The sequence below is a fragment of the Glaciecola punicea ACAM 611 genome (assembly GCF_000252165.1).
GTDB classification, from domain to species: Bacteria; Pseudomonadota; Gammaproteobacteria; order Enterobacterales; family Alteromonadaceae; genus Glaciecola; species Glaciecola punicea.
This window is the reverse complement of sequence record NZ_BAET01000028.1, coordinates 57672-115342: the sequence shown is the minus strand read 5'-3', so window position 1 is coordinate 115342 and position 57671 is coordinate 57672. Positions and strand designations below refer to the sequence as shown.

Here is a 57671-nt window from a genome sequence, read left to right as displayed (position 1 = left end):
GCTCTTCTGCAAAGGCATAACCAGGACCCACACTGTAGCTAAAATTGCTTTTTTCATCATCCCATAACTTTTGGTTCCAACCGGCCGCAAGTGTTGCTTGATATTTAAAGTTGCTAAATCGGTCGTCTTCATATGACGCGAATCCAAACAAACGGTAACTGGGGTTTGCTAGTTTAAAGTTGCCTTGCGCCGATGCAAAAAACTTTTGCGCCGAGGTTTGCTCAATGTCTTCTCCCATTTCACTTTCGATGGTATCTCTTTTATAGAGACCTTTTATTAGGTACTCATTGCTCCAATTTTCTAACTCTTGTTTAACATTTAAACCAACACTGGCTGATGTCGTTTCAGTGTTTCCGGTGGTGAAAATAAAACCAAACTCACCGTCCATTTCTAATTCTTTGGCTTCTTTTTTTTCTTGTGCAAAAGCAGGCGCCGCGCAGCATAGTGATAACATCGCAAACGCGATTAATTGCTTATTCATTACATTTCCTTTTACTGAATGTTTTATCTGAATGTTTATTTACCTGAGTATTGGCGTGCCCATATAAACGCTGCACTATAATTAACCTCTTTAAAGCCTGTATTTTAAATACTTTTATGTCTAATACAAGGCTGTCGTAACGATCTGTGAGTGGGTAATACACTTACATAAACACTGTTTTGAGGGCATATAAACTTGCCCACACTAAAAAAATTGATACACCAGCGATATACTCGTTTGCGTTGATAGGATACTGTCTTGGCTTGCCACATTGTCGTTTACAAAAAGATCGACACTCACTTTTAACGCTAACTTTTTAAACAGCTTAGCGCTTAGCGATGATTGCGCTTGTGCTCTTGAAATTTCTTGACCTAGTTCAGCCGATAGCGTTTGCCTAAACCTAGCATTTTCACCGAAGTTTATATTGTAATAGAGCGTGCCTCTTACAATCATCTCTTCAATCGTTCTGTTGTTACGCGTTTGGCGCAAATGACTGTAGCCGGGACCAATACTATACCTAAACTCTGATTTTTCATGCCTAAATGCCACTTTACTATAGCCCATGACTAAGGTTGCTTGGTCTCGCAGGCGGTTGAATTCGTTGTCATCATATTCCATGTAGGCAAACAAGCGGCTGTTAGGCTGTACCAATTTATAATCAAACTGGGCAGAGATTTCAATTCGACCAGTTTGCACTCTATCGGCGTCGTTAACGCCGCGTATAACGTTAGTTCTTTGCAAAAACTGGCTTTCGTAGCGATTACTCCAGCTGGTCATTTCATGATTAGATTCAACCGCAAATTTAATAATACTGGTGTCGGTGTTACCCGTGGTGTTGAGCAGGCCTATTTCTCCAGCTAAGGTGAAAGGCTTTAGATCATTGTCTTGTTCTGCTTGTTCGCGGCTTTTACTATAGAGGGCTTCTAATAAGTTCTTTTCTTGACTCAGATTCCTGAAAAAATCAGATGCTTTATCTGCTGCCATTGCCGCGTAAGGTAAGAACACCATGATAATACACAATATGTAGGTAACAAGCTTCGGCATAGCGCAATCTTAAAATATAAAGCGCGCATGATTAAAGGTAGACTATCGATAACATAAAGCGTACTTAGCTAAGTTATTAGCTGGGCTATTTTGCTTGTTTCTGACTGCGCGAACCTATGAATAATATCATATTCATAATCATTTAAGCCAATGGATTTTATGACTTGTTGAGTCGCCCTAGGTTTTCGCAGGATTGATTGGCCTTGATTTAGGCTAGCTATGGTTATTGCCTACATAGAGTTTATCTTTCGTCTTTGTGAGCGTACAGGACGTATTTTTCTTCCGTTTGAGTTGCACATAACAGTCCGCTTAAATTTAGAAGGATACCCATTACAAAAAAAGCGCTGAACCACGTTCTTTCATTTGCTGAGTAATAGCTTAAGCAATAAGGACTGTTCGCACTGATTTCTCCCAAAACAACGAAAAATCTTAACAAGAAGAATTTACAGATTTGAAGGCCCCTTTAGCCGTTTCTACCATAGATATACCGCGCTAATGACATTTAGCGCATTGGGCACGCTGGTTATTTGAGCCGAGAAAGGTAATAGGACTTATACGGATTGTGTCGACTTTATACCTTTAATAGCGCATGTTTTATAATTAACCCTAATCAAAGAAAATAAGAATAAGCACTTATTAAAATAAATCGTCCTGCTGAAAATGGATGTCGCTGTCTTTTGATTTCGCCTTGCGCGCATTGAAAGCTTTTTTGCGCCTATTGCAGGCAGACACTATGATACGCTTGGTGTGATCATCTACGTCCTGCCAGTGGGTGCGCTCTTCTCTGCTTCGAAAACAGCCAATGCAGTAGCCTCTAGGGCCCGATTCACAAATGCCAATGCACGGGCTTGGAATAATAAAAAACTCCATTTGCTGCATGTACAAGTGCCTCTCATTAAATTTTCACAAAAAAACCGACACGCCGTGAAGGGTATCGGTTTTTATACATATTGCCTATCTAACTCTAGATTATCTTTTTTTAGCTTTAGGGTTAGGCATGTCCGTAATACTACCCTCAAAAATCTCTGCCGCTAAGCCAATAGATTCGTTTAAGGTAGGGTGAGCATGAACCGTTAAGGCGATGTCTTCAGCGTCTGCGCCCATTTCAATGGCTAAGCCAATCTCACCTAGCATTTCACCTGCGTTGGTGCCAATAATAGCCCCGCCAATTATACGCCCGGTGTCTTTGTCAAACAATAGCTTTGTTAAACCGTCGGTGGCGTCTGATGCAATAGCGCGACCCGAGGCTGCCCAAGGAAAAGTAGCGGCTTCGTAGTTTAGGCCTTGCTCTTTAGCTTCTTTCTCGGTAAATCCTACCCAGGCAATTTCTGGCTCAGTGTAGGCAACTGAGGGAATGCCGCGTGGGTCAAAGAAATGCTTTTTACCAGAGATGACTTCAGCCGCAACGTGACCTTCATGCGAGGCTTTGTGCGCCAGCATTGGTTGACCAATTAAATCGCCGATTGCAAATATATGCGCCACGTTAGTGCGCAGCTGTTTGTCTACATTAATAAAACCGCGCTCGTCTACTTTAACGCCGGCTTTTTCAGCATCAACTAGTGAGCCGTTTGGACGACGACCCACTGCAACAAGTACACGATCGTAACGCACTGGCTCGGCCGGTGCTTGCTTGCCTTCAAACGTCACATAGACACCGTCATCTTTAGATTCAACGTCCGTTACTTTGGTTTCAAGCATGGTGTTAAATTTATTTTTGATGGTTTTCATATACATTTTCATGATGTCTTTGTCAGCCGCGGGAATGAGCTGATCTAAAAATTCTACTACATCAATTTTTGAGCCTAAGGCTTGATATACAGTGCCCATTTCTAGGCCGATAATACCACCACCTAGAATAAGCATTTTGCCTGGAATATCTTTCATTTCCAATGCGCCAGTGCTGTCCATAATACGGTCATCGTCTTTTGGCACAAACGGCAATTCGATTGGGTCAGAGCCTGCTGCGATGATAGCATGCTCGAAGGTAATCGTAGTTTTGCCATCGGGACCTTCTACTTCTAAGGTGTTAGCACCGGTAAATTTGCCGTAGCCTTGTACATGCTTTACTTTGCGCATTTTAGACATTCCAGACAAACCTTTGGTTAACTGACTTACTACGTCGTCTTTCCAAGAGCGGATTTTGTCAAGATCAAAGCTTGGCTCGCCAAAGTTCACACCGTGCTTAGATAGTTGCTTAGCTTCTTGAATTACCTTAGCAACATGCAAAAGTGCTTTAGAAGGAATACAGCCTACATTTAAACATACCCCTCCTAAGGCTTCTCTTGCATCAACAATGACTGAGTCAACGCCTAAATCGGACGCTCTAAATGCTGCTGAGTACCCGCCAGGACCTGCGCCAAGTACCACTAATTGTGTTTTGATTTCGCTCATAACGTTAATATGACCTTAATAATTTAATTGTGTCTACACCGTATATTCTAATTGAATTAAGACGGTAATTCACCCCCCTTATTCGCTTTATTATTACACTAATAAGGGGGGGTATGTATTTTTCATATCTGCTTATCATATACACTGCATTCATTGTGTATATGAGCACTAGCAGAACCTACAACAATATGCGGCGCATATCGGCTAAGCAATCGGCTAAATGGACCGCAAAACGAGCGGCAAGTGCGCCATCTATTACGCGATGGTCGTACGACAACGACAGCGGTAACATTAATCGAGGTAAAAACTCTTTACCGTCCCACTTAGGTCGCATTTCACTTTTTGAAACCCCTAATATAGCCACGTCGGGGGCATTTACAATTGGCGTGAAGGCAGTGCCACCTATGCCGCCTAAACTTGAGATAGTGAAGCAGCTGCCCTGCATGTCGGCCGTTTTGAGCTTCCCTTCTCTGGCTTTAGCGCTTATTTCGGTAAGCTCTCTTGATATATCCATAATTCCTTTCTTGTCAACATCGCGCACCACCGGCACCACTAGGCCATTTGGCGTATCCACAGCAATACCTATATGCGTGTACTTCTTCAAAATTAAGCTCTCGCCCGACGCAGACAGCGATGAATTAAACGTAGGATAGTGCTTCATCGCGTCAGCAACCGCTTTCATCATAAAGACTAACGGCGTGATTTTAACGCCCAGCTTGCGTTTTTCATTTATTTGGTTCTGCTGCTTACGGAAGTCTTCAATATCGGTGATATCGGCTTCTTCAAACTGCGTAACATGGGGAATAGTCACCCAGTTACGATGCAGATTAGGACCCGACAGCTTTTGAATACGCGTAAGGGCTACTTCTTCAATTTCGCCGAACTTAGCAAAATCGACTTTAGGCGGTGGTAGTACCTGCATGCCTCCTGAGCCGGCATTTGTGCCCGAGGTCAATTTAGGTCTAGACAGCTCATACTTCACGTACGACTGCACGTCTTCTTTAGCAATACGTCCTTTGCGAGCTGAGCCGGTTACTTGCGCTAGGTCAACACCAAATTCGCGTGCCATGCGCCTTACTGAAGGAGTAGCATGTATTCTACCAGTTTTGGCAATTCCACCGGCTGAAGGATGATACGGCACTGGCGGTGTTTTTTGTACAGGGGCGCTGCGAACCGGTGCACTTTGCGCTGACGCTGAACTAGCAGCTGATTCTGCTTGCTTAGGTGCTTCTTCTTTCTCAGGTGCTTCTTCTTGCTTGTGTGATTCTGCCAGCTTAGGTGCTTCTTCTTTCTCAGGTGCTTGCGGCGCGCTTGCAGCTGGTGCTTGTGTATCTGCACCGTTTGACGCACCTACTTCAAGGGTTAGCACTAATGAACCTTCCGATACCTTGTCGCCCATTTTTACTTTCATAGACACAATTTTACCGGCGCGTGGCGCAGGTACGTCCATTGTAGCTTTGTCGGTTTCAAGGGTAATTAGGCCATCTTCTTCGGCCACGGTGTCGCCTTCTTTAACCAGTAGCTCAATAATTTCAACATCGCTAGCATCGCCAATATCTGGCACAGTGACTTCAATCACACTGGTAGCGGAACTAGCAGCTGGCGCTGTTTCTTGTTTAGGTGCTTCCTGCTTGGGCGTTTCCTGTTTAGATGCATCTTGTTTAGGCGCATCTTGTTTAGGCGGCTCTTGTTTAGGCGGCTCTTGTTTAGGCGCCTCTTGCTCAGGTGCTGCACTTTCGGTGCTGCTGGCTTTACCTAAAAGATCGCCTTGCTTGATTTTATCACCTACTTTGACCGAGATTTCTTTAATGACACCGTCAAAGGGCACTGGAATGTCCATGCTGGCTTTATCGCTTTCAACCGTTACAAATGCGGCTTCTGCTTCAACTGAGTCGCCAAGGGCAACACATATTTCAATGATTTCAACTTCTTCGCCGCCCACATCAGGAACAATAATATCTTGTAAATCCGCCATGATTTTCTCTCCTCTCTATGCGTACAGTGGGTTAATTTTATCGCCGTCAATCTCGAGCGCTTTATGGGCTTTAGCTAAGGTAGCAGGGTCTATGTCGCCTGCTTTATGTAGTTCATACAAAGCGGCGTAGGCAATGTTGCTTGCGTCTACTTCAAAATGGCGACGCAGGTTAGCGCGGCTATCAGAGCGACCAAAACCGTCAGTGCCTAACACTCTATAAGTACCCGGCACGAACGCGCGAACTTGATCAGCATACGATTTTATGTAGTCGGTGGCGGCAATTGTTGGGCCATCGTTACCTTCACTTAAGAGCTCGGTAATGTAAGCTAGTTTTTGCTTAGCTTTTGGATTGCGCATATTAAAGCGATCACAGTCGACACCGTCGCGGCCAAGCTCGTTAAACGAAGGCACGCTGTACACTTCACTTTGTACGCCGTAGTCTTCACTTAAAATAGCCGCGGCTTTACGCACTTCCGTTAAAATAGTGCCCGAACCCAACAATTTGACCTTCTTCTTGGCTTTAGCACCGCCTACTTTATCAAGTAAATAAATACCTTTCAAAATACCATCTTCGCAACCTTTCGGCATTTCTGGCTGAACGTAGTTTTCGTTCATTACGGTTAAGTAGAAAAACACGTTTTCTTGTTTTTCAAGCATTCTGCGAATACCGTCTTGTACAATAACTGCGACTTCGTAGCCATAGGTAGGATCGTAGCTTACGCAGTTAGGAATAAGGGCTGCTTGTACGTGGCTGTGGCCATCTTGATGCTGCAAGCCTTCACCGTTTAGGGTTGTTCTACCCGCGGTACCGCCCACTAAGAAACCACGACACTGCGAATCCCCAGCGGCCCATGCCATATCACCGACACGCTGGAAACCAAACATAGAGTAATAAATATAAACTGGTAACATTGGCAAGTTATTCAATGAGTAAGACGTACCCGCCGCTACGAATGAAGACATTGCGCCTAGCTCGTTAATACCTTCTTGTAATACTTGACCTTTTTTATCTTCACGATAGTAGGCAACCTGATCTTTGTCTTGTGGCACATATTTTTGCCCGGTATTGCTATAAATACCTACTTGACGGAACAAACCTTCCATACCAAAGGTACGCGCTTCATCAGGAATAATGGGGACGACTCTATTGCCCATTTGCTTGTCTTTAAGCATAACCGTCAGCACGCGCACAAAGGCCATTGTGGTCGAAATTTCGCGATCCCCCGAGCCTTTTGTAATTGCTTCAAACGCTTTTAATGGCGGTGCGGGCAGCTCTTCGGTGCTGTTTACACGACGAACCGGCATATAGCCTTTTAGAGCTTCACGCTTTTCGCGCAGATATTTCATTTCAACACTGTCTTCTTCAAACTTATAGTACTCTAAGTCTGCACAAGCTTCGTCCGACACTGGAATATTAAAACGATCACGATAATTTTTAACTGCGTTCACGTCTAGTTTTTTCACGTTGTGAGCAATATTTTTACCTTCGCCGGCTTCGCCTAAGCCATAACCTTTGACTGTTTTAGCTAAAATAACCTGTGGACGACCTACCGTTTCAGTAGCACGCTTGTACGCTGCATATACTTTTACTGGGTCATGTCCGCCGCGGTTTAAGCGCCATATGTCATCATCAGACATGTTAGCAACCATGTCTTTTAGTTCAGGGTATTTACCAAAGAAGTTTTCACGCGTGTACTGACCTCCTTTAGCTTTATAGTTTTGGTACTCGCCGTCTACCGTTTCCATCATGACGTCGAGCAATTTACCAGAGGTGTCGCGAGCTAATAGTGAGTCCCAATAGCGACCCCAAATAACTTTAATAACTTCCCAACCCGCACCTCTAAAGGTACTTTCTAATTCTTGGATAATCTTACCGTTACCACGCACAGGCCCGTCTAGACGCTGCAAGTTACAATTAATAACGAAGGTAAGGTTATCAAGGTTTTCTCTTGACGCAAGGCCAATGGCACCTAAGCTTTCGGGCTCATCAACTTCGCCGTCGCCCAAAAAGCACCATACACGCTGATTGGAGCAGTCGCGCAGTCCACGGTTGGTGAGGTATTTTAAGAAGCGCGCTAAATAAATAGCCTGCATAGGACCAAGGCCCATAGATACGGTCGGGAATTGCCAAAATTCAGGCATCAGTTTGGGGTGCGGGTAGGATGATACCCCCTCACCGCCTACTTCTTGACGGAAATTGTCAAGCTGGCCTGCGCTAAGTCTGCCTTCTATAAATGCACGTGAATAAATACCCGGCGATACATGACCTTGTACAAACAGAAAATCGCCGCCATCTTCATCAGTGGGAGCGCGGAAAAAGTGGTTAAAACCAACATCGTAGAGCATAGCAGCAGAAGCAAAACTGGCTATATGGCCGCCTAGATCTAGGTCTTTTTTAGAGCCGCGCAGAACCATCATAAGCGCATTCCAACGAATGGCATTGCGGATGGTGGCTTCGATGGCTTGGTCGCCCGGCATGGTGGGCTCTTTGCCGGCAGGAATGGTGTTGATATAAGCGGTCGTTGCGTCAAACGGCAAATGCGCGCCATTACGACGGGCCTTTTCAATTAACGATTCTAAAAGGTAATGTGCTCTGTCAACGCCTTCAGACTCTAGCACCGCTTCAAGCGACTCTATCCATTCTTGCGTTTCAATTGGGTCAACATCGGTTTTATTCATATCGGCCATTATTTTATCCTATTTTGTATTCAACTATACTTGTTTATTTTAGGCTATGCGCTTAGTGCTGACATTGCCTTAATTCTTGTTTTACGGGTGCTAATTATCGCTGACTATTCTGCGCAAACTGCGCTGAACATTAGCCTTATTCTTATTAATATCTAGCAATGTCTTTTCAATAAAAGACAAGTGCAGATGACTCGCGTCGCGCGCGGCTTCGGGATTACCCGATATAATTGCCAGTACTATATTAGTGCGCTGCTGAGATAGTTCGCTTTCTACGCTTGCGCCACTGCGCAGCATGGCTAAATTTTGTTTAACATTGTCTTCAAGCGGCAGGCGCATCGCCTGCATTACTTGGACAAGGACCATATTTTGTGAAGCTTGCGCCATTGCAAAATAAAACTCGCCTAAAGCGATGGCTTCTTCTTCTGGCTTAGCCTTAGTACTGGCTGACTGCAGTTTTTCTAATGCTTGGGTAAGTGCGTTATGGTCTTGCTTTTGCCCGCGCAGAGCTGCATAAAAGGCGGCCATACCTTCAAGAGCATGCCTAAATTCTAGTAGGTCAAATTGTGTTTCAGGGCGTTTTGAAATGAGCGCTAGCAGCGGATCAGACAGGCGCTTATTAAGATGCTGAGACACAAAGGTGCCGCCACCTTGTTTACGCTCAATTAGGCCTTTAGCGTGCAGGTTTTGAATGGCTTCACGTAGTGACGGGCGCGACACTTTAAACTTTGCGGCAAGCTCGCGCTCGGGCAATAATTTTTCGCCTGCGCTAAGCGTACCATCAACAATCATGGACTCTAATCGTTCTGTAATGACGTCTGAAAGTTTTGTTTGTTTAATCATGGTGCCCTGTATACTGGCTATGAATGTGCTTTTGTATCTTTTTGCCCCGTACAGTTAGTTATATCACAATTTCGTAAATTTTTTTTGCTTTAGGTGACAATGGTAATACCAATTTACCAAGTGCCATTTTAAAGAATATTTTAAAAAAGTAAAGTGTTTAACTTATTACACCCACTAAGGTCATAGCAGAAACAAGCATTAACAGAAAAATTATGTTTCGTTTTACCAACTTTACCATTTGCAAAGGTTCTTGCAGCTCAGCATTTTCGATGCTTGGCGAGTCTTCACTGGCCTTGGAAACTTTTTCTAACACCTCAAAAGCGCTAAGTTCACTATCGCTAAACGTACTAAGCCAAACGGGCAGCGCGCGGCTAAAATGCCCCACCAATAAAAATCCTACTGTACTGATACGTGAAGGTAACCAATCGAGTATAAACATCAGCTTTTGGGTGTATTGCTTACTCAGGCCCTCGCGCGTTTGTAGTAGATGCCATTGGCGACACAAGACGTAAAATACTAAGCCAGGCAAGCCTAAAATCACAAAAACAATGATAATACTGGCATAGTGGGTATAGTTAATAAACACGAGTTGGCGGCCCACGTGCGACAAATCGCCGTCTTCATTGCCAAATTGCTGGGAGTAAAGCGAGCACGCTTCATAATCTTGCCGGTTAGCCGCTTGTAAATAACCTTTGTAAGACTTTCTGGCCGATGAGCAACCTATGCAGATCCATAGTATTAACAAGTGCAGAAAAAAAACGAAAGGTGAGGGTAAATAAGCTGCCAGTATCCACACAGTTGCAGTGGGTAAACCGGCCACAATAAACGCGGTGGTCATTTCACTGCGAGCTGTCTTAGGTTCTTGAGCTTCTTTTTTATGTATCAATCGCTCAATGTAGGAAAAATAGCGCTGCGCAATAGTGGCTAACTGCAAAGACTTAGCTTTCACAACTACGCGTTCAAATGCCATTACTATTAACAATGTAAAGAGTGTCAAAGGCTTATGTCCTTATAGGGTGGGCGATCGAGTATAATGACTGGCCAATATTGTGCAACAAAATTTCACACCTAACTCACGCAATATTAAGATAAATTATGGCCACACCACCTAGTATTTAGCAATTGCTGGTTGTGGTGCTTAATATCGCCATGTAAAATAACAGGCATCAGAAATACGTGTATTTATCTCCCTATTTTATAAATTGCGTATTTACAATAGGCCTTAAAAAGGAAAGCCTGTGGTGTCGCAACGTAAAACCGCCAGCAATGAAAAAACAGTGCACGCACAATCTAATCAATCATCTACTATTAACCAAGCAACTGAAAAAAAACCGAATCAGGCAGGAGCGACTCAGCAAAACGATATGAGCAACGTTCTTATTGCACTTGATGTAATGCGCGCATTAATAGAAGACCTAAGCGCTGAATCATCGCACTACCTTAGCCTTAATTTTGACACCACAAGTGCCAGCTATCAGCAAACGCTTGACGCTATACACAACTTAGCTAAACAAGATATTACAGCAAACCTTATTGATGTCAGTGCCCAGGCCCAAGCCCATATTATTACACGAGAAGACATTACCGTGTGCGGCCGTCAGTGGGCCCAAATGGCGTTTGAGCTCATTGATCCTTCGCTTAAGCTCACATGGCACTGCAGCGACGGTGAGCAAATAAAGGCTAACTCTATTTTAGTTAATATTACTGGAAACGCTCGAGCCATACTCACGGCGGAGCGCACCGCGCTTAACTTTTTACAAATGCTCAGCGCTACCGCCACCACCACCGCTTGGTATGCCAAATGCCTTACCGGCACGTCTACCGCCTTGCTTGACACACGCAAAACTATCCCTGGCTTTCGTCAAGCTCAAAAATACGCAGTAAGGTGCGGCGGTGGTAAAAACCATAGAATGGGCTTATACGACGCCTTTCTAATAAAGGAAAATCATATTAAGGCCTGCGGTTCAATAACTAATGCCATTTTGCAAGCAAAAGACTTGCAAAGCGCCAAAATAGTGGAAATTGAGGTGGAAAGCCTTGATGAATTGCGCGAAGCAATCGCTGCAGGCGCCGACATTGTTATGCTTGACAACTTTTCAACACAACAGATCCAAGAGGCAGTATCGATTAATAGCCAACGCTGTAAGCTAGAGGTCTCGGGTAACATTACCCAAGAAAGGCTTGCAGAATTAGCGAAGACAGGGGTCGATTTCATATCATCTGGCGCAATTACTAAACACGTAAACGCGGTCGACCTTTCATTATTAATTCTTTAAAAACATAAACGTAGTAAGAGTAATTTCTAGCTTTAGCAATAATTTATGTCGAAACCAACACTAAAGTATATGTCCGCATACTTCACATAGAAAGATTGGGGCATATACTCATTTTCGAGGTTGAGGAGAGAGTATCTAATGAGCAAACTATCTGCAGCCACGCATAAACCATATTGTTAAATAAATCGCGTTTTACGACGCTTGGAGAATTACTATGAAAATTAAGACTATTCAAGATTTACAAAAGGGTTTCACCCTAATCGAACTGATGATAGTTGTTGCAATTATTGGCATTTTGGCGGCTATCGCGTTGCCGGCTTATCAGGGTTACACGAATAAGGCGAAATTTAGTGAAGTTATCATTGCCACTGCGGCTGCTAAGTCTGCGGTTGAAGTTTGTGTGCATACCAAAGGGGACAAGGTTGATTGTGACGCTGGCAAAAATGGTATTCCAGCCATAATTACAGCGCTAGATTCATTAACAGGATTGACGGTGGTTGATGGCAAAATTACGGCTACCGCGAGCCCGGATTCAAATTTGAAAAAAGCAGACGGCGATGAACCAGCCACCATAGAACTCACTCCTACCCTTAAAGATTCGGGCGCAATTGACTGGACTCGTGTATGTGACGACCCTGCTTTATGCTAAAGCAGCTGTTTACATAACAAGCGTCGAAAGCCCAGATTATCTGGGCTTTCGACTCTAAAGAATAGGCTTGTTACATGTTCCGCGTTCTAGCGTTTAGTAAATAACGATTTTTCAATTACGCATGATATAACAATAGGTGGTGCACCATGGCAGTTGTTGTTTCACATGAATTTGTTTGGACTGGTTCTGACAAAAAGGGCAAAAAAGGCACTGGCGAAATTTCAGCAAAAAACCTGTTAGAAGCTAAAAACATGCTTAGGCGCCGCGGAATATCAGCCACTCGCGTCAAGAAAAAGGCTAAACCCCTATTTGGCCGAAAAGAGAAAATTACCGCCAATGATATTAGCATTATGTCTCGGCAAATCGCCACTATGCTAGGGGCAGGTGTGACCCTTATTCAAAGCTTAGATATGATAGGCCAAGGCCACGCAAACTGGGCTATGCGTAAGTTACTCACAGAAATCACTGATGAAGTTAAAGCAGGTAATCCGCTTTCTTCAGCTATGCGCAAGCACCCGCTGCAGTTTGACGATTTATATTGCGACTTGGTGGAAACAGGCGAGCAATCGGGCGCCCTTGAAACTATTTATGACCGCATAGCCTTATATAAAGAAAAAGCCGAAGCGCTTAAATCTAAAATTAAAAAAGCCATGTTTTACCCCATAGCAGTATTGGTCGTTGCCTTAATTGTGACGCTAATCCTACTGATATTTGTAGTGCCTCAGTTTGAGGAAATTTTTGCCGGTTTTGGCGCCGAACTACCTGCGTTTACATTGATGGTGCTGGGGCTTTCCAATTTTGTGCAGTCACATGGCGTATTTATTGGTGCAGGGATTTTCGCAGCGGGGTTCTTATTTGGGCGGGCGCATCGAAAGTCACAAAAGCTGCGCGACTTCGTAGACGCTAGGGTATTAAAAATCCCCATTATTGGTGCCATACTCAAAAAAGCGGCCATTGCGCGTTTTACCAGAACCTTAGCGACAACCTTTGCGGCAGGCGTGCCTTTAATAGACGCCCTTGAGTCAGCCGCTGGCGCCTCTGGTAACGCAATATTTCGCGAGGCGATACTGCATATTTGCCGAGAAGTCTCAGGCGGTGTTCAAATGAACGTGGCTATGCGAGCCACCAACGTCTTTCCCGACATGGTCATTCAAATGATCGCCATAGGCGAAGAGTCAGGCTCGGTAGAAGATATGCTCAGTAAAATTGCATTTATTTATGAGGCCGAAGTAGATGACATGGTAGATGGTTTAACCAGTTTATTAGAGCCTATGATAATGTCGGTGCTAGGCGTGGTAATTGGCGGCTTGATTATCGCGATGTACTTACCCATATTCGAAATGAGCGCAATCATATAAATTTTGGTACTGTGATCTTGTGCGAAACCACAATCACTCGCTCTTTTTAGGTAAATATTATAGGCTTATCTGGCGGCAGGCCTATTTTATGCTTTTTTTCGTAATTTATGTGCACATCTGCGCAAAAGGCGCAAGCACCCAATCACCTACACAAGGTTTACACCACACTATAATGTTTGAATTTATGGCTAGCTCCACCCTCTTCTATGTGAGTTTTGTTTTTGGCATTTCGCTGCTCATCGGCAGTTTTTTAAACGTAGTTATTTATCGCTACCCCGTTATGATGAAAAATGAATGGCAGGCGCAAATAGACGAGCACATCGCGCATAGCGAAGGCAAAGAATATGTGCATCAGCAGCATGCTTTTAATTTAGTCAAACCAGACTCGACTTGCCCTAAATGCCAACATAAAATAAGAGCCTGGGAAAACATCCCTGCTATTAGCTGGTTATTTTTACGCGGCAAGTGCAGCGCTTGTAAAACCAGCATATCTATTCGCTACCCACTAATTGAACTAACTACCGCAGCATTAAGCGCGTGGGTCGCGTATAACTTAGGCTTCACACCTGTTGCCTTTGGCTTTATTTTTTGCACTTGGCTACTTATAGCCATGACCTTCATTGATATTGATGAAATGCTCCTGCCCGACACCTTAACCCTATCCATGCTGTGGATAGGGTTACTGCTTGCCGCTTATGTAGACAGCATCGGAGACGCTATGTCATTAACCGATTCTGTCATTGGCGGCGCGGTCGGGTATATGAGCTTATTTGCCATTTATTGGGCCTTTAAGCTAATAACCGGTAAAGAAGGCATGGGCCACGGCGACTTTAAACTACTTGGCGCCATTGGAGTGTGGGTTGGCTGGCAACACTTGCCCATTGTCATTTTACTGTCATCGCTGGTAGGTGCGGTGGTAGGTATCACTTTAATGATAGTGAAGCGCAAAGACAGTAACTTAGCCATCCCATTTGGTCCATATTTAGCAGCCGCTGGCTTTTTAACCATGCTTTACGGCGATGAAATTGCCACTTGGTATCTAAGCACTTTATAAACTAGGGTGCTCTTATTAGTGTTGGTAGGTTCAAGGTCAGCACTCATAGCGTTCAAACAAGATCCACAGCGCTGAAAAATGATATTAACATCACTAAAACATATTATCGGTAGTACTTTTGGGGTAGCACTTGTAGTGCTAAAGAGTATGATATGTCCCTTAAACATCATCCGAAATACAGTGGGCAGTCCCTCAATGCGTGAAAAAGAACTCATTAGCAATAAGTACATCGTAGGCGTGACCGGCGGCATTGGCTGCGGTAAAACCACCGTGACCGATTTATTTGCGGCAAAAGGCATAGAAATAGTGGACGCCGACGTGGTCGCACGCGACGTAGTGGTGAAAGGCTCAGCAGGTTTAAACGCACTGGTGGAAGCATTTGGCGACGGTATATTAACCGAGCAGCACACACTTAACCGAGCCGCCCTGCGCGAAATAGTATTTAACGATCCCCAGGCCAAAAAAAAAGTGAACAACATTCTTCACCCGCTCATTCGCGCAAATATGCTGAACCAATTGAAAAACACAAAGTCACATTACAGTATATTGTCTGCTGCGCTGCTGCTTGAGAATAGCCTTGAAAAACTGGTTAATAGAACCTTAGTGATCGATATAACCACCAAGCAGCAACTTGAAAGAACGCTTAACAGAGATGGCGGAAATGCAGACACCATCAAAAATATTATGGCAGCGCAAGTGAGTCGAGAAAAACGTTTAGCCCTGGCTAATGATGTGATTGATAACACCGGCGGTGTTGACTTTTTAGGACCGCAAGTAGACAAACTGCACCAAAGCTATAGGGCCTTCGCCTCAAAAACCGCCGCGAAACTATAATTACGCAGACGCAAAGACCTTAATTGATAGTTAAGCCAATTATACTATGAAAATCATACCCCATAGCGCGTAATTTTTGTGTAGAATACCCGGCCAGATAAGCGTGTTACATTTATTGCTCAGCGCTTGTTTACGTACTACTAATTAAAAACATTACGCACTGCCCTAGTTTGCAGTGTTCAAAAAGGAGAATTTGATGTCGGTCGCACTTTATGAATTTCCACTTTGCGAAAAGGTGAGAAACTACCTGCGACTTGAGCAACTATTCGCGCAGTTAAAAGAGGCTAAAAACGCCTCATCTGAGAATCACTACCTGCATTTTTTTGAAGTCTTCTTTAATACAATAGACATGGTTGACCGCCTTGATTTACGCACCGATTTCTTGCGCGACATTGACGCGCAAGAACGCAAACTCTTGCACTGGTCACGACACCCCGATATAAACAGTAGCGCACTAGAAGCAGCGCTGCATAACTTGCATACGATTGGCAGCAATATTAAACAGAATAAAAAATTGGGCGCAAGTCTGCGAGAAGAAAGATTTCTAGGTACAATCCGGCAACGTTTTTCAACTCCCGGCGGAGTGACTAGCTTTGACTTACCCTCGTTATTTTGCTGGTTAAAACAAGACAATGCCAGCAAAAAACTAGCGATGGATAAATGGCTTAGTCACTTAAACATCGTTGAAGATAGCCTTGAAATGTTGCTTTCATTTTTGCGTCAAAAGTCGAGTTTCCACACCATTACTAGTAAAAGTGGTTATCATCAAGGCACCGCAGAAGACAAAGTAGAAATGGTCAGAATACAGTGCGACAGTGGCATATTCCCCGTGGTGAGCGGCAGCCGCAATCGCTTTGCAATAAAGTTCATGAAACTTAACACCGAAATAGGCACAAGCGAAGCGGTTACTAGCACCATAGAGTTAAAGCTGGCATGCTGTTGAGTCAACAGCACGGTTAAAAAACCTCCACCAACGTCAGGGTGTTGACAATGAACCTTGTTATTTCATGGCCCAAACAATTACCCTTACGCCAAATTTCTAGTACACTGCATAGCGCATTGATTATCACTATTATCAGAGTAAACCCATGAAAGTAAAATGTCCCACTTGTCACACAGAGGTAATCTGGAATGAACAAGCCAAGCATCGACCATTTTGCTCCAAACGTTGCCAACTTATCGACTTAGGCCAGTGGGCAAACGAGGAACACAGCATACCTAGTGACGAACACAAATTAGACACACTCCCCGACAATATCGATATTGAAGATATTGAGGCTATGCTTGCCCAACAGTCCCACAACGACGATTTTTTCAAACCTTAAGGGTTTTACTATGTCTTTTACTACGCGCCAACATTTTGAAATCAAAAACGTTATTATCAGTGCCGGCACCCACGGCAATGAAATGTCGGGGATTGAAGCCGTTGCCCAATGGCAAAACAATCCAAGTCCGCTGCACGAAGCATTACCGAGCGCGCACATTGGGCTTACGCTGGCAAACAAACCCGCGGTTAAAGCCCGGGTTAGATACGTTGATGAAGATTTGAACCGGCAATTTTCTCAAGCAAAACTAAATATGTCAGTAGCAGAAAACGCGCCAAATGAAGTCAAAATTGCGCACGATTTTAATGCAGAATTTGGGCCTAAAGGACAGTCTAAAACCGACTTTTGCATTGATATTCACAACACCACCAGCAACATGGGGCCTACCCTTATTGTGCTTGAAAACGACGAGTTCAATCAGCAATTGGCCCGCTTTGTCAAAAGCGTGATGCCGCACAGCGTTATTTTAGTGGAAGACTACCAAGCGTTTGCAGACTTTGGTTATTTGTGCACGGTGGCTACAAAAGGCGTGATGGTGGAAGTGGGCCCGCAGTTACAAGGCGCACTGCGCGCCAGTGTGTATCAGCAAACCGTCGATATGAGCTTGGCAATACTGCGCTTTATAGAACTTTACAATACGCAAACAATTCCCAACTTAGGCCCTGTACAAGCTTATCGCTTTGGCCTTGAAGTAGCCTATCCGACTAATTCACAAAAGCAAAAAACCGCTATGATACATCCCAACCTTGACGGTAAAGACTTTGCCCCGCTTTTACCGCAGCAGCCATGTTTTATTGATTTTACCGGCAAAGATCTCTTGTGGGAAGGTAACGCAAGCTACCCTCATTTTATTGGCGAGGCGGCCTATGATCATCTAAATATTGCCTTCGCAACGGCAGACAAATGCCTATTTTAGAGGTGTTGCTCATCAATACGTTTTATTTTTACGCCTGCCTATTACACATCTCATCCGCAGCGGACCGCTGCGAGTGCTTTGGTGAAACTACGCTATAAAGTTCCCTTTTTTGCGATAAACCTAAACAGTGAATTCCTATAATATGAATAATAAAATTTTATCCTTATGTGCCTTGTTATTACTTACCGGCCTTGCTGCCGGCTGCAGTGATACCAAAAGCAGCGACAAAGTGAATAGCGATAAACCTCGCATGGTAAAATCGCAAATGCTCCAAGTTTTCAATGGCAGTGTAGAAAGACACATAACCGGGCGCCTTCAAGCAGCACAAAACACCTCGCTGTCATTTGAAGTTAGCGGCGTACTGCAAGCAGTGAACGTTAATTTAGGGCAAACGTTTTCACAAGGCGATTTGCTGGCGCAGCTTGACCCCAAGCTATACAAACTTGCGGTGCAGCAGAGTGGCGGCTTGCTTAGCGAAGCCACAGCGAGCCAGTTTGAAGCAGAACAAACGCTAAATAGAAACATTGAACTTAAAAAAAATAATTTGATTCCTCAAGCCATGCTTGATAGTGCCCAAGCCGTTTACAATATGGCAAATGGACGCGTAAATAGCGCCCAAAGCGCGCTTAATATAGCAAAGAAAAACCTCGTAAACACCAAACTGTTCGCGCCCTATAGCGGCTCTGTTTCTGCACGCTTAGTCGAACCCAATCAACAAATAAATACTCAAACGGCTATTTTTACTATACAGGGCGACGCCAACTTAGAAGTAAGCGCTGCGGTGCCTGAATCAATTATTGGGCGAATTGCATTAGGTCAGCAAATACAGGTTATTATTCCGGCGCTTGACAATATGCGTCATGAAACAACCCGTAATAGTGGCAACGGTATCAATTACAATAGTAGTGATAGTGATAATGAAACTAACAGCAACAATTACAGCGCAAAACGGTATAGCGCCACTTTAACTGAGGTAGGTACTCAAGCCTCAATTGCCAACGCCTTTCCAATCACAATGACCTTTAATACACGTTACCCACGCGTACTGCCGGGCATGTCTGCCGAAATAATCCTTCCCTTAAGCAGGTTCAGTGAAATGTATTCACAAGCTAACACGAACCAAGAGTCAGCCAATAGCGCGAGTCAAACAACCCTTGTTTATCGAATACCCGTTAGCGCGCTTGCAACTGATGCACAAGGTCAGTACGTGCAAATCATAACCATACAAAACCAGCAGTACATAACTCAAAAAGAATACATTTACATTATACAAACCTTGGCGCAAGACCTCATGGCAAGCTTCAAAACGTTCAAGCCGACATCTCAAGAAGAGCTTGAGGTTGTTACTGCGGGTGTCGAATTTATTCAAGATAAGCAGCACGTTATGCCCCTTAATAGAACCCAACAAATATACAATCAATAAAGGACAAAATGATGATTAATTTGTCTGCATTTGGGCTTAAGTATAACCGTAGCGTAACGTCTATTGTGCTTGGACTAATGATATTTGGCGCAGTCAGCTATTTTACACTGCCGGCGCAAGAAGACCCGTCCATTAAAGTGCGAGAAGCAGTTATAAGCACTGAGTTTTTGGGTATGTCGGCTGAAAAAATAGAGCTGCTGGTCACCAAAACCATTGAAGAAGGCGTGCGCAACGTCGATGAAGTTAAAGAGATACGCTCAGTCTCGGTGCTTGGCAAGTCAACTGTGTATGTGCAGCTACATGAACGCTACTTCGATTTGGATCAAATATGGGACAAAGTTAGAAACGAATTAGACAAAGTCGTCGGCCAACTTCCACAAGGCACCCTGCCTCCCTTTATTAATGATAATTTTGGCGACGTGGCGATTCTTACCGTTGCTCTTCAGGCCACACAGGGCATAACAATGGGTGAGCTTTTTGATATGGCTCAGCACGCCCGCGACGAGCTTTATTTAGTAAAAGGCACTCAGTCGGTTGATATCTTAGGCGCTCAGCAAGAAAACATTGTGATTGAGGTGTCTGATGCAAAAGCAGCGCAGCTAGGTATTTCACCCGGCCAGCTCATTAGCACTTTGCAAACCGAAAATGTAATACGCTCCGGCGGCACCATTGATATAAACGGAAAAAGTTTTAACGTTGCGCCAAGCGGCAATTTTAACATTATAGAGGATATTAAAAATATCGTCTTCCCTCTAGCAGACCCTAGCCAGACCATACAGCTGCGAGATATTGCCAACGTTTACAGAGACGTGGTGGATCCACCTCGCCAAACCGCTTACTTTAATGGCAAGCCTGCTATTGTACTAGCCATTGCTAAGAACGATCGCTATAGCGTAACTGAAGTATCACCTAGAATAGAAAAGCGGCTACAAGAGCTCAATGACATTATGCCGCTTGGTATGACCTTTAGCATCATAACTCGTCAGGCCGACCAAGTAGAAAACGCGGTTGAAGGCGTTTCGGTAAACGTTATTCAAACCTTGGCCATTGTGCTGGGGGTAGTTATCTTATTCTTAGGACTTAGGATAGGCTTAATCGTAGGCGCAATTGTACCTGCGGTGGTATTAATTGTGCTGGCCATCATGAATTTCAGCAACATGGCGCTTGAGCGAATGAGCTTAGCAACCTTAATTATCTCGCTAGGTTTACTTGTAGACAACGGTATAGTGGTGGCCGAGGACTTTAAAAAACGCCTAGAGGCGGGCGAAAAACGCAAGGACATTGTGCGCAATATTGGCAATACACTGACCATTCCACTCCTTACCTCGTCGGCCACTACCATGCTGGTATTTTTGCCATTGCTGCTGGCGGAAAGCGCCTCAGGTGAGTATACACGCTCAATATCCATCGTGATTATTTATGCACTGATCATTTCATGGTTTTTGTCGCTGGTGGTTACTCCTTACCTTTGCTATCTATTTGTACACAACACCGACCCTGCGAAAATGTCAGCCATACAGCAAAAAATTGCGAGTGTGTTTGATACTCTCAACAACAGTTATTGCATATTCTTGAAGCTAATCTTACAGCAGCGCACTGTGTTTATGAGCATAATGATACTGCTGTTTTTTGCCGCTGGTGGGGCCTTAAATCTAGTACCTGTGAAGTTTTTCCCTGATTCTGACAGAGCCCAAGTACTTGCCTATATTGATTTGCCCGCAGGTACAACAATGCGCCAAACACAGCGCAGCTTACAAGAGGTATTCGACCTACTTGAGGGCAATGAACGCTATCAGCACGTTGAAAACTATGCTGCTTATGGCGGCTTTGGCGGGCCACGTTTCGTGCTATCACTTACGCCTATTACGCCTGAGTCGAGTAAAGCCTTTATTATGTTTAATTTGGCAGATCGTAAGTATCAAGATGAAATAATTGCTTTTTTACGAGAAGACTTTGCGCAGTATTTACCCGCTATGCAGGTGCGTGTCACCAAAATGTTTTTAGGCCCTTCCGACTCAAATAAGCTCGATATTCAGGTAATAGGTCCCGACAAAGACGTGATATATAATGCTGCCCAAGAAGTTAAAAAAATAATGGGATCGCTCAGCGGCACGGTTGAAATTAAGGACAACTGGGAAAACAAAATTTCGCAAGTTGATATCGATATCGATCAAGCGCGCGCTAAACGCGCTGGTATCACGTCGCAAGACGTTGCTAGGTCCTTGCAGACATTTTACGATGGCGTGGTTATTTCACAGTTTAGAGAGGGCGATGATTTAATCCCTATTGTGACGCGCGGAAAAGCACAGGACAGACTCGATTTATCGCGCTTGTACAGTATTAATGTGTACAGTCAAAGCCGAAATGTCAATGTGCCACTTGAACAAATAGCAACGGTGAGGTTTACCCCACAATATGCCCGAATTGCCCGCGAAGACTTGTTTAGAACGGTTACTATTGAGGGTAAAAACTTATTTTTAACGGCTGAGGACATGGTCTCAATACTGCAGCCAAAATTAGATGAATTGGCCGCCACACTGCCCTACTCTCATCGCATTGAATTTGACGGTGTGGTCAAAGAGTCAAAAGAATCGCAGCAGTCCTTAAGCGCTAATATTCCGCTGTGCTTGGCCATTGTAATGATTATACTCATTGCGCAGTTTAATTCTTACCGGCGCGCTGGTATTGTTATTCTTACCGTGCCGCTTATATTAATTGGCGCGGTTGTTGGTTTATTAGCGTCAGGTGCAAACTTTGGCTTTATGGTTATTCTAGGCTTTTATGCTTTGGCCGGTATTATCGTGAATAACGCCATAGTGTTAATAGACAGAATAGACATTGAAAGAAATGACCCTAGCAATGCAGACGATTACGCAGCATTAATTAGTGCCTGCGTACACCGCCTGCGCCCTATTTTGATGTCGACTAGCACCACTATTTTAGGGCTGCTGCCGCTGATTGTTAGCCAAGACGCGCTATTTTACGGCATGGCCTGCGCCATTGCCGCAGGTTTAGGAATAGGCACTATTTTAACCTTAGGTGTGGTACCTGTTATGTACAGCGCCTTTTTTGATATAAAAGCAAAGACGTTGCAAGCCCAGTGATACGGTGAGCGCAGCTTGGCTGAATGGTCACCGTAGTTGCCTAGTGTAGGTGTCCAGTTAACAGTGCTTGATAGTCAAGGCGCGATGGGCTCGTTGTCAGCTCAATCGACTGGCGACTTCTACTTTTAGAGGCGGTGGGCGCGCTGCAACTTCCAGTATTTACATAATTAACTGCTTCGGCATATACAGGATCATCTAAACTGCCCCAGTCAGCCACTATTTGATCTTGTACTAGGCAGGTTGGCGGTAAACCATCAAAGTAATCGCCTTGGTCAAGTGAATTCACCGTTCTGAAATTTATCGCTGAGAGTACCTTGTCGCAGTAAAAATCCGGGTTTTGCCCAACAGGCTTACCGCATGTCGCAGTGCCTATTGTAGCTACCTCCATATGCGGCGCTAAACCATTTATGATAAGCTCACTCGCTGAACATGTGTTGGGCGTTGTAAGTACCACTACGCGTGAAAGATTCAAGGCATTTAGTTTACTGGTAAAGCGAAACGAAGAGTTGCGGTTGCTGTTTTTATCGTTGTAAGTAAGCGTAGTAAATATGTCATTGACCGCCGAGCGGCCAACAATCAACGACGCTAAGTTTGCCGCCACACTTAAGCGGCCGCCTGAATTATAGCGAAGATCTAAAATAAGTTCGTCGATCCCAGCATTGCCAAGCTGTGCAAACGAGGCCTCTAGCTCCGCATCCGATGCTTCAATAAACCCATTTTGAAACGACAAGTAAGCCACTTCTCCCACGTTAGACGAAAACACTTGGCTAGCAAAAACTGTGTTTGTGCTGACTGCAATTTTAGACATTTGGGTATTAATAATTTCACCGCTTGGTTTTTCAAAAGTGATGTTAATCGTAAAACCCACTTGGTCAGGACCAAACACCGTTTCGTTACTTAATAATTCCCTATTTATCTGAGTCACGCTAAAACCGTTTATGTTTGTTAAACGGTCGCCTCGACTCAATCCAGCCAGCCCAGCCGCAGAGTTATCAAAGACATAGCGCACTATGTAAGCATTTAGGTCTGTGCTTTGGTCACTGCTGAATCCATAACCAGTAAACGTCGCGTTTTCAAAGAAATCGTCGTAATCCTGTCTGTCTTGAAAGCCAGAGAAGCGGTCTTGTTCAAAGCGCACATCGTCTAGCATGGCGTCTACGCTTGAGTATGCCTGTGGGTTAATTGCGCCAGGAAGTTGATCGTACCAAAGGTAGGTGTTTTGCAAAAATTTAAAAAACACTTCGTTCTGATCAGGCACACTACAGCTTGGAAAGCCCGTTTCTATTGGTTGTTGTGACTGATTATCGCTGCCGCCGCAGCTTGCCAAAAGCGCAATGGCTATTAGGGGAAGTAAGGATTTGTTCAGCATGTTTTATTCCTGAATCTTTGCTATTCAACTATTTTTAGTCCGCGCCTTACACCGCTTTGCTTGTACTAGGAGCGTTTTTTGATATTACAATATTCGAAAAATGCTTTAGTTACCAGAATTAATCGAAGCTGCGGCGCAATGACGACCGTGCAAAAGCGCTGTTACCCCCTAATGAGCGCTAATTTCTCAATGATAGTGCGATTTGCGTCGGGGAAGTCTAAGCTGAGCAAATCATTAAAGCCAACCCACTTTGATTCTTGGCCTTCTGCGCCATAAGCTTCGCCGCTAAAATCAGAAACAACAAATACGTGCAGGCTCACTTTTTTATCAGGGTAGCTAAAATCAAGGTTAAGTAAGTGGAAATAAGCTCTTGCTATTATACCTATTTCTTCGCTTAATTCACGCCTTAGCGCATGTTCAGGAGATTCATCGAGGTCTATTTTGCCGCCGGGGAATTCCCACTTGTTGCCTTGGTGTTGATGAGCGCGGCGGCGACATACAAAAAACTGATCGTTTCTTGTAATAACACCTACCGCTACCTGCACGTGCTTAGCTAAGTTTGCCATGACACTGCTTGTATTTTTTGCCTGAACCACATGGACAGGGTTCGTTACGGCCTACTTTTGGACCCGTGCGCTGCGCAGGCAGCGGTTTAGGCGCAACAGCTTCAGCAATTGGACTTTTAACGGGTGAGTTAGCCTGTTTGTGCTCAACCATTTGTTCAGCCTCGGCGCGTCTTCGCTGTGCTTCTACCGCTTCTACGTCAGACTCTTGGCGAACTTGCACTTTACTTAATACGCTAATTACTTCTACTTTTAAGTTATCTAGCATTTCTGAAAACAGTTCAAAAGACTCGCGCTTAAATTCTTGCTTTGGATTCTTTTGCGCATAGGAGCGTAAATGAATGCTTTGGCGCAAATAATCCATGGCCGCTAAGTGTTCTTTCCAATGCGTGTCGAGTGTTTGCAGCATAATTTGCTTTTCAAACAAACGCAGCACTTCGTCGCCTACTGAACCTTCTTTATCTTTATACGCTTTTATCACCGCTTCAAGTATAATTTCACGCATTTTTTCTTCGTGAAGTTTGTCATCTTCATCAAGCATTTTTTGCAGCTCAAGGTCTACTAAGAAGTCACTGCGTAAACGTTCTTCAAGTCCGCTCACATCCCACATTTCTTCCAGTGACTGAGGCGGAATATATTGATTCACCACAGTGGTGACAACGTCTTTGCGAATATTAACGATGGTGCTAGCAATATCGCCTTCATTTAAAAGTTCATTGCGTTGTTCGTAAATAACCCCACGTTGGTCATTAGCAACGTCATCGTATTCTAGTAATTGCTTACGTATATCAAAGTTGCGGCCTTCTACTTTGCGCTGTGCATTTTCAATTGCACGAGACACCCACGGGTGCTCGATAGATTCGCCTTTTTCCATACCAAAGCGCTTCATCATGTTGCTCATTTTGTCTGAAGCAAAAATACGCATTAATGGATCTTCTAAAGATAAGTAAAAACGCGATGAACCAGGGTCGCCCTGACGACCGGAACGGCCTCGCAGCTGATTATCGATACGGCGTGACTCATGACGTTCGGTGCCTATTATATGCAGGCCTCCCGACGTAACAACCGCATCGTGTCGTTCTTGCCATTTTTCTTTGTGTTTAGCGATTTCTTCATCGCTTGGCGCGTTTAACTTTTCCAGCACCGCGTCAAAATTACCGCCAAGCACAATGTCAGTGCCGCGCCCAGCCATATTCGTGGCTATAGTAATTGCACCTGGCATGCCGGCTTGTGCGACGATGTCGGCTTCTTGTGCGTGGAATTTAGCATTAAGTACTTTATGCTTGATCTTGGCTTTTTTGAGCAGACTTGACAATAGTTCAGAGTTTTCGATTGATATTGTGCCCACAAGCGCAGGTTGGTTTCGCTCAACACACTCTTTAATATCCTCAATAATAGCCGCTTGCTTTTCTTGCGCCGTCAGATAAATTTTATCCGCGTGGTCTTTTCTGACCATCGGTTTATTGGTGGGTATAACCACGGTCTCTAAGCCGTATATACTGTGAAATTCAAAGGCCTCAGTTTCCGCAGTACCGGTCATGCCGCTTAAGGTTTCATAGATTCTGAAGAAGTTTTGGAAAGTAATTGAAGCTAAGGTCTGGTTCTCATTTTGGATCTTTACGCCTTCTTTAGCTTCCATTGCTTGATGCAGGCCTTCTGACCAGCGCCGCCCTTCCATTGTTCGTCCGGTGTGCTCATCTACAATCACTATTTGGTCATCTTTAACAATGTAGTCAACGTCTTTGGTGAAGAGTTTGTGCGCGCGCAATGCGGCATTTACATGATGTAGCATAGGTATATTTGCAGCAGCAAAAAGGGATTCGCCTTGGGCTATTAGACCTACTTTTCGCAGAAGCTCCTCTACGAATAATTGACCGTTCTCAGTCAAGTACACCTGTTTGGCTTTTTCATCTAATGTGTAATGCCCGTCGCCGTGAGCGTTTTCGGCGTCTTCTACGTCTTGTTTCTGCAGCTCTGGAATAAGCGTGTTAATTTTTTTGTAAAGCTCAGAGCTGTCTTCAGCGGCGCCTGAAATAATAAGGGGCGTTCTTGCTTCGTCAATTAAAATTGAGTCAACTTCATCAATAACGGCAAAGTTCAAGGGCCGTTGTACACGGTCTTTAGGACTAAACGCCATATTGTCACGTAAATAATCGAAACCAAACTCATTGTTAGTGCCGTAAGTAACGTCACTCTTGTAAGCTTCAATTTTGTCATCGTGATTCATGCCAGGAATATTACAGCCTACGGTGAGGCCTAAGAATGAAAATAACTTTCGACTCCAATCGGCATCACGCTTGGCTAAATAATCGTTGACCGTTACTATGTGCACACCTTTACCCGAAAGCGCATTCAAATACGTGGGCAAGGTCGCGGTTAAGGTTTTACCTTCACCCGTGCGCATTTCCGCTATTTTGCCTTGGTGCAGTACTATCCCGCCTTTCATTTGCGCGTCAAAATGGCGCATGCCGTAAACACGTTTACTGGCCTCGCGCACAATCGCAAACGCTTCAACCTTTACTTTTTCAAGGGTTTCGCCGTCGGCTATTCGTGTTTGAAACTCTTTCGTCTTGGCTTTAAGTTCGTCATCACTTAATGCTTCAAACTCAGGTTCAAATGCATTAATTTGATTAACTGTTTTACGTAACTTTTTTAAAAGCCGGGCGTTACGAGTACCAAAAACTTTTCTAAATAAGCTCACAACCATGCGATTAAGGCGTCCAATTTTGATTAGCGTTAAAAAAGGCGCATATTACCACAAAGTGATCAAATATGGCCCATAAAGTCGTGTACGAAGATTATATCTTTTACACTAAACAAAGCGTGTAATTGGCAGACTAGCGGTATATGAAAGGTAGTGGATCTATTTGGCGACCGTTTTCAAGGACTTCATAGTGCACGTGAGCCCCAGTAGAACGACCCGTGTTACCCAAAAGTGCAACTGCTTGCCCTTTGGTTACGATGTCACCTTTTTTAACGGTTAAGACAGAATTATGACCATAGCGGGTACGTAAACCATTGCCATGATCAATTTCGACTAAACCTCCGTAACCAGAGCGATTCCCAGCCCAGGTAACTATACCTGCGCCGGTGGCGACCACTTCGCTGCCTTCTTCTCCGGCAAAATCTATACCTTTATGCATAGTAGGTTTACCGTTAAATGGGTCTTTGCGAATACCATAATACGAAGATAACCAACCTTTACTAACCGGCCTGCCAGCCAGTTTGCTTTCTTGTTCTATATTAAGGCCTTGGAGAATAGATTCAAGGGCGCTGAGTTGCTGTACTTTAAACTCTAACGCGTCGGCCATTTTTTCAATTTGAGAAGTTAGCTCGGCGTCTTTGCTAAGCTGTGTATTAATTTCTTGAGGTAAGACAAAGTCGGCTTCAGTGAGACCATTTTTTTTGGCCAAACTGGCTGAAATGGAATCTAGCTGATTAAGTTGAAATTGCATTGCGGCTAGCAGGCCGATTAGCCTATCTAGCTTTTCACCAGTACTGTTGTGCAGTTTATCGACTAAATCGACCTGCTCTTGCAGACCGGTCTTAACTACATTTAGCCTTATTTGGTTTTCATATACCGACTCTGTCGTTCTACTAGAGACTAAGAATACCAGTGAAACTCCCACCACTAGGCTTACCGTTTTACGAATAGAAAATCTCTTCGCAATTCGTGTGTTCTTGCCTTTGATTAAAATGGTGATACTCATGGCCTTGGATTCTCTTTTACAGTTTATATGGACTGACTAAGCTACACAGCCGTTCATTCTTTTATAGACCATTTAGTATAAAGCAATAAGCCCAGTGTTATGTATTTGTATGTATACCTAAAAAATAAAATGATACGCCCTGCAGCATGTCATAAAATGACTGCTGTGGAATTGCAATGATCGTGCAAAGCTACCGTGCGTAATTGCTTGGCAACAAACGTAAAAAAACTGGCTACAAGTAACCAGTTTTTTGCATTGCTGTAGTCTACACATAAGTTTAGGCAAAGTTAACGCCTAATTTTCTTGGATTTTCAATAAATTTAATGGGCAAGTTCTCTTCATTTTCAAATTCAACGTACTCCCATGCGCTTCTATCATCTAGAATAGCATTGAGTAGCTTGTTATTTAAACCATGCCCCGTTTTGTAGGCAACTAATTCACCAATTAAATTATGCCCACCTAAAAATAAGTCGCCTATTGCGTCTAATATCTTATGCTTTAAAAACTCGTCTGAATAGCGTAAGCCTTCAGGATTAAGCACTCTAAATTCGTCAAGTGCCACTGCGTTATCCATGCTCCCGCCTAATGCAAGGTTCATCGAATTCATCGTTTCTAAATCGCGCATGAAGCCGAAAGTTCGTGCTCGGCTTACTTCATCAAGATAAGAGTCCTTAGAAAAATCTAATATGCAGTGCTGTCTTGTTTGTGAAATTGCAGGGTGTGCAAAGTCAATCCTAAAATCCACTCTAAAGCCGCTATATGGCCTGAACTCTGCCCATTTGTCATCGTCTTCAACACGCACTACTTTATTTACTTTAATGAACTTTTTGGGTTTGTCTAGTTCCACGATACCCGCGCTTTGCAGCAGGAAAATAAAAGGACTGGCGCTGCCGTCCAAAATTGGGAGCTCGTGACTATCAACTTCAACAATAATATTGTCGATTCCCAAGCCGGAAAGCGCTGACGCTAAATGCTCTACGGTATAAATAGAATGGCCATCAGCATTTGTAATGCAGGTACACAGCGTGGTATCACCTACGTCTTTTGCGTTGGCGTGAATATAGGCGGGCGGGTTTATATCCATACGCCTAAAAACAATACCTGTGTCTGCAGGCGCTGGACGTAGTGACATTGTCACTTTGCGGCCTTTGTGTAAGCCGATCCCAGTTTCTGTAATAGATGTTTTGAGGGTTCTTTGTTTTAACATATCCGTATCGTCGTCACTTTGAACTTGAAAATATTACAGATTAAACAACTAAAAGTCAAAGGATTTTAATTTTGCAAGCTTTATCGACAAGTTTATAACTGTTCAGACCACCTGTGTGATCCAAAAAAATTCGCACCAAACTATTCGTATAATTTGGTGCGTTGTTATCAGTCTGCTTGTCTGCGTAAAAACGCTGGAATGTCTAAATATTCCAATTCACTTGGCTGCTCTTCATCTAATTTCATCGCTTGATTACCCTCTACAGAGCCCTTCGAGCGACTTTCAGATGCTCCACTAGGCTCTCTATAAGGTTTCGTAGACTCTGAAGTAACAAGTGAAATATCAGGCTTGCGGTCGGCACCAATGCCTGTGGCAACGACCGTGACTCTTATTTCGCCTTCTAATTCTGGATCAATCACCGTTCCTACTACTACCGTAGCATTTTCTGAAGCAAAGGCTTTTACGGCATTACCAATGATTTCATACTCGTCAATGGAAAAGTCTAAACCTGCGGTAATGTTCACTAGAATGCCACGGGCTCCCGACAAATCAATATCTTCTAACAGTGGGCACGCTATTGCAGCTTCTGCAGCTTCTTCTGCTCTATCTTCGCCGCGTCCAACGCCGCTGCCCATCATCGCAGTGCCCATTTCAGACATTACCGTTTTAACGTCGGCAAAGTCGACGTTAACTAAGCCGGTGCGGGTAATAAGCTCGGCAATACCCTGCACAGAGCCTTTTAATACGTCGTTAGCGGCATTAAACGCTTGCAATAAAGGCGTGCCTTTGCCCATTACTTTTAGCAATTTTTCATTGGGTATAGTAATTAACGAGTCGACGTATTGAGACAACTCAGCAATACCTTGGTTCGCAAAATCTAGCCGCTTTTTACCTTCAAACGGAAAAGGTTTTGTCACCACAGCAACAGTCAGTATCCCCATTTCTTTGGCTAATTGGGCAACCACAGGGGCTGCTCCCGTGCCAGTACCACCGCCCATGCCAGCGGTGATAAAAATCATATCAGCGCCTTCTAAGGCTTGACGGATTTTTTCACGGTCTTCTCTTGCCGCTTCCATTCCTACGTTAGGATCGGCGCCTGCGCCTAAGCCTTTGGTTAGCTCTGTGCCAATTTGTATTTTGATTGCTGCGGTGGATTTTTTTAATGCTTGCGCATCAGTATTCATCGCTATAAAGTCAACGCCTTCGATGGTTGCATCAACCATATATTGGACTGCGTTTCCGCCGCCGCCACCAACACCCACTACTTTTATTACCGCTTCGTCTGAAGGCGGTTCCATTAGTTCGAACATGGTTATTCTCCGATACCGTTAAGTCTGCGCAACAGACTTGTTATTGTTTTAGCGCTCAAAGGCCCCCTAAAATGCACCTTTAAACCAGCTCTTTATGCGTTTTAACACGCTTTCGTCGTCATGCTTAGCTGACGCTTTCTTATTATTAGAATTTTGTTTGCCGTACTGCAGCAGACCGACTGCGGTTGCAAAACAAGGATCGTCTACATACTCGGCTAAGCCTTTTACACTGTGCGGCTTACCAATTCGTACTGGCATTTGAAATATTTCTTCTGCGAACTCTACAGCACCCTCCATTTTGGAAGTGCCTCCTGTAATAACTAAACCGGCGGCTATCTGCTCTTCTAATCCACTGGCTTTGATATGCTCATAGGCAATTTCTAATAGCTCGTGGTACCTAGGTTCGATTACTTCAGCGAGTGTGTGGCGCGACATAGCGCGCGCTGGTCTACCGCCAACACTTGGCACATCAATGGTTTCTTCCATACTAACCATGCTTTTTAATGCACAGGCATAATTCACTTTAATTTGCTCTGCATTATTCATTGGTGTTCGGAATATTTTTGCTATATCACTTGTTATCTGATTACCCGCTAATGGTATAACAGCAGTATGTCTTATTGCACCGTCTGTGTAAATCACTATGTCGAGAGTCCCGCCCCCAATATCAGCGACACAAACACCTAATTCTTTCTCGTCTTCGGTTAACACGGCATAACTTGACGCTAGCGCTCCAAATATGGTCTGATCAACAGTTAAATCGCAGCTTTCAACACACTTCACTAAATTCTTTGCCATGTCCTCTGCACACGTAATAATATGCGCCGCGGCCACCATTCTGACGCCCGACATCCCTATGGGGTTTTTAATACCCTCTTGCACATCAATCACATATTCTTGAGGCAACACATGCAGAAGCTTTCGTTCAGCGGCCATTGGTACCGAACGCGCGGCGTGAATGACGTTATCAACATCATCTTGTGTCACTTCTTGATTATTAATGGGCACCATACCAGTTTCATTTTGGCACTGAACGTGGCGGCCACTAATTGACATAAATACACTGGACACTTGGCAATCAGCCATAAGTTCCATTTCGTTGATCGCATGGCGAATTGAATCAATGACTAAATTCAAATCGTTTACGCCGCCTTTATCCATTCCACGAGACTTGTGTTTGCCTACGCCCACAATACTTATATTGCCATCGTCTAATATTTCACCCAGGACCGCTTTAACGGTACTCGTGCCGATATCTAGCCCAACTATTAAGTCTCTTTCTAATGCCTTAGACACAGTATTTTCGTTCCTTAACTATTATTATTGATACTTTGGAGGCCAAGCTTTTTGAGGTTACGTGGCGCCCCCCAACCAACAGCCAAACCAGTGTCATAGCGCAAATCAACATACGCTACTGACTTTTCTTCCTGCAGCAACAATGGATAAACGTCTATATATCGCTGCAGTCTGTTTATATACTCTTGACGTCCTAATTTTAATAAAACTTGATTGTGTAACTTTACTTGCCACGCAAAGCGTTCACTTAGTGACAATAAGGCAATTTTTTGACCACTTATATTCAGTAGTCGCTGCATATGAGTATACCCTGTTAGCGCTGTTTTTTCGCTACCCATTGGACCGTATAAAAGCGGTAATTTTTGTAATTCTGCTCGCCGCATTTGGGTAAATGGGGACTCACCATTTGCTTGCATGTTCTCTTGCTTAGCAGGCAACCCTTCAAACGTGTCCCCGTATCGATTTAGCAGCAAATCATCATTCCATATTGCAACCGCCTGTTGCTCCACAACATGTATATATAATTTGCTGGGCCAACGCTTTCGTACCGACGCGTTGTACACCCATGGCTGCACCGCCATTAGACGGTGCACATGATTTACATCAAGTGTAAAAAAACTACCCTTAGCTTGGCTTCTAATAATATTTTGAAGCCCAAGCTTATCGAGCATTTTTATTTCACCGCTGATAACAATTTCTTGCACCGGCAGCCTTTGCTCGTCTTGTAACCACTCGTATGCGCCAAAGCTTGCATAAGCTAAGGCTGAAATTACCACCAAAAAAATAGGGAAACCGACTAAAAAGGGAGTTTTTTGCAGCGCTTTATCTGCCTTTTGCGACCTTGCTGATGTTGTCAGCGCGGTATCAGGCAGCACGTTCTTTTTCAGCTTGTTCTGCGCTGCTGGCCCTTTGTCACTCACTATTATCTCCCAAACCTTTGTTGATGAGGTTTGCCGAGGTGTTTTGCCCATCATTGTTGAGTGTATCTTGCTGTTTAATTAAGCTTTCCTCTAAACTACTACTAAGCGAATTTCGCTCTAAGTCTGACGTCAATGTTTGCGCCAAAATGTGTACCACCAGTTGCTCAAAACTCAAACCAGTTTGCTTAGCCGCTTTTGGCACCAAACTGGTCTTTGTCATGCCCGGCACGGTGTTACTTTCTAATAGATAAAACTTCCCGCATGGCTTACCTTTATTATCAATCGCCCTGTCGCGCATAATATCTATACGTCCCCAACCCTTTCCCTGTAAGGCTTTAAAGGCCTCAAGCGCTAAGGATTGAACATATAATTCATCGCTATTGCTTAAACCACTTGGGCAATTGTACTGGGTAGTAGTTGCTTGATATTTTGCAAAATAATCATAAAACCCTGACGCCGCTTTCATACTAATAGACGGCAAAGCGCGGGTGCCTAAAATACTGACCGTATATTCTGGCCCGGTTATGAAGGCTTCTACTAGCACCTGTGAGTCATATTCAAAAGCTGTTTTTATGGCGCTTAGCAGTTCTCGTTCGTTTGTGGCTTTCGTCATGCCTAGACTTGACCCTTCTAAACTCGGTTTTACCATCACTTCGCTGCCAATTAGCGCCAATATTTGGGCTGCGTCTGAGGCTTTGAATTCATCTTTTAATATTACCACATACTCGGCTGTTGGTAGTTTACGTGCGTGCCATATGAGTTTACTCAATACCTTGTCGATAGATAAAGCAGAGCCTGTAACGCCGGACCCGGTGTAAGGTAAGCCAAACAGTTCCAGGGCGCCCTGGATAGATCCGTCCTCGCCGCCTCTTCCATGTAGAGCAATGAACACCCTGTCAAATTTTTCGTCTTTAAGTTCGCATATACGGCGATATTTTGGATCAAACCCGTGTGCATCAATGCCGCAGTGGTTGAGCGCATCTAATATTGCCTTGCCAGATGCTAAGCTTACCTTGCGTTCAGCTGAATTACCGCCAAAAACAACGGCGACCTTACCGAAGGTTTCAGGGCTAACTGTAATAGACGCAAGTGAACTTAGTGTCATAACTATGCCTCATCACCCATTAATAGATTTAGCTTGCAGCCGTTCTCGGCTAAAGCAGTGGCAATATTGCCTATGTTACCCGCACCTTGCAAAAACACCACGTCTTGATCGCACAGCACATCGTTAAGTATTTCGTAAACCTGCTGGGGTTTACCTACATATATTGGGTCTATTTTACCTCTTTGCCTTATTGAACCGCACAGTGTTCGGCTATCAACACCTTCAATCGGGGCCTCACTTGCGCCATACACGTCAAGCAATAAAAGCACGTCAACTTTAGATAATACTTCTACAAAATCTTCATATAAATCGCGCGTTCGCGAATAACGGTGAGGCTGATACACCATCACTAAACGTTTATTAGGCCAGTTACTTCTAGCCGCTGCTACTGTCATATCAACCTCAGTGGGATGATGACCATAATCGTCAACTAAGGTAACACTTCGTGCGCTGGCGTCAGCGCTGGGCAAATCAAATTGACCCAACACCTGAAACCGTCTGCCTATACCCTCAAATGAAGCTAGTGCCGCTAAAATATCGCGGTCACTCAAGCCTTCTTCGGTCGCTATGGCAATAGCGGCCGTGGCGTTTAGTACATTGTGAATGCCAGTAATATTTAAGTCGACCTGCAGTGCGGTATGATTTTTTCTTAAGACCTCAAAGCGACTCTTATTTACACTATAGCTTATGTTGCAAGCAACATAATCACTATCCTTCTTAATGCCATAGGTGATGTACTTTCGTTCAATTTTAGGGATAAGCTCTTGAATTACCTTGTCATCGGCGCACAGCACGGCAAGTCCATAAAAAGGTAAGTTGTGCAGAAACTCCACGTAGGCGCTTTTCATTTTACTAAAGTCACCGTCATAAGCGTCAAGATGATCAGCCTCAATGTTAGTCACCACGCTGACCGTGGGCTGCAAATGTAAAAATGATGCGTCGCTTTCATCGGCTTCAGCAATAAGATATTTACTTTCACCTAATCTAGCATTGGTGCCGGCACTGTTAAGTAAGCCGCCAATCACGAAGGTAGGGTCTAAATTAGCCTGTGAAAAAATAGTCGCAATCAAGCTAGTGGTGGTCGTTTTACCATGTGTGCCGGCTATGGCTATGCCGTAGCGAAAACGCATTAGCTCTGCCAACATTTGCGCGCGACGAATAACTGGAATGCGATTTTCGTTTGCTTTAACAATTTCAGGGTTAGTGGCGTCAATTGCAGAAGACACCACTACGACATCTACCGCGAGTAAGTTATCGCTTCTATGCCCAATGAATACCTGTGCGCCCATGCTTTGCAAACGCGACGTCATTTTACTCATACTTATATCTGAACCGCTTACTTTGTAGCCTAAGTTGAGCATGACTTCGGCAATGCCGCCCATGCCTGCGCCGCCTATACCTACAAAATAGATATGCTCGACTGCGCGCATCTTATGAACGGGAGCGTTTAAAGGTAATTTAGTCGTACTTGCTATGGGTGATTTCACTGCTAATCCCTCTTATTATTTTTGTTTTGCATATTAGCATTCACTGCTTTTTCGATAAACGAGGCTACCTCAAACGTCGCATTTTTATGCGCGCTCGCCCTTGCTATAGACGCAATTTCATCGCGTTTTTCAAGCGACAAACAGACCGTCTCTAAAGCGGGTAACAGTGACGTTTCTAAGGCGCTTTGTTGGATCAATAGAGCACCGCCTTTATCGCTTAAATACCTAGCATTTGCGCTTTGATGATCGTCTACCGCATTTGGTAAAGGCACAAAAATCGCGACTCTGCCGGCGCCGGCAACCTCGGCGACGGTTAACGCACCGGCTCTACAAATGATAATATCTGACCAGCTAAAGGCGCTTTGCATATTATCTATAAATTCAATTACCTCAACGTTTGGCATGTTCTGATAAGCCGCTTGTACCTGCGCGTGTTTATTTGCGCCCGACTGATGCATTACCGACACTGAAAAACGTTTACCCAGCGTGATTAACACCTTGGGAACGATTTGATTTAATGCTAATGCGCCCAAACTCCCTCCCACAATAAGAATATTAAGGCTTTGTGTGCTATTTGCTCGGTGTTTAGGGGCAATATCAAAGAAATCTTGGCGTATAGGGTTGCCGACATAATGTGTATTTGAAGGCGAAGACTTGTTGGCAGCATTTGCCGGCACAACGCTGGCTAAGTCGAATCCTGTCAGCGTGAAGGTCGCTATTTTTGCCAAATATCTGTTGGTCATGCCAAACACTGCATTTTGCTCGTGTACCACTAAGGGAACTTTTAACAGCCAAGCGGCAATACCACCAGGCCCGCTAGCGTAGCCGCCCATTCCGAGTACCGCACTAGGCCTTAATTTACGCAATAAGGCAATAGATTGAAAAAGCGCACCTGCCAGCTTAAAAGGCGTTAATAACTGCGTGATTATTGATTTACCGCGTAAACCGCCGATATTAATAAAATGAATATTGAAGCCGTACTTAGGGACTAGTTGAGCCTCCATTTTATCAGCGGTCCCAATCCACTCTACCTGCCAGCCTTTTTCGCGCATAAGGCTTGCTACCGCAAGACCTGGAAAAACATGCCCGCCGGTGCCACCCGCCATAATCACTAATGAGCATTTATTCATCGTCGCCTCTGCCCGCTTTCGTCTTTTTGGCGCTTGATGAACGAGCGCTGCGGGAAATGGCATGTACACCATCCACCCGTAATTCAAAATCGATTCGCACCAGCAGGGCTACCGCAATGCTCATAATAATTAAGGATGAACCTCCGTAGCTCACCAGCGGAAGGGTGAGTCCTTTTGTAGGCAATAAACCAGAGCTAGCCCCAATGTTAATTGCCGTTTGTAGGCAAATCCAAATGCTAATGCCATAGGCGGTAAACGCTTCAAACGGACGTTGGTTAGACAAGGCTAAATTACTTATTTGTAAGCCTTTCACAATAAGCGTGAACAGCAGTACTAGCACTATCAATATACCCACGTATCCAAATTCTTCGGCCAAAATAGCCATAATAAAATCGGTGTGTGCTTCGGGTAAAAACTCTAGTTTTTGCAAGCTATTGCCAAGACCTTCTCCAAACCAAGAGCCTCTCCCATATGCCATAAGTGACTGCGTAAGCTGATAGCCATCACCAAAAGGGTCAGCCCACGGATCTAAAAAACCTGATATGCGCGCGCGTCGGTAATCAGAGGTAGCAATTAACAAGGCAAAAGCCGCGGCGCCTGTAAAAATGACCGCAAGAAAGTGCCCTAGCCGCGCACCAGCTAAAAATAAAAGTGCGAGGGTAGTAGTAAACATCACCACTACGGTGCCTAAATCGGGCTGCATTAATAATAAAGCAGCAAACACAAAAAAAACAATTAAGGGCTTAAAAAAACCTCTTAAGTTGTCTTGTACTTGCTCGTATCTGCGCACTAAATAGCCGGCTAAGTAAAGAAAGAAAAACAGTTTTGCAGGCTCTGCAGGCTGCACAGTGATGGGCCCAAGCACTATCCATCGTGTACTTCCATAAACGGCCTTGCCATTTACGATAACAATAATAAGCAGCGCAATGGCCAAAAATAGTAGGTAGGGATTTACCACCCGCCAAAATTGCATGGGTATATTTAGTACAATTAATGCGGCTGTAATAGACAGTAATACGTAAATACCGTGACGAATAGCAAAGTGGTAAGGGTTATCGTACATGCGCTCAGCAATGGGCATTGAGGCTGATGTCACAATAATAAAGCCAATGGTATATAAGGCTAAGCAGACCAATACAAGCAATAAGCTGTAAGGGCGCTGACTTGCGTGATCATGCCTATTTGCAAACATTTCGCTCAGGCTGAACTGCTGTATAATTCTATGTGAGGTGCTTTGCATGCTAGGATCCATTACGCGGTTACCTGCGCGGTGACCGCTTGGCAAAAAAGCTGGCCGCGATGTTGATAGTTGTTGAACATATCAATGCTTGCACACGCTGGCGACAGCATTACGCCTATGTAAGGATTGTCATGATTGCGCGCAAGCTCACCGGCATACGCCTTTGCTTTTTCAACCGCGTCTTCAATTGAATTAGCGCGTGTAAACGGCGTGCCAAATTGAGTAAATAAGTCGGCATCTTTACCAATTAGAATTAGCCTGTCTACATGCGTCGACATAGCATGAGCAAGCATTTGAATGTCGGCGCCTTTTGCATCACCACCGGCAATAAGAATAATATGGCTTACCTGCTTTGCTAAACTTTCAAGCGCGGCCAAACAAGCGCCTGGGTTAGTGGCTTTAGAATCGTTTATCCATATGCTTGTTTTGCTGTGATAAACCGTTTCAAAGCGGTGCGGCAACCCTTTATATTCACCTAGTGACTGCGCCGCAAGCACTAGGTTAACCTTCAATATTTGGCAACACGCAAACACTACCTGCATGTTCACAAGCTGAAACTGGCTTATGCCCATAACCTGACTTGCATCAAATAAAAAATGCTGGCCACAGTAAATGCCCTTGCTGGTTTGATAAAAGTGCTTGGTAGAATCACCTAGTTGGCCTCCATCAAATTGATTATAGCCGACACTTATCGCGTTTTCTAAGGAAGAAGGAGATGTCGCGCTATCGTCTCGATTGAATACAACAGTGGCAGCATTTGCATATATTTGCTGCTTGGCGAGCGTGTATGCCGCCATAGAGCCGTGGCGGTCAAGATGATCAGAACTAATGTTTAAAATGCAGCCTATGTCAGGACACAAACTAAAGGTAGATTCTAGTTGGAAACTAGAAAGCTCAAGTACAATGATGTCGATGCGCGGCGCAGATGTGTTTTGTTCGCTGTGGCCATTATTGCCAGCTAAAATAAAATTAGGCGCAATAAGTGCTAGCGCGGCGGTACCAAAATTGCCCCCAAGCGCCACATTCACGCCCTGCTTGAGCAGCACTTTGGTCAGCATGTCAACCACGGTGCTTTTACCGTTTGAGCCGGTAACCGCAACAACTTTAATAGGATTTTCACCCGGCACAAGCCCGCTATTGATTTCGTTGAGCTGGCGTGCAAATAGTTCAATGTCGCCTATTACTGCGCTAGCATGCCCCTTATGTGCGATATAATTTTGTATAAAGGCCTTGCGTAAATTAACACCAGGGCTTACCACTACTTGGTCAAATTCTCTTAAATCAAGGGCTTCATGCACTTCGCAAAAAGTGAGATTTTCAGTATTGGCGAGACTTTGCTTATTGCTAGTGTTGAAGGAATCGTCAAACACGCTTACCTTCGCGCCTTTATTAAGCAAAAACGCCACGCATGCTTTACCCGTTACACCATAGCCAATAATGGCAACTGACTGGTTTTCGTAAGAATAAGCATTTGCGAGAGGCCTCATACTCTACCTCAACTTAAGCGTGGCTAAGCCAACTAACACGAGGATAAGCGAAATGATCCAAAACCTCACAATGACTCTTGGCTCAGGCCAGCCCTTTAGCTCAAAATGATGGTGAATAGGCGCCATTCTGAATATGCGTTTGCCACGTGTTTTAAAACTCCACACTTGCAAAATAACTGACAGCGTCTCTGCTACAAATATACCGCCCATGATAAATAGCACTATTTCTTGTCTGACCAGCACCGCTAGCACGCCTAAGGTGGCGCCTAATGATAGGGATCCCACATCGCCCATGAAAACTTGGGCCGGATAAGTGTTAAACCATAAAAAACCAAGACCTGCGCCGACTATAGCGGTGCACACAATGACTAGCTCACTGGTCATTGGAATAAAAGGAATGTGTAAGTAGCTTGAAAAATTTATATTGCCCGTGGCGTAGGCGAAAATCGCGAAGGCACCTGCCACTAATATAACCGGCACTATGGCAAGGCCGTCTAAACCGTCGGTCAAATTAACCGCGTTGCTGGTGCCCACAATAACAAAGTAGCTCAAAACTAAATAAAAAAGGCCAAGCTGAGGTAAAACGTCTTTGAAGAAAGGCACAATTAGCGAAGTTTCGGCCGCCATGGTGGTGGTTGAGTACAAAAAGAAGGCCACCCCAATGGCAATGATGGACTGCCAAAAGTATTTCCATCTGGCAATAAGCCCGTTGGGATCTTTGCGCACCACTTTGCGATAGTCATCTACAAAACCTAAAATGCCAAAACTCACCACCACAAACAGCGTCACCAGCACATACTTATTAGTTAAGTCGGCCCATAGCAGACAGCTGGTTAATATAGCCGCAAGTATCAGCACGCCGCCCATGGTAGGCGTGCCTGATTTTGCCAAATGAGTTTGCGGCCCGTCATCGCGTACGGTTTGTCCAATTTGCATACGCTTTAACCACGCAATCATTTTAGGCCCAATTAAAATAGCGATAAGTAGCGCGGTTAAGGTACTTAAAATTGCTCGTAAGGTAATATAAGAAATTACATTAAAGCCACTTTCGTATTGAGTAAGCCATTGTGCCAGCCAGAATAACATTAATCAGGCTCCTTTTTGTTCGACAGTAAACCATCATCGCTTTGACTAAAGTCAAATGCCATTAAGGCCTCGACCACTTTTTCCATAGCCGCACCGCGCGACCCCTTCACTAGGATAGTTACGCTGGTGCTTTGTTCCATTTGGCCCAGTGTATTTTTACTCACGCTAGTATTTGAACGAAGCGGCGTAGAACGGGCAATGAGTGGCCGTATAATTTTAATTAATGCTTCAAATGCAGATTGGGTGTCAGCACAGGCGATACCTTTGCTTTGCATTGCGCTGCTGGCATGCCTACTTAAGGGACCGCAACTAATCAAGGCGTCTATATTATGTGTCTGTGCGTATTCGCCTATTTGCGTATGATACATACTCGCTTGGTCACCTAGCTCGCCCATATCACCAAATACAAGTACCCTTGTGCCAGTAAAACTTGCCAGTAAATCAATCGCGGCTTTAACTGAACCCACGTTTGCATTATAAGTATCATCAAGTACTTTAATAAACGGCGTTAGCTGCTTGACGCTGAGTCTGCCGGCAACACTTTGCATATTGAACAGTCCTTGTTGAACATTTGATAAATTAGCCCCTGCACTTATTGCTAAAGCCGCTGAAAGCACAGCATTTCCAACGTTGTGAATACCAGGCACTCGCAATTTTATGGCCACGCTGCCAATGGGCGTAATCATCTCAAACTCAGCGCAGCCGGCAGAGTTGATAGAAACTTTTTTAGCATGAAAGTCACCCTTATCAGATTCATATGAAAAGGTGAGTATTTGCTGCGTGCTTGAGGTACCTTGCCAAAATTCGAAAAACTGACTGTCATGATTCAGTATCGCAACCGCCTCTGGCGCCAGGCCTTTAATAATTTCACTTTTTGCACGGGCAACCCCAAACAAACTGCCGAAGCCTTCAATGTGTGCTGGTGCAGCGTTGATAATGGTGGCAACATCGGGTTTAACTAAACCGCAGGTGTAGTCAATTTCACCTTGGTGGTTAGCGCCTATTTCAATTACCGCATACTCATGGCTTTCGTTCAGGTTTAGTAAAGTAAGCGGCACACCAATATCGTTATTGAAATTGTCTTTGGTTGCGAGTACTTTGCCCCGAGTGCTTAAAATTGCATTAACCATTTCCTTGACCGTAGTTTTTCCACTAGAGCCGGTTATAGCGATTGTTTTGGGAGATAATTTTTGTTTTACTGCTGCCCCAAGTTTGCCTAAGGCAATTCGCGTGTCGCTGACTCTTAAGGTAGGAATAGCACATGTAAAATCAGGCTCACTGACAATTACCGCAGCAGCCCCTTTATCGATAGCGGCGGCAACATAGTCATGCCCATTAAAATTTGGACCCACTAGGGCAATAAATAAATCGCCTTGGCGGATAGAGCGAGTGTCGGTACTCACGCCCTTAATAATTTGGTTAGCAACACTCTCTAGCATAGGCTCTGGCGTGCAAGCAGCTTCAATTTTTTGCGCTATCCACGCGACAGAAACGGCTATCATTGTGGGCCTCTTGAACTTTGCGCGCTTGGCGTGTTTGTGCGCGGTGCAACAGCACTAGTTAGTCGCCTAACAATGTTTCTTTCGTTATAGTCAATACGCTGATTATTGATCTCTAGGTAGTCTTCATGTCCTTTACCCGCCACTAAAATAATGTCGCCGACGCTGCTGGCTTGCCACGTTTGGCAAATCGCCTTTTCGCGATCAAGTTCAATGCTAAGGCTTTGGTGCGGCGCTAAGTCATGCAGGCCTTTTTGTATGTCTGCTATAATAGTAGAAGGCTTTTCGTTTCTTGAATTGTCTTGGGTAAGTACAATGCTGTCAGCATATTGCTTTGCTATACGGCCCATTAGCACTCGCTTACTGCTATCGCGATTGCCACCGCAGCCAAAAATACAAATTAATTTGCCTTGAGTATGCACGCGCGCTGCTAGTAAGGCTTGCTTTAGTGCATCGGGAGTATGTGCATAGTCTACTAAAACGCTGGCTTTTGTACTTGTAAACAGCTCCATCCTGCCAGCAACAGCGCTAATGCTTGAAACGGCATCAACAAGCGCAGCAAACGAGAACCCTTGAGCAAGCAAGGCGGTTACTGCGGCCAATAAATTTGCCACATTAAACGCACCTATTAACGGCCCGGTGACGCGCTGCTGAGCGTTAAAATAGGGAAACCGTGCGTGCAGCATAAAGCTTATTCCTTGTGTGGAATAGTTTATCTCGCTGGCCCAACATCCATGCCTCTTTGCACTTAAATCATGCAGCGAAAACCAGTATACCGCTTGCTCATCAAAGGTCTCAACTTGCCACTTTAACGACTCATCATCATCGGCATTAAGCACAATTTCACTTAGGTCTTGGGCCTTTAACAGCAGACGCTTGGCCTGACCGTAAGATGCCATAGAACCATGGTAATCAAGATGATCTTGGGTCAAATTAGTGAACACACCGCAGCCAACCTTTAGTTTACTCAAGCGGTCTTGCGCAAGTCCATGTGAAGACGCTTCTAGCATTACACTGGTGCAGCCTCTTTTTTGCAGCGTGGCTAAGGTAGTAACAAGCGAAATGATGTCAGGCGTTGTGTTAATCGTTTCACTTAGCTTTTGTTGCGCGCCTTTAGTAAACAAATTCACCCCAAGTGTACCTATACTGGCGCTCGGCTCATGACATAAACTGCTTAACTGCGCCATTAACGATGCCACCGATGTTTTACCATTAGTGCCGGTAACGGCGGTAATACTGGGCAGCGCATTTTGTGATTGATTTGTGGTGTTATTACCAGTATAAAAACAGTAGGCAATATCTGCGAGCTTCTGCTGTAAATCGTGCACAAACAAGCAGCTTATAGCATGCTCACTTTTACCGCGGCGCTCTTCAAGCATGCCGTGCTGCTGTGACTTGGCGGTATCTAAAAAAGCCAGTGAGCAACCGCTTTTGGCGGCCATATCAATATACTGATGACCTGAGGTATGGCTACCTGATATAGCTAAAAATAAAGTGCTAGCGTTAACCGCGCGACTGTCTAAACTTAAACAGTCAAGCGCTGAAAAGTCACGCTGGCACAATGTGGCTGAGTCTATGTGTAAATAGCGCAGCACGTTGTGCAGCCTAAGGTTAGCGCCGGGCATTAAGCTGTCGCTCCACTACTGCGTCTATATTCATAGCGTCGGGAGGAATATTCAATATTTGCATAGTGTCTGACACAATAGATGAAAACACAGTCGCGGCGGTGTCGCCGGCGTGATAGTAGTCACCGCCTGGTTCGTTAATTAACACTACCACCGCAATTTGTGGATTTGAAACAGGCGCAATTCCCGCAAAAATATTAACATACTCTTGACCGTAACTGCCCGCAAAGGCCTTTAAACTTGTGCCCGTTTTACCTGCTACCCTGTATCCTGGGACTCTCGCCTTGTAAGCGGTGCCGTCTTTTTGCGTTACCGCTTCCAACATTAGCAGCACATCACTGGCCACCTGCTTTGAAATGACACGTTCAGGCTCGGTGACCGGATTCATATTCTTTACCACCGACAGCGGGCGCTTCAAACCGCCGTTTGCAATAGTGGCATACATGCGAGCCAATTGTACCGTGGTAACTGCAATGTTATAACCAAAGGAAAGTGACGAAATTTCATGATCGGACCAGCGCGCGCGCTCATGGAAAAGGCCGCTTGATTCGCCAATCATGTTAGTACCCGACTCACTCATTAAACCCATATTGTAATAGAAGTCTATCAGCACTTCTTTGGGCATAGACAAGGCCAGCGCTGAGGTACCTATATTACTAGAATGCTGCATAATTTCGGTAATACTCAGTTTGCCGTAATTTCTAGCATCTTGTATACGACTGCCGCCCAATCGACGCCAGCCTGGAGAGGTATCAATTATACTGTCTTTCTCATAATAGCCGCTTTCGAGCGCGGCGATTATGGATAAAGGTTTAAGCACGGAGCCCGGCTCAAAGGCGTCGGTGATGGCTCTGTTTCTCACGCGATAGCTTTCCATGGTTGCGCGATTGTTAGGGTTATACGAAGGTGTATTAGCCATTGCCAGCACTTCACCTGTGTGCACATCAACAATGACCACTGACGCAGACGCGGCCTGAAAAATGATTGTAGCTTCTTTTAACTGCCTAAATGCGATTGCTTGAATGCGTTGGTCAATGGTTAGCGTGACATCGTTGCCCTGTTTACCGGCCGTCTGTTCGAGTATTTCAACCTGTCTATTTTTCCCATCGCGAATAATTTTACGTTCACCAGGCGTGCCGGTAAGCCATTTATTATAAAGACTCTCGATACCTTCGCGGCCTTTATCGTCGGCGTCGGTCATGCCAATAATATGTGATGACACTTCACCTTTTGGATAATATCTTTTTGACTCGTCAAGTAAAAACACACCAGGCAGAGCTAAGTTTCTCACAAAGGTGGCCATAGCCGGCGTAACTTGGCGCTGTAAATAGACAAAGCGGCCGGGGCCGCTAACGCGTCCTATCAATCTGTCAACATCGGTGTCTAATACCTCTGCTAAGGCCTCCCATTTACGCAAATCTTCCAATGAATTATTATCTGCGATTATCTTAGGATCTGCAGACACCGCTTGCGCCGGCACGCTCACCGCAAGTTGCTGGCCATTTCTATCGCTTATTAGGCCTCGATAGGTAGCGTTTTCGCGAATACGTATAGTACGTTTATCGCCTTTTTGAATCAGTTGGTCACTTTGGATGACTTGAATAAAAGCGGTGCGAGAGGCCAAGGCGACAAACACGGCTAGCACCGCAATTAACACCACCCAAAAACGCCATTGCAAAAGCGTAGGGGCGACTTTTTGTTTAGCGTGACGCGAACTTTTCTTTGCTATTCGCTTTCGTGGCTTTGACGGACTTGACACGGCTGTCATTATTTCACCCTCAGTAAGACTTCGTCTTCGCGGGTAGGCCTTTTCATGCCCAATTTTTCTGACATAGCGCGTTCAATACGGTTGTGCTCGGTAAGTGCACTTTGCTCTATTATTAAGTGTCGCCACTCAATGTCTAAAGCATCCTTTTGTTTTACCAGTTGCTCTTGTGTTATCACAAGCTGTCTATTTTCATGGCTACTAATAATAACGGCAAGGGCTGAAGCGATTACACAAAAAAACAAAGCCAAGAGAAACAAATGCCGGCTCAAGTCCGACATAACAATCACTAATAAATTAAAATTCGTGCTTGGCTTACTCATAGTTTCATGGCCGCTCTAAGCACCGAACTTCGCGATCTAGAATTTCGCTGCACCTCTTCATCGCTTGGCTTGATAGCCTTACCAATTGGCTTGAGGATTTTTCCAAGGTCAAGCACGGCTTGGGTAAGCGGCAGTTTTGAGGGGTATTTTGGCCCTTGGCTTTGGCTTTTAATAAAACGCTTAACCATTCTGTCTTCTAAAGAATGAAAGCTAATTACCACCAAACGGCCACCCGTGCAAAGCACGTCTACCGATTCAGCAAGTCCTAATTCAAGCTGTTTAAGCTCGCCATTAATAAATATACGCACGCCTTGGAAGGTCCGTGTTGCGGGGTGCTTAAACTTGTCTTTGACCGGCACGGCTTTATCTATTAATGCCGCAAATTCGGCCGTAGTTTCTAAGGGCTTAATAACGCGCTGTTCTAGTACTGCATGAGCAATGCGCGTGCCAAACTTTTCTTCTCCGTATTGCTTGATGACTGTAGCGATCTCGCTAAGGCTGGCGGTATTTAACCACTGTGCTGCGCTTACACCAGAACCGGTGTCCATACGCATGTCAAGTGGACCATCTTTTTGAAAGCTGAACCCGCGCTTGGCATCGTCTAGCTGAGGAGACGATACGCCAATATCCATTAATACGCCGTCTATTTTGCCATATAAACCAAGATCGTTTACAACGGTCTTAATGTTGGCAAATGCACAATGATGAATACTAAATCGCTGGTCGCTAGCAAGGCTTGCTCCAGCTTCAATAGCCTGTGGGTCACGGTCTAGAGCTATGAGACGGCCGCTGTCACCCAACTGGCTTAAAATAGCGCGGCTGTGACCGCCGCGGCCAAAGGTCGCGTCTATGTATATACCGTTAGCTTTGATGTCAAGGGCTGCAATGGATTCTTGCAGCAACACAGAACGGTGCGAGAGTGTCGCACTTGCGTTGGCTTGTTCGGGTATGGCTTTTTTCATAAAGAGAAGTCCTGAAGTCTTTCGGACTGCTCGTAGTCGCCCGTTTGCTCTATTTTAAGATCTTCTGCTACTTGTGCAAACCATGTGCTTTGTGACCAAATTTCAATACGATTACGCTGACCCACTAACATAATCTCTTTATCAAGATTGGCATATTGCCTTAGCGTAGGTGCGACTAGCACACGGCCACTTTTATCCATTTCTACGTCGGTTGCATAACCAATAAGCAAACGCTGAATGCGCCTTTCATCGGAATTCATGGTCGAAAATTTACTTAGTTTTTCTTCAATAATATCCCACTCTGGGAGTGGGTAAAGTAGTAAACAGGATTGTCGATTATCAACCGTACAGACCAGCTGTCCCTGGCAATCATCCATAAGGGATTGACGGTATCTTGTGGGAACCGTCAAACGACCTTTTGTGTCAAGATTGATTGCGTTAGCGCCGCGGAACATTACCCCTAGCCTTTTTAGTTGTTAGTAGCTCATGTTATTTTTATTATTAAACTGGCTGCCACAGTTGATAAAAGAACAAAGTATAAATAAACCCTTTTTTACCACTTTCTCCCACTATTTGACAGTTTATTGACTTTCAACGCTTAATGTCAAGTTTATTTACACTTTATGGCGTATAAAATACACCTAGAGAAATCTTATGTTCAGATCCAAATTTATATTCGTGTTAAGTAACCATATTTATCATATACTTAGGGGTAATTTATAAAATAAAGGTTATAGATTGAAAAGTAAACGTTGCGGTCATTAGTTCTTGTTTTTTAAAACTTATTTAGCTCGCTTTGTTGCGGGCGTAACATTACTGACGTAAAAAACCGCCTTAGCGGTTTTTTACAATATTTTTAAGATAACAACGTGGTAATCGCTATTGATCACTTAAGCAATTGGCGCTTGCTCAACGTCAGGGGTTGCTGCAGGCGTCGCTGGCGCTATTTGAATTGACTTTATCGGGTTGTCTGTTTTGTTCGACAGCTCAACTAAACGATTTAACTGACCTAAAGACAGCATGGTCGAATATGCTGCGCCTAAAAAACCAGACTTATGCAGTTCTAGCACTTTGTCATCGGCTAAAGCGATAAGTTTTTTCTCGTCTATTGACAAAATACCCGTCACATTGCGCGCTTGGCCGCTGCTGTACGCAATACGAATTTGGATTACTTCCAGTAATTCTAGCGCTTGGAGTTGCTTTATAAAACGCTGATTTTGTACTTCACTATTAGCCAGTTCGGTTAAAAATTGCTGACGATTTTTAAGAAAATCGCTAGCCTCGCCCGCTTCTGTGAACAAGGGCTGACCTTCGTCGCTTAGCAACTCACTGTTCTCATCGATATATAAACCAAGGCGGTCACCGTCTGGACGTATGTCAAAAGGGTAACGCTGAATATTCATTGGTACGTGGGGTCCCTGCCAGCGTCCTTCAGCATAAAACAAGTTTTGGCCTTGCTCTAACCCGAGCATTGCCACAGAATGCACATTTTTAGATTTTGGATCTTCAATAAACACCAGCGGCATAGAGCCTGCTAGCTGCGCATATTCACGAATAGTGGTAGCGGCTAAATGGGTATTAGCCACCATGTCAAAATTAACTTTTGGTACAACTTTTAATGCACTGTGCTTTTCTTTATCAAGGGGAACGTAATTAGTAGCCATGTGTAAATCTCTATTTTAATATTTTATTTTAAGCTCAAAGAAGCCGCGTATTATTGTATAAATGCGCTTAAAAGTCACTATTTAACCAAATTTTAACAAAGACTTCCTATAGGTTCCTGATATTCATATTTCTTTTTTAATAAGCCCTTAAAATTATTTGTCCATAGGCGCTGTTTTTAAGGAAAAAAATGCAGGAGTATGTACTAGACGGTTGTCAAAACAAACGTTGATATTCATGAACACTCATTTTCAAATAGCTTGCGTTGCATTAATTACTTGACTGAAGCTACAGCGGGCATAGCATTCAAAAGAAATATAACAACAGCTTGCCACGAGTATGATCACAGGTCGAAACAGTGGCTTCAAGCGCTAAGATCTAGTGTAAATGCCCAGACTATACATCATTTTGTTTTGCTAATGTCTCGGATAAGAAAATGTCCAACATCATTAGCATTTTCCTATGCACTGGGTTAGTCTGAGGCATCGAGCACTTTTCATTTTCATTTATTTTAGTCTTATCAAAGGTTAGATTAACGATTTGCGCTGAACTCATGGGCAAGTCGGCATGGCATAAATCATACGACTCATCAATTTTGAATATAGTATGCTCGCCTTTCATTTGTTGGGTCAGTGCTTCAACCCCATTAAACAAAGTTACCTTGTCGGCCATTGAATGCGCAGCAAAAATAGGCTTGTTTATTTGCTTAGTTTTCAATATACCTCTAATATCATGCAGAAGATCCATTAGCACCAGCCCAGCATAACTGGCCACTGAAGGGTACTTGAAAGGGTGTGCACCAAGGGTTTCATACTTACCATCTAGCCACGTTGCCAATGTCTTCATGCCCCAAATTTTTGACATTGACTCAGCAGAGCCAGAAAGCTCAAGGGCACCCGAAAATAGCAACAGCGCTGCAGTCTCGTGAGGGTTGTTAAGTGTGTAATAGGTGGCAAATGTACCTCCTGCAGAGAATCCGCCCACCACAATGGGCAAGTCCGCTGACGCTGCCATATCTCGGGCAACCGCCATTACGCTGTTTGTATGCGCCACCCATCTTGTTTTGAGCTGCGGATCTTGCATGTCGGCATCGGCGTTTAGTTTGCCATGGCCAGGAATAAGCGGCGCTATTACCACAAAGCCTTGGTTGCGCAAAAACTCGCCTATTGAACTTATGAAATACGGAGAATCACTTAAACCATGAAACAACACTACCACACCTTTAGGTTCATCCATGCTAGGAGAAAGTCTAGGCAGTAATACAAAAGGGGCATTACCGTCGTTTTTAAGGTTTTCATAGCAAACCTTCACGCCATTGGTAAAGGTCTCATCGCAGGCTTTTACCGGCCCTAATTCATCCGCATAAATATTGAAAAAGCCCTGCGACTGCACAAATAAGGTCTGCATTTTTTGGCTCGAATTAGGTCTATCTTGAACAGCAGATGCCACAGGCGAACACAACAGCAAATGAACCAGTGAATAGCAAAAGAGCGCCTTTTTAGCAGCAAAGCTGTTTCGTAAACAAACTAGTATGGTCATGAAATTCGTACCTTAAATTGGGTCAGTAAAAGATCGAAAAAAAGAGCCAACGTAGGCTCTTTTAGGATAACTAGCAAGCACTACGCTACTTACTTTGCAGCGAAGTACGCTTCTAAATCATCGCTTCCGCCTATGTGTTTACCGCCTATAAATACCTGCGGTACCGTATCCCGGCCGCTCACTGCTTTTAGAGAAGACAAGCTAGCGTCTTTGCCAAGCACAATTTCTTCATAATCGTAGCCGTGTTTAGTTAGCAGTGCTTTTGCATCTACGCAAAAAGGGCAGTTTGGCTTGGTAAACAAAGACACTTCAGCTGGTGCGCCTTCACCGGGCGCTAAATAATTGAGCATCGTGTCGGCGTCTGACACTTCAAAGGGGTCGCCTGGTTTATTTGGCTCAATAAACATTTTCTCCACAATGCCGTTATTCACCAGCATAGAATAACGCCAGCTGCGCTTGCCAAAGCCTAAATCTTCTTTGTCTACTAGCATGCCCATGTCGAATGTGAATTTACCGTTGCCGTCGGGCACGACCGTAATATTATCGGCTTCTTGATCGGCTAACCAAGCATTCATTACAAAGGTATCGTTAACCGAAATACAGCAAATATTGTCCACACCATGCTTTTTGAATAAGCCTGCAAGCTGGTTGTAACGCGGCAAATGGGTTGATGAACAGGTAGGCGTATATGCACCCGGTAACGAAAATACCACTACTTTTTTATTGGCAAACAAGTCGTCGCTAGTCAGTTTTTTCCATTCCTGGCCAACGCGAGTAGGCCAACTTGCTTGTGGTACTGCTTTACCTTCCATATTTTTTACTTCGGCAGGATGTGTCATCATGTGTCCTTAAATATTAATAAACAAAGATAGCCTTAATATACTACCTTAATGTGAGTGTGGCGACTAAGAACCCGCCTTCAAATCGTCTAACTGGTATTTATCTATAAGCGAATATAGAGTGGGACTTGTGATCCCAAACAATTCAGCTGTTTTTGGCATATTCTGCTCTGACTTCTATTTTGAAACTCACGGAAGTTATCCGGCCATTTGTGATTTAACATGGCATTGATAGCGCAATGCGGTCAAGCATTGCAAACTGATCAGTAGTAATGATGAAACCTAAAGCCGAAGCCGATATCGAATAACAAAGGCATTTAGCGTTTTTGGACCAGTAAGCTGCCAATAGAATAGCCTGCGCCAAATGAACATAAAATTCCATAATCACCGCGCTGCAAGTCATGGTTATGCAGGTTAAAAGCAATCACAGAGCCCGCTGAAGCAGTGTTTGCATAAGTATCTAGTACTACTGGGGCTTCATCGGTGGTAGCTTCTCGGCCCAATAATCGCTTACTTATTAAGGTATTCATATTTATATTGGCCTGATGTAGCCACCATCTGCGTAAATCTTGTGGCACAAGCTCATGAGCAGCCAGATGTTCAGTTATATGCTGCGCCGCTAAGGGGCATACTTCTTTAAATACTTTGCGTCCTTCTTGGTGAAAAAGCTTATCTGGTCCATAAGGGTCTTCATCAGTGGCATGCGTTATATAGCCAAAATTAGAACGTATATTATTAGAGTACTGGGTCATCGCTCTTGTGCTTAAGATATTGTAAGCATGCTCACTGCTAACCGTTTCTGCGCTTTCAAGCACAACGGCAGTAGCCACATCGCCAAAAATAAAATGGCTGTCGCGATCGGTGTAATCTATTTGTGGTGATACTAACTCAGGGTTAATCACTAATATTGCTCTGGCAGTGCCAGCAGCCACCATTTCATAAGCTCTATGCATCCCAAATGTGGCTGCAGAGCAGGCTACTAGCATATCAAAACCGAATCCTTTGACGCCTAGCGCTTCTTGTATTTCAATGGCAATAGCAGGATAAGAACGCTGAGTGTAGGCGCATGCAACGATGATAGCGTCGATGTCTGCGGCAGTTTTATTGGCGCTGGCAAGGGCTTTTTGGGCTGCTTCTAGCCCAATTTCAGCCTGCTGAGATAGTTCGTTATCAGCCCGGCATGGCAGTAGTGGGCGCATTCTGTGAATGTCGAGCACGCCTTTTTTTTCAAATATATAGCGGCTTTTAATACCCGAGGCTTTTTCAACAAATTCAGCGCTTGAATGGGGCTTAGCAGACAACTGCCCTGAGTCGATTTGCGTTTTATTTTGCTCGTTATAATAATCAGCATAATCGTTATACGAGTTAATTAGCTCTTCGTTGCTTATACTATGTTTGGGTGTCCATAAACCAGAACCGCTGATCACAACTTGTTGCATATTTACTCCTATTTAATTGCCGATGGTGAGCTAATATTCGGGTTGTTTAAGCGCCTAACCTGAGTAATAGTGTTCAAAGCTGTCTGTATATGCTCAAGCATACTAGGTTTATTCTATATTTGCATACATAACTATATGCAAATGAGCGGGCAATCGACGTATTATACTTTTAAGACTTTTGACTAGCCTCATCGGCGCAAAATTTACCTTAACAATGCAGGCTTTGGCATAAGGGGCGCAAGCAAGGTTGCTATTGCTCTAAACAACTGCACGCGGGTAGTGCCGTTTCGCCATACTAAACCAATTTCCCGAAAAGCATTGTTGGTCACCGCCATGGCCTCTACGTTTGTGCCATTTAAAATGCCGTGCTGCAGTGCCATAGCAGGCATGAAGGTAAATCCCATCTGGCTGTTCACCAGCGTGACTAGGGTGTACAAACTGCTTGCGGTTAAGGAACTCACCTGCGCTTTATGCGCTAAACCGCAGGCGCTTATAGCATGTCCAGTTAAACAATGCTCTTTTTGCAGCAAGAAAATACTGTTTAGCGGGAGCTGTTCAATTTGTACGTTTTTAGGCAGCTGCTTTGCTTTGTCTTTGTGCGCAATTAAATGAAACGGGTCTTGACCCAGCAATAGCTGTTTGCAGCCTGGTGTTTTCATGGGCAAGGCCAACATCAACAAGTCAACATCACCTTTTATTAGAAGATCCGTTAGATTATCAGTGGTATCTTCTAATAACTGTAGCGTTAGTTTGGGTAAATTTTGCTGCAAGGTATTAACGAGCTGTTCAAACAAAAATGGCGCGATCGTGGGGATGACGCCTATTTTTATATTCCCGGCCTGCCAATCGCCAGACGACTGTGCAAAGGCTATCCAGTCTTGTGTTTGGTTTAACAAGTCCCTACTTTTTTCGACAAGAGCTTCACCAAAGTAGGTGAACACAAAGGTTTTATGCTCTCTTTCAAGAAGCTGTTGGCCAATAGAATCTTCGAGGTTTTGAATGGCCGCACTAAGGGTTGATTGACTCACACTGCATTTTTGGGCCGCGCGGGCAAAATGCTGCTCTTTGTGCAATACACTTAAGTAGTAAAGATGTTTTAAATTGGGTAATCGCAAAAGTACACACGCTAAATCAAAGTGTCTTAATAATCTAAGGTTAGCACGTGCACGAGCTTGTTACCAAGCCATTATTGCACGCCAACCTTGGTTTGCGTGGTGGATATAGGCAAGCCTGTGCCAGAGGCAATTAATTAGGGCAAACCGCAAGCCAAAACCTTCGTTTGCTCGAAAAGGCAGCGAAAGTTAGTTTATTTTAAGAGCTTCTTGACCGTTTTTTTCATGCTAGAGCTGTGTAAATCTCGACCATAAGTTAAATAAATGACGTACTCACAGATATTTTTGCATCTGTCGCCTATACGTTCAAAGGACCTTATTGCCCACAGCACGTCCATCCATATTGCTATATCTTGTGGATTAGATTGTATTTCGGCTGCAGTTTGTTCGATGATTTTTTTATATACTTTGTCAATTTGGGTGTCTAGTTTGTGCGCAATAACCGCGGCCTTGTCATCTTGTCTGGCAAAAGCATCGAAAGTAGCTCGCATCATGGCAACATTGCGATTGCCAATATCCATCATGCCCGACAGCACTATATCTGATGCAGGAATGCGATCTTTAGTCACAAGCTTCGCCACTCTGGCTATTTCATCGCCAATGCGCTCTAAGTCGGTGGCGGTTTTTGAAACCGTCATGACCAAGCGTAAATCACCAGCGGTAGGGTTTCGCTTAGCAATAATACGCATGCACTCTTGCTCCACCTGCGACTCCATGGAGTCTATGCGTGAATCATTTAAAGCAACGCGTTCTGCTAAACTTGGCGCATTTTCTTTAAGTGCAACTAGAGTGTTAACAAGCTGCTGCTCTAGCACACCGCCCATGGTCAACACCGAGTGCTTTAAGTTCTCTAACTCTTGATTGTATTTGGCAGAGATGTGCGTATTCAGCTGTATTTGACGGCGCATTACTGACTCCCACTATTAGCGCTTGATAACGGCTGTAAACGCCTTAACGCGCATATAAAGCTATCCATACCGACCTGTAATATAGTCTTCGGTTTGCTGTTTGTTGGGCATAGTAAATAAAGAATCACTGTCTGAATATTCAATTAATTCACCCTTGTGAATAAACGCCGCGTAGTCAGACACCCTCGCCGCTTGCTGCATATTGTGTGTCACTATAATTAAGGTGCACTGCTGTTTAAGCGCTACCATTAGTTCTTCTATATACAAAGTGGTAAGGGGATCTAGCGCCGAGGTAGGCTCGTCTAGCAACAGTACTTTAGGCTCTAGGGCTAAGGCTCTTGCTATCATTAAGCGCTGCTGCTGACCGCCCGAGAGCGTGAGTGCAGATTCAAACAGCCTGTCTCTTACCTCGTCCCATAAAGCCGCGTTTCGAAGGGCCTTTTCAACGCTGTCGTCAAGAAAGCGTCGACGCTTTTCGCCTTGAATGCGCAGGCCAAAACTGACGTTATCGTAAATACTCATCGGAAACGGGTTAGGACGCTGGAACACCATGCCTATTTGGCTACGAAGCCTTGAAACCCGTTCGCGCTTATCGTAAATATTACGATTGTCTATCCATACTTCACCGCTTATCTCATGCGTACTTATAAATTCATTCATACGATTAAAGCTGTTCAACAAAGTGGTTTTACCGCAGCCGCTTTGCCCAATAAGCGCGGTAATCTTATTTTTAGGTATGCGAATACTAATGTCGTTTAGCACCTTTTTGGCATTTAGCGACACGCATAAATGCCGAACATCGACACTCGTTTGTTCTTTTGAGAACTCTTCGACAGACAGTGCCTCACGTTCAAATAGTTTAAACATTTTTTTTATGTTCGCTCATGATAGTCATTCATTACAACCATTCATTACAGCCGCTCATATTTATTTCTAAGCTTATTACGCAATAAAATAGCAGACAGGTTAAGTAAAAGTACAACGAGTAGCAGCAGCATACAAGAAGCAAACATTAAAGACGATACCTGCGACTCCGTTTGATTATGAAATGCACCGTCATAAATAAATACGCCTAAATGCATAAACTGTCGTTCTAAATGTACGAATGGAAACTCACCGTCTATGGGTAGTGTGGGTGCAAACTTTACGGCACCTACAAGAATAAGCGGCGCAACTTCACCAGCAGCGCGTGCAATGGCTAAAATAACACCTGTTAAAATACCCGGACTGGCCATTGGCAGCACGACTTTTACGATGGTTTCGTATTTTGTAGCGCCTAGCGCTATAGCACCCGAGCGCAAATTGCTCGGCACGCGGCTTAAGCCTTCTTGAGTGGCCACAATCACCACCGGCAAGGTCAGTATACCCATGGTTAGCGACGCCCATAACAAACCAGGCGCACCAAACGTAGGCGAAGGTAGCTTATCTGAATATAGTAAGCTGTCGATAGAGCCGCCTAGCACGTATACAAAGAAACCTAAGCCAAACACGCCATACACCACTGACGGCACTGCGGCCATGTTGCTTACGCAAATACGAATAGTGGTAGTCAATCTGTTGTCGGGTGCATATTCATGTAAATAAATAGCCGCAATTGCACCAAAGGGGGTCACTATTATGGCCATAATAATCACCATTAGTAAGGTCCCAAATATGGCGGGAAAGACACCGCCACTGGTGGAGGCCTGCTTGGGCGAGTCGCTTATAAATACAACTATTTTATTCAAAATGTAGCCAATAGATTGCCAAGAGCTTAACTGGTTGGGCTGATAAATATCCTGCACTTTATTTATGGCAAGACTCAAGAGCTCGCCGCTGTCTAGGCGAATATTTATTTTATAGCTGCCAATTTGTTCAATAATATTGTTGGCGTGCGCTTGCCAAAGCATGAATTCGGCTAAGGTAGTTTGGTAAAGCGGCGTATCCCTTGCAACCTGCTTATTGTCAAGCTCACTTATCGCCCGGTGCAGACTTTGCAGGCGCTGAATTTGAATGTCGCTTAAATTTTGCTGTAAACGCGCCACTTCTGACTGCAAAACAACTAAATTCGCTAAGCTTTGCGACACCTTGCTGCCTTCTTGCAAGCTTACGAATTTGCCTACTAGGGTTTGCCCTGAGGTAGTATTAATTTGGTATAAACTGTCTGCTGCGCTGACCGTTATTTTTGGCATTTCTTGGGTTTGGGCTATGTACTGAATAAGCAACTTTTGCTGCAAGCTACTGGCAAGCTCTGCGGCTGACAAATGGCTGAGGGTATACTGAATTTGCTCCTTTTGAACTGACCTATCTGGCACTGACGTGCCTTTTCCTTGCACATCTTGTGCGTTCGATAGCGTATGAACAGTCGTGATCTGATAAGCAGACATAGGCATAAAATAACGCCCGCCCTGCACGCCAATAAAAGCAAAAATACCTACTAGTACAATTAAAATAGTGGCGCATGCAAGCATAGCCAGCACTTCTAATAAAGACTGTTTGAACTGCTGCGCATAATCACCGCGCACATATTTGTTAGTCAGTAGGCTTAATTTACTGATCATTGTTGTGCATCCTACGTTTTAGCAAAGCAGCAATGGTATTCACTACAAAAGTGAAGGCAAACAAGATAGCGGCGGTCAAAAATAAAATATGATATACGGTACTGTCGACCGGCGCTTCTTGCAGCTCTATGGCTAGATTTGAGGTTAATGTGCGCAAACCTGAGAGTAAATCCCATTTGGCAATAGGCGTATTGCCGGTCACCATTAGAACAATCATGGTTTCACCAAAGGCCCGCCCAAAGCCCAACATAATGGCCGATACTATACTGGGAAATGCCACCACCAACACCACTCTTACGAGGGTTTGAACTTTGGTCGCGCCCAAGGCAAATGATGCTTGTTTTACCCCTTCTGGCACTTCAAATAAGGCGTCGTCAATTAAGGTATAAATCGTAGGGGCAATGGCCACACCAAGCGCTAGTGACACTACAATAGCGGTTTTTGACAGGGTTAAATTAGACGCTACTAGCACCAGCGAGTCATAACCCTTACTGTGTGAGTAGTCAGTAATTAATAAGCTTAATGCGAAAATAAAGACGACTCCAAGCAGCAGCAGCGAAGCGTTTAGAGGAAGCTGCCAGTTATCCAGCTTCTTATGCGCAATTCTGCTGTGTAAAAATCCGTGGATCGCGGCAATAATTAAGACCACAAAAGGTAATAATATAAGCACCGAGAAAATGGAAATTAGATAGCGCTCGGCAAAAGGTGCCAGCCACACCGCGGCTATAAAGCCGATAATTACCGAAGGAATAGCCTCTAGCATTTCAATACTTGGCTTGATGGCATTGCGAATATGGGGAGGTGCAAAGTAAGCCGTGTAAATAGCCGCGCCAAGGGCTAGCGGCAACGCTACGATAAGCGCCAGAACAGATGCTTTTACACTCCCCATGATTAACGGAATAACGCTATATTTGGGCGATTGAGACGCATTCGACACCGAAGTTTGCCATAAATACTCTTTACTGGCATAGCCGGCATAGTCGTTTTTACCGAACAGTATTTGCATGCTTGTCATGCCTTGGAGCTGGCTAATTTGATATAGCTCAAACCTGTCGTCTAAGCTTAGCTGCAGCTGGCCTTGCGCATAGTTGATTCTGCTAATTGGGCCCTTTAAGGTTTTTTGTAGCTTTATGTCGCCTGTCACAATATTCATTAAGATTAAGTGACCGTGTTCATCTACGAAAAAACCA

47 protein-coding genes (2 of these 47 cut by a window edge) are annotated in these 57671 nt (G+C 44.3%); 10 read left to right on the top strand and 37 right to left on the bottom strand.

Annotated features, from left to right (window positions below; translation table 11 throughout):
* The 8 genes from GPUN_RS10675 to ampE form a co-directional block, all read right to left on the bottom strand.
* Window positions 1-481 carry the 5' portion of a DUF481 domain-containing protein gene (locus tag GPUN_RS10675; protein WP_006006546.1) on the bottom strand. Its footprint begins 272 nt before the window's first position, so only the first 481 of its 753 coding nucleotides appear in the window; it begins with the start codon at window positions 479-481; its stop codon lies beyond the left edge, outside the window.
* A gap of 204 nt (window positions 482-685) precedes the next feature.
* Window positions 686-1525, bottom strand: a complete 840-nt coding sequence (locus GPUN_RS10670; RefSeq protein WP_051987338.1) for a DUF481 domain-containing protein — start codon at window positions 1523-1525, stop codon at window positions 686-688.
* Between the two features lie 636 nt (window positions 1526-2161).
* The gene (locus GPUN_RS10665) at window positions 2162-2404 is read right to left on the bottom strand and encodes a DUF1289 domain-containing protein (RefSeq protein ID WP_006006543.1); all 243 of its coding nucleotides are present in this window, start codon (window positions 2402-2404) and stop codon (window positions 2162-2164) included.
* A gap of 90 nt (window positions 2405-2494) precedes the next feature.
* Window positions 2495-3916 carry a dihydrolipoyl dehydrogenase gene (lpdA, locus tag GPUN_RS10660; RefSeq protein WP_006006542.1) on the bottom strand — a complete coding sequence of 474 codons (1422 nt, stop codon included), beginning with the start codon at window positions 3914-3916 and terminating at the stop codon, window positions 2495-2497.
* A 178-nt stretch (window positions 3917-4094) separates the two neighbouring features.
* On the bottom strand, window positions 4095-5891 hold the full coding sequence (gene aceF, locus GPUN_RS10655) for a dihydrolipoyllysine-residue acetyltransferase (protein ID WP_006006540.1): 1797 nt from the start codon (window positions 5889-5891) through the stop codon (window positions 4095-4097).
* A gap of 15 nt (window positions 5892-5906) precedes the next feature.
* A complete protein-coding gene (aceE, locus tag GPUN_RS10650; RefSeq protein WP_006006538.1) occupies window positions 5907-8579 on the bottom strand; it encodes a pyruvate dehydrogenase (acetyl-transferring), homodimeric type in 2673 nt (890 codons plus the stop codon).
* Between the two features lie 90 nt (window positions 8580-8669).
* On the bottom strand, window positions 8670-9419 hold the full coding sequence (locus GPUN_RS10645) for a GntR family transcriptional regulator (protein WP_006006536.1): 750 nt from the start codon (window positions 9417-9419) through the stop codon (window positions 8670-8672).
* A 157-nt stretch (window positions 9420-9576) separates the two neighbouring features.
* Complete coding sequence (ampE, locus tag GPUN_RS10640; RefSeq protein ID WP_006006534.1) at window positions 9577-10416, bottom strand: regulatory signaling modulator protein AmpE; 840 nt, start codon at window positions 10414-10416, stop codon at window positions 9577-9579.
* Window positions 10417-10783: 367 nt separating this feature from the next.
* Between ampE and nadC the strand changes: the two genes are divergently transcribed.
* From nadC to GPUN_RS10590, 10 genes are all read left to right on the top strand, one after another.
* Window positions 10784-11695, top strand: a complete 912-nt coding sequence (gene nadC / locus GPUN_RS10635) for a carboxylating nicotinate-nucleotide diphosphorylase (RefSeq protein WP_439644183.1) — start codon at window positions 10784-10786, stop codon at window positions 11693-11695.
* A gap of 214 nt (window positions 11696-11909) precedes the next feature.
* Entirely contained in the window at window positions 11910-12344 is a 435-nt protein-coding gene (locus tag GPUN_RS10630) for a pilin (RefSeq protein ID WP_006006530.1), read from the top strand.
* 146 nt (window positions 12345-12490) lie between these two features.
* A complete protein-coding gene (locus GPUN_RS10625) occupies window positions 12491-13702 on the top strand; it encodes a type II secretion system F family protein (protein ID WP_006006528.1) in 1212 nt (403 codons plus the stop codon).
* A 172-nt stretch (window positions 13703-13874) separates the two neighbouring features.
* Window positions 13875-14756: a prepilin peptidase gene (locus tag GPUN_RS10620; RefSeq protein WP_040520984.1), complete on the top strand. Its 882-nt coding sequence runs from the start codon at window positions 13875-13877 to the stop codon at window positions 14754-14756.
* Between the two features lie 78 nt (window positions 14757-14834).
* A complete protein-coding gene (gene coaE, locus GPUN_RS10615; RefSeq protein WP_238528976.1) occupies window positions 14835-15590 on the top strand; it encodes a dephospho-CoA kinase in 756 nt (251 codons plus the stop codon).
* A gap of 196 nt (window positions 15591-15786) precedes the next feature.
* The gene (locus GPUN_RS10610; protein ID WP_006006522.1) at window positions 15787-16533 is read left to right on the top strand and encodes a cell division protein ZapD; all 747 of its coding nucleotides are present in this window, start codon (window positions 15787-15789) and stop codon (window positions 16531-16533) included.
* A 145-nt stretch (window positions 16534-16678) separates the two neighbouring features.
* Window positions 16679-16915 (top strand): DNA gyrase inhibitor YacG, encoded by a 237-nt coding sequence (gene yacG / locus GPUN_RS10605; protein ID WP_006006521.1) that lies wholly within the window; start codon window positions 16679-16681, stop codon window positions 16913-16915.
* A gap of 10 nt (window positions 16916-16925) precedes the next feature.
* Window positions 16926-17831 (top strand): aspartoacylase, encoded by a 906-nt coding sequence (locus tag GPUN_RS10600; protein ID WP_006006519.1) that lies wholly within the window; start codon window positions 16926-16928, stop codon window positions 17829-17831.
* A 142-nt stretch (window positions 17832-17973) separates the two neighbouring features.
* Window positions 17974-19254: an efflux RND transporter periplasmic adaptor subunit gene (locus tag GPUN_RS10595; protein WP_006006518.1), complete on the top strand. Its 1281-nt coding sequence runs from the start codon at window positions 17974-17976 to the stop codon at window positions 19252-19254.
* A gap of 11 nt (window positions 19255-19265) precedes the next feature.
* A complete protein-coding gene (locus GPUN_RS10590; RefSeq protein ID WP_006006516.1) occupies window positions 19266-22358 on the top strand; it encodes an efflux RND transporter permease subunit in 3093 nt (1030 codons plus the stop codon).
* A gap of 40 nt (window positions 22359-22398) precedes the next feature.
* Here GPUN_RS10590 and GPUN_RS10585 read toward each other — a convergent pair whose 3' ends face one another.
* The 29 genes from GPUN_RS10585 to GPUN_RS13735 form a co-directional block, all read right to left on the bottom strand.
* Window positions 22399-23727 carry a S41 family peptidase gene (locus GPUN_RS10585; protein WP_006006514.1) on the bottom strand — a complete coding sequence of 443 codons (1329 nt, stop codon included), beginning with the start codon at window positions 23725-23727 and terminating at the stop codon, window positions 22399-22401.
* Window positions 23728-23888: 161 nt separating this feature from the next.
* A complete protein-coding gene (gene mutT / locus GPUN_RS10580) occupies window positions 23889-24293 on the bottom strand; it encodes an 8-oxo-dGTP diphosphatase MutT (RefSeq protein ID WP_006006513.1) in 405 nt (134 codons plus the stop codon).
* Window positions 24277-26997 (bottom strand): preprotein translocase subunit SecA, encoded by a 2721-nt coding sequence (gene secA / locus GPUN_RS10575; protein ID WP_006006511.1) that lies wholly within the window; start codon window positions 26995-26997, stop codon window positions 24277-24279. Before secA ends, mutT begins: the two co-directional genes overlap by 17 nt.
* Window positions 26998-27127: 130 nt before the next feature.
* Window positions 27128-28000 (bottom strand): M23 family metallopeptidase, encoded by an 873-nt coding sequence (locus GPUN_RS10570; RefSeq protein WP_006006508.1) that lies wholly within the window; start codon window positions 27998-28000, stop codon window positions 27128-27130.
* Between the two features lie 277 nt (window positions 28001-28277).
* Entirely contained in the window at window positions 28278-29207 is a 930-nt protein-coding gene (gene lpxC / locus GPUN_RS10565) for a UDP-3-O-acyl-N-acetylglucosamine deacetylase (protein WP_006006505.1), read from the bottom strand.
* A gap of 167 nt (window positions 29208-29374) precedes the next feature.
* Window positions 29375-30517, bottom strand: coding sequence for a cell division protein FtsZ (ftsZ, locus tag GPUN_RS10560; RefSeq protein ID WP_006006503.1), 1143 nt, complete (start codon window positions 30515-30517; stop codon window positions 29375-29377).
* Window positions 30518-30583: 66 nt separating this feature from the next.
* Window positions 30584-31813 (bottom strand): cell division protein FtsA, encoded by a 1230-nt coding sequence (gene ftsA / locus GPUN_RS10555; protein ID WP_006006502.1) that lies wholly within the window; start codon window positions 31811-31813, stop codon window positions 30584-30586.
* Between the two features lie 14 nt (window positions 31814-31827).
* Window positions 31828-32733: a cell division protein FtsQ/DivIB gene (locus GPUN_RS10550; RefSeq protein WP_006006500.1), complete on the bottom strand. Its 906-nt coding sequence runs from the start codon at window positions 32731-32733 to the stop codon at window positions 31828-31830.
* Window positions 32726-33838 carry a D-alanine--D-alanine ligase gene (locus tag GPUN_RS10545; protein ID WP_006006498.1) on the bottom strand — a complete coding sequence of 371 codons (1113 nt, stop codon included), beginning with the start codon at window positions 33836-33838 and terminating at the stop codon, window positions 32726-32728. Before GPUN_RS10545 ends, GPUN_RS10550 begins: the two co-directional genes overlap by 8 nt.
* Before the next feature lie 2 nt (window positions 33839-33840).
* Window positions 33841-35268, bottom strand: a complete 1428-nt coding sequence (gene murC, locus GPUN_RS10540) for a UDP-N-acetylmuramate--L-alanine ligase (protein WP_006006496.1) — start codon at window positions 35266-35268, stop codon at window positions 33841-33843.
* Between the two features lie 59 nt (window positions 35269-35327).
* The gene (gene murG / locus GPUN_RS10535) at window positions 35328-36455 is read right to left on the bottom strand and encodes an undecaprenyldiphospho-muramoylpentapeptide beta-N-acetylglucosaminyltransferase (RefSeq protein ID WP_006006495.1); all 1128 of its coding nucleotides are present in this window, start codon (window positions 36453-36455) and stop codon (window positions 35328-35330) included.
* Window positions 36448-37695, bottom strand: coding sequence for a putative lipid II flippase FtsW (ftsW, locus tag GPUN_RS10530; RefSeq protein ID WP_141567280.1), 1248 nt, complete (start codon window positions 37693-37695; stop codon window positions 36448-36450). The genes murG and ftsW overlap by 8 nt, the downstream gene beginning before the upstream one ends.
* A gap of 11 nt (window positions 37696-37706) precedes the next feature.
* Window positions 37707-39182, bottom strand: a complete 1476-nt coding sequence (murD, locus tag GPUN_RS13740) for a UDP-N-acetylmuramoyl-L-alanine--D-glutamate ligase (RefSeq protein ID WP_006006491.1) — start codon at window positions 39180-39182, stop codon at window positions 37707-37709.
* Between the two features lie 3 nt (window positions 39183-39185).
* The gene (gene mraY / locus GPUN_RS10520) at window positions 39186-40268 is read right to left on the bottom strand and encodes a phospho-N-acetylmuramoyl-pentapeptide-transferase (protein WP_006006489.1); all 1083 of its coding nucleotides are present in this window, start codon (window positions 40266-40268) and stop codon (window positions 39186-39188) included.
* Complete coding sequence (locus tag GPUN_RS10515) at window positions 40268-41770, bottom strand: UDP-N-acetylmuramoyl-tripeptide--D-alanyl-D-alanine ligase (RefSeq protein WP_006006487.1); 1503 nt, start codon at window positions 41768-41770, stop codon at window positions 40268-40270. The genes mraY and GPUN_RS10515 overlap by 1 nt, the downstream gene beginning before the upstream one ends.
* Entirely contained in the window at window positions 41767-43392 is a 1626-nt protein-coding gene (locus GPUN_RS10510) for a UDP-N-acetylmuramoyl-L-alanyl-D-glutamate--2,6-diaminopimelate ligase (RefSeq protein WP_006006485.1), read from the bottom strand. The genes GPUN_RS10515 and GPUN_RS10510 overlap by 4 nt, the downstream gene beginning before the upstream one ends.
* Window positions 43379-45160, bottom strand: coding sequence for a peptidoglycan glycosyltransferase FtsI (locus GPUN_RS10505; RefSeq protein WP_006006483.1), 1782 nt, complete (start codon window positions 45158-45160; stop codon window positions 43379-43381). Before GPUN_RS10505 ends, GPUN_RS10510 begins: the two co-directional genes overlap by 14 nt.
* On the bottom strand, window positions 45160-45480 hold the full coding sequence (ftsL, locus tag GPUN_RS10500) for a cell division protein FtsL (RefSeq protein WP_040520946.1): 321 nt from the start codon (window positions 45478-45480) through the stop codon (window positions 45160-45162). Before ftsL ends, GPUN_RS10505 begins: the two co-directional genes overlap by 1 nt.
* Window positions 45477-46442 carry a 16S rRNA (cytosine(1402)-N(4))-methyltransferase RsmH gene (gene rsmH, locus GPUN_RS10495; RefSeq protein ID WP_006006478.1) on the bottom strand — a complete coding sequence of 322 codons (966 nt, stop codon included), beginning with the start codon at window positions 46440-46442 and terminating at the stop codon, window positions 45477-45479. The genes ftsL and rsmH overlap by 4 nt, the downstream gene beginning before the upstream one ends.
* Entirely contained in the window at window positions 46439-46897 is a 459-nt protein-coding gene (gene mraZ, locus GPUN_RS10490) for a division/cell wall cluster transcriptional repressor MraZ (RefSeq protein ID WP_006006476.1), read from the bottom strand. Before mraZ ends, rsmH begins: the two co-directional genes overlap by 4 nt.
* Window positions 46898-47332: 435 nt before the next feature.
* A complete protein-coding gene (locus tag GPUN_RS10485; RefSeq protein WP_006006474.1) occupies window positions 47333-48106 on the bottom strand; it encodes a SapC family protein in 774 nt (257 codons plus the stop codon).
* Between the two features lie 394 nt (window positions 48107-48500).
* A complete protein-coding gene (locus tag GPUN_RS10480) occupies window positions 48501-49643 on the bottom strand; it encodes an alpha/beta hydrolase (protein ID WP_006006471.1) in 1143 nt (380 codons plus the stop codon).
* An 89-nt stretch (window positions 49644-49732) separates the two neighbouring features.
* Window positions 49733-50482 (bottom strand): glutathione peroxidase, encoded by a 750-nt coding sequence (locus GPUN_RS10475; RefSeq protein ID WP_006006469.1) that lies wholly within the window; start codon window positions 50480-50482, stop codon window positions 49733-49735.
* A 317-nt stretch (window positions 50483-50799) separates the two neighbouring features.
* The gene (locus GPUN_RS10470) at window positions 50800-51921 is read right to left on the bottom strand and encodes a beta-ketoacyl-ACP synthase III (protein ID WP_006006466.1); all 1122 of its coding nucleotides are present in this window, start codon (window positions 51919-51921) and stop codon (window positions 50800-50802) included.
* 203 nt (window positions 51922-52124) lie between these two features.
* Complete coding sequence (locus GPUN_RS10465; RefSeq protein WP_006006464.1) at window positions 52125-53036, bottom strand: hydrogen peroxide-inducible genes activator; 912 nt, start codon at window positions 53034-53036, stop codon at window positions 52125-52127.
* A 191-nt stretch (window positions 53037-53227) separates the two neighbouring features.
* Complete coding sequence (phoU, locus tag GPUN_RS10460; RefSeq protein WP_006006462.1) at window positions 53228-53941, bottom strand: phosphate signaling complex protein PhoU; 714 nt, start codon at window positions 53939-53941, stop codon at window positions 53228-53230.
* Window positions 53942-54001: 60 nt separating this feature from the next.
* Window positions 54002-54808, bottom strand: coding sequence for a phosphate ABC transporter ATP-binding protein PstB (gene pstB, locus GPUN_RS10455; protein WP_006006460.1), 807 nt, complete (start codon window positions 54806-54808; stop codon window positions 54002-54004).
* 44 nt (window positions 54809-54852) lie between these two features.
* A complete protein-coding gene (gene pstA / locus GPUN_RS10450; RefSeq protein ID WP_006006458.1) occupies window positions 54853-56481 on the bottom strand; it encodes a phosphate ABC transporter permease PstA in 1629 nt (542 codons plus the stop codon).
* Window positions 56471-57671: the 3' portion of an ABC transporter permease subunit gene (locus GPUN_RS13735; protein WP_006006457.1), read on the bottom strand. It continues 1157 nt past the right edge of the window; only the last 1201 of its 2358 coding nucleotides appear in the window; the start codon falls outside the window, past its right edge; its stop codon occupies window positions 56471-56473. Before GPUN_RS13735 ends, pstA begins: the two co-directional genes overlap by 11 nt.

Bases quoted from the DNA above. Each gene is read 5' to 3' on its own strand.
- GPUN_RS10670 (WP_051987338.1), bottom strand. From the start codon at position 1,525: ATGCCGAAGCTTGTTACCTACATATTGTGTATTATCATGGTGTTCTTA.
- GPUN_RS10665 (WP_006006543.1), bottom strand. From the start codon at position 2,404: ATGCAGCAAATGGAGTTTTTTATTATTCCAAGCCCGTGCATTGGCATT.
- lpdA (WP_006006542.1), bottom strand. From the start codon at position 3,916: ATGAGCGAAATCAAAACACAATTAGTGGTACTTGGCGCAGGTCCTGGC.
- aceF (WP_006006540.1), bottom strand. From the start codon at position 5,891: ATGGCGGATTTACAAGATATTATTGTTCCTGATGTGGGCGGCGAAGAA.
- aceE (WP_006006538.1), bottom strand. From the start codon at position 8,579: ATGGCCGATATGAATAAAACCGATGTTGACCCAATTGAAACGCAAGAA.
- GPUN_RS10645 (WP_006006536.1), bottom strand. From the start codon at position 9,419: ATGATTAAACAAACAAAACTTTCAGACGTCATTACAGAACGATTAGAG.
- nadC (WP_439644183.1), top strand. From the start codon at position 10,784: ATGAGCAACGTTCTTATTGCACTTGATGTAATGCGCGCATTAATAGAA.
- GPUN_RS10630 (WP_006006530.1), top strand. From the start codon at position 11,910: ATGAAAATTAAGACTATTCAAGATTTACAAAAGGGTTTCACCCTAATC.
- GPUN_RS10625 (WP_006006528.1), top strand. From the start codon at position 12,491: ATGGCAGTTGTTGTTTCACATGAATTTGTTTGGACTGGTTCTGACAAA.
- GPUN_RS10620 (WP_040520984.1), top strand. From the start codon at position 13,875: ATGTTTGAATTTATGGCTAGCTCCACCCTCTTCTATGTGAGTTTTGTT.
- coaE (WP_238528976.1), top strand. From the start codon at position 14,835: ATGATATTAACATCACTAAAACATATTATCGGTAGTACTTTTGGGGTA.
- GPUN_RS10610 (WP_006006522.1), top strand. From the start codon at position 15,787: ATGTCGGTCGCACTTTATGAATTTCCACTTTGCGAAAAGGTGAGAAAC.
- yacG (WP_006006521.1), top strand. From the start codon at position 16,679: ATGAAAGTAAAATGTCCCACTTGTCACACAGAGGTAATCTGGAATGAA.
- GPUN_RS10600 (WP_006006519.1), top strand. From the start codon at position 16,926: ATGTCTTTTACTACGCGCCAACATTTTGAAATCAAAAACGTTATTATC.
- GPUN_RS10595 (WP_006006518.1), top strand. From the start codon at position 17,974: ATGAATAATAAAATTTTATCCTTATGTGCCTTGTTATTACTTACCGGC.
- GPUN_RS10590 (WP_006006516.1), top strand. From the start codon at position 19,266: ATGATTAATTTGTCTGCATTTGGGCTTAAGTATAACCGTAGCGTAACG.
- GPUN_RS10585 (WP_006006514.1), bottom strand. From the start codon at position 23,727: ATGCTGAACAAATCCTTACTTCCCCTAATAGCCATTGCGCTTTTGGCA.
- mutT (WP_006006513.1), bottom strand. From the start codon at position 24,293: ATGGCAAACTTAGCTAAGCACGTGCAGGTAGCGGTAGGTGTTATTACA.
- secA (WP_006006511.1), bottom strand. From the start codon at position 26,997: ATGGTTGTGAGCTTATTTAGAAAAGTTTTTGGTACTCGTAACGCCCGG.
- GPUN_RS10570 (WP_006006508.1), bottom strand. From the start codon at position 28,000: ATGAGTATCACCATTTTAATCAAAGGCAAGAACACACGAATTGCGAAG.
- lpxC (WP_006006505.1), bottom strand. From the start codon at position 29,207: ATGTTAAAACAAAGAACCCTCAAAACATCTATTACAGAAACTGGGATC.
- ftsZ (WP_006006503.1), bottom strand. From the start codon at position 30,517: ATGTTCGAACTAATGGAACCGCCTTCAGACGAAGCGGTAATAAAAGTA.
- GPUN_RS10545 (WP_006006498.1), bottom strand. From the start codon at position 33,838: ATGACACTAAGTTCACTTGCGTCTATTACAGTTAGCCCTGAAACCTTC.
- murC (WP_006006496.1), bottom strand. From the start codon at position 35,268: ATGCGCGCAGTCGAGCATATCTATTTTGTAGGTATAGGCGGCGCAGGC.
- murG (WP_006006495.1), bottom strand. From the start codon at position 36,455: ATGAATAAATGCTCATTAGTGATTATGGCGGGTGGCACCGGCGGGCAT.
- ftsW (WP_141567280.1), bottom strand. From the start codon at position 37,695: ATGCAAAGCACCTCACATAGAATTATACAGCAGTTCAGCCTGAGCGAA.
- murD (WP_006006491.1), bottom strand. From the start codon at position 39,182: ATGAGGCCTCTCGCAAATGCTTATTCTTACGAAAACCAGTCAGTTGCC.
- mraY (WP_006006489.1), bottom strand. From the start codon at position 40,268: ATGTTATTCTGGCTGGCACAATGGCTTACTCAATACGAAAGTGGCTTT.
- GPUN_RS10515 (WP_006006487.1), bottom strand. From the start codon at position 41,770: ATGATAGCCGTTTCTGTCGCGTGGATAGCGCAAAAAATTGAAGCTGCT.
- GPUN_RS10510 (WP_006006485.1), bottom strand. From the start codon at position 43,392: ATGCCCGGCGCTAACCTTAGGCTGCACAACGTGCTGCGCTATTTACAC.
- GPUN_RS10505 (WP_006006483.1), bottom strand. From the start codon at position 45,160: ATGACAGCCGTGTCAAGTCCGTCAAAGCCACGAAAGCGAATAGCAAAG.
- ftsL (WP_040520946.1), bottom strand. From the start codon at position 45,480: ATGAGTAAGCCAAGCACGAATTTTAATTTATTAGTGATTGTTATGTCG.
- rsmH (WP_006006478.1), bottom strand. From the start codon at position 46,442: ATGAAAAAAGCCATACCCGAACAAGCCAACGCAAGTGCGACACTCTCG.
- mraZ (WP_006006476.1), bottom strand. From the start codon at position 46,897: ATGTTCCGCGGCGCTAACGCAATCAATCTTGACACAAAAGGTCGTTTG.
- GPUN_RS10485 (WP_006006474.1), bottom strand. From the start codon at position 48,106: ATGGCTACTAATTACGTTCCCCTTGATAAAGAAAAGCACAGTGCATTA.
- GPUN_RS10480 (WP_006006471.1), bottom strand. From the start codon at position 49,643: ATGACCATACTAGTTTGTTTACGAAACAGCTTTGCTGCTAAAAAGGCG.
- GPUN_RS10475 (WP_006006469.1), bottom strand. From the start codon at position 50,482: ATGACACATCCTGCCGAAGTAAAAAATATGGAAGGTAAAGCAGTACCA.
- GPUN_RS10470 (WP_006006466.1), bottom strand. From the start codon at position 51,921: ATGCAACAAGTTGTGATCAGCGGTTCTGGTTTATGGACACCCAAACAT.
- phoU (WP_006006462.1), bottom strand. From the start codon at position 53,941: ATGCGCCGTCAAATACAGCTGAATACGCACATCTCTGCCAAATACAAT.
- pstB (WP_006006460.1), bottom strand. From the start codon at position 54,808: ATGTTTAAACTATTTGAACGTGAGGCACTGTCTGTCGAAGAGTTCTCA.
- pstA (WP_006006458.1), bottom strand. From the start codon at position 56,481: ATGATCAGTAAATTAAGCCTACTGACTAACAAATATGTGCGCGGTGAT.